The sequence below is a fragment of the Pseudomonas sp. M5 genome (assembly GCF_016907075.1).
In the GTDB taxonomy this organism is placed as follows: Bacteria; Pseudomonadota; Gammaproteobacteria; order Pseudomonadales; family Pseudomonadaceae; genus Aquipseudomonas; species Aquipseudomonas putida_E.
Window position 1 is genome coordinate 894987 of sequence record NZ_JAFBBH010000001.1, and the last position, 56048, is coordinate 951034.

53 protein-coding genes and 2 pseudogenes (1 of these 55 only partly in view) are annotated in these 56048 nt (G+C 63.5%); 20 read left to right on the forward strand and 35 right to left on the reverse strand.

Annotated elements, in window-relative coordinates; all coding sequences use genetic code 11:
- The 9 genes and pseudogenes from asnB to JOE27_RS04250 form a co-directional block, all read right to left on the reverse strand.
- On the reverse strand, window positions 1-1676 hold the 5' portion of the coding sequence (gene asnB, locus JOE27_RS04210; RefSeq protein ID WP_204917993.1) for an asparagine synthase (glutamine-hydrolyzing). It extends 160 nt beyond the left edge of the window; the window shows 1676 of its 1836 coding nt (coding positions 1-1676); the start codon lies at window positions 1674-1676; its stop codon lies off the left edge, out of view.
- A 10-nt stretch (window positions 1677-1686) separates the two neighbouring features.
- Window positions 1687-3072 (reverse strand): amidase, encoded by a 1386-nt coding sequence (locus JOE27_RS04215; protein WP_174141184.1) that lies wholly within the window; start codon window positions 3070-3072, stop codon window positions 1687-1689.
- A complete protein-coding gene (locus JOE27_RS04220; RefSeq protein WP_174141183.1) occupies window positions 3059-4054 on the reverse strand; it encodes an acyl-CoA synthetase in 996 nt (331 codons plus the stop codon). Before JOE27_RS04220 ends, JOE27_RS04215 begins: the two co-directional genes overlap by 14 nt.
- Window positions 4051-4335, reverse strand: a complete 285-nt coding sequence (locus tag JOE27_RS04225; protein WP_174141182.1) for an acyl carrier protein — start codon at window positions 4333-4335, stop codon at window positions 4051-4053. The genes JOE27_RS04220 and JOE27_RS04225 overlap by 4 nt, the downstream gene beginning before the upstream one ends.
- Window positions 4332-4739 (reverse strand): hypothetical protein, encoded by a 408-nt coding sequence (locus JOE27_RS04230; protein WP_046786173.1) that lies wholly within the window; start codon window positions 4737-4739, stop codon window positions 4332-4334. The genes JOE27_RS04225 and JOE27_RS04230 overlap by 4 nt, the downstream gene beginning before the upstream one ends.
- A 9-nt stretch (window positions 4740-4748) precedes the next feature.
- Window positions 4749-6464 carry a prenyltransferase/squalene oxidase repeat-containing protein gene (locus tag JOE27_RS04235; protein ID WP_204917995.1) on the reverse strand — a complete coding sequence of 572 codons (1716 nt, stop codon included), beginning with the start codon at window positions 6462-6464 and terminating at the stop codon, window positions 4749-4751.
- The gene (locus JOE27_RS04240) at window positions 6461-7777 is read right to left on the reverse strand and encodes a phenylacetate--CoA ligase family protein (RefSeq protein ID WP_204917997.1); all 1317 of its coding nucleotides are present in this window, start codon (window positions 7775-7777) and stop codon (window positions 6461-6463) included. Before JOE27_RS04240 ends, JOE27_RS04235 begins: the two co-directional genes overlap by 4 nt.
- Before the next feature lie 308 nt (window positions 7778-8085).
- Window positions 8086-9213, reverse strand: a pseudogene (locus JOE27_RS04245) (glycerate kinase); the annotation flags it as partial.
- A gap of 112 nt (window positions 9214-9325) precedes the next feature.
- Window positions 9326-10423 (reverse strand): sugar diacid recognition domain-containing protein, encoded by a 1098-nt coding sequence (locus tag JOE27_RS04250; RefSeq protein WP_115274760.1) that lies wholly within the window; start codon window positions 10421-10423, stop codon window positions 9326-9328.
- Between the two features lie 215 nt (window positions 10424-10638).
- Between JOE27_RS04250 and JOE27_RS04255 the strand changes: the two genes are divergently transcribed.
- Together JOE27_RS04255 and JOE27_RS04260 are read left to right on the forward strand one after the other, a co-directional pair.
- Complete coding sequence (locus JOE27_RS04255) at window positions 10639-12159, forward strand: apoptosis inducing factor family protein (RefSeq protein ID WP_119687053.1); 1521 nt, start codon at window positions 10639-10641, stop codon at window positions 12157-12159.
- 93 nt (window positions 12160-12252) lie between these two features.
- Window positions 12253-14166 (forward strand): sigma-54-dependent Fis family transcriptional regulator, encoded by a 1914-nt coding sequence (locus JOE27_RS04260; protein ID WP_174141176.1) that lies wholly within the window; start codon window positions 12253-12255, stop codon window positions 14164-14166.
- A gap of 85 nt (window positions 14167-14251) precedes the next feature.
- Here JOE27_RS04260 and aldA read toward each other — a convergent pair whose 3' ends face one another.
- Both aldA and JOE27_RS04270 read right to left on the reverse strand, forming a co-directional pair.
- Entirely contained in the window at window positions 14252-15685 is a 1434-nt protein-coding gene (aldA, locus tag JOE27_RS04265) for an aldehyde dehydrogenase (protein WP_204917999.1), read from the reverse strand.
- A gap of 7 nt (window positions 15686-15692) precedes the next feature.
- Window positions 15693-17873, reverse strand: coding sequence for a PQQ-dependent dehydrogenase, methanol/ethanol family (locus JOE27_RS04270; protein WP_204918001.1), 2181 nt, complete (start codon window positions 17871-17873; stop codon window positions 15693-15695).
- A 337-nt stretch (window positions 17874-18210) separates the two neighbouring features.
- Here JOE27_RS04270 and JOE27_RS04275 point away from each other — a divergent pair, with 337 nt between their 5' ends.
- Window positions 18211-19308 (forward strand): alkene reductase, encoded by a 1098-nt coding sequence (locus JOE27_RS04275; protein WP_204918003.1) that lies wholly within the window; start codon window positions 18211-18213, stop codon window positions 19306-19308.
- Between the two features lie 84 nt (window positions 19309-19392).
- Here JOE27_RS04275 and JOE27_RS04280 read toward each other — a convergent pair.
- From JOE27_RS04280 to benA, 13 genes and pseudogenes are all read right to left on the reverse strand, one after another.
- Window positions 19393-20303, reverse strand: a pseudogene (locus JOE27_RS04280) (LysR family transcriptional regulator).
- Between the two features lie 67 nt (window positions 20304-20370).
- Window positions 20371-21072, reverse strand: a complete 702-nt coding sequence (locus JOE27_RS04285) for a TraX family protein (protein WP_174141172.1) — start codon at window positions 21070-21072, stop codon at window positions 20371-20373.
- Between the two features lie 3 nt (window positions 21073-21075).
- Window positions 21076-22161, reverse strand: coding sequence for a metal-dependent hydrolase (locus JOE27_RS04290; RefSeq protein WP_115274754.1), 1086 nt, complete (start codon window positions 22159-22161; stop codon window positions 21076-21078).
- A 95-nt stretch (window positions 22162-22256) separates the two neighbouring features.
- The gene (locus JOE27_RS04295) at window positions 22257-23507 is read right to left on the reverse strand and encodes an OprD family porin (RefSeq protein WP_204918005.1); all 1251 of its coding nucleotides are present in this window, start codon (window positions 23505-23507) and stop codon (window positions 22257-22259) included.
- A gap of 53 nt (window positions 23508-23560) precedes the next feature.
- A complete protein-coding gene (locus tag JOE27_RS04300; protein ID WP_174141169.1) occupies window positions 23561-24760 on the reverse strand; it encodes a benzoate/H(+) symporter BenE family transporter in 1200 nt (399 codons plus the stop codon).
- A 128-nt stretch (window positions 24761-24888) separates the two neighbouring features.
- Entirely contained in the window at window positions 24889-25803 is a 915-nt protein-coding gene (gene catA, locus JOE27_RS04305) for a catechol 1,2-dioxygenase (protein ID WP_115274751.1), read from the reverse strand.
- A 39-nt stretch (window positions 25804-25842) separates the two neighbouring features.
- Window positions 25843-26133 (reverse strand): muconolactone Delta-isomerase, encoded by a 291-nt coding sequence (gene catC, locus JOE27_RS04310; protein ID WP_204918007.1) that lies wholly within the window; start codon window positions 26131-26133, stop codon window positions 25843-25845.
- Window positions 26134-26151: 18 nt separating this feature from the next.
- The gene (locus JOE27_RS04315; RefSeq protein WP_046786157.1) at window positions 26152-27273 is read right to left on the reverse strand and encodes a muconate cycloisomerase family protein; all 1122 of its coding nucleotides are present in this window, start codon (window positions 27271-27273) and stop codon (window positions 26152-26154) included.
- Window positions 27274-27302: 29 nt separating this feature from the next.
- On the reverse strand, window positions 27303-28625 hold the full coding sequence (locus tag JOE27_RS04320) for an aromatic acid/H+ symport family MFS transporter (RefSeq protein WP_204918009.1): 1323 nt from the start codon (window positions 28623-28625) through the stop codon (window positions 27303-27305).
- A 53-nt stretch (window positions 28626-28678) separates the two neighbouring features.
- Window positions 28679-29440 (reverse strand): 1,6-dihydroxycyclohexa-2,4-diene-1-carboxylate dehydrogenase, encoded by a 762-nt coding sequence (locus JOE27_RS04325; RefSeq protein ID WP_115274748.1) that lies wholly within the window; start codon window positions 29438-29440, stop codon window positions 28679-28681.
- A gap of 168 nt (window positions 29441-29608) precedes the next feature.
- Window positions 29609-30622, reverse strand: a complete 1014-nt coding sequence (gene benC, locus JOE27_RS04330; protein WP_204918011.1) for a benzoate 1,2-dioxygenase electron transfer component BenC — start codon at window positions 30620-30622, stop codon at window positions 29609-29611.
- A 70-nt stretch (window positions 30623-30692) separates the two neighbouring features.
- Complete coding sequence (gene benB, locus JOE27_RS04335) at window positions 30693-31178, reverse strand: benzoate 1,2-dioxygenase small subunit (protein ID WP_115274746.1); 486 nt, start codon at window positions 31176-31178, stop codon at window positions 30693-30695.
- On the reverse strand, window positions 31175-32533 hold the full coding sequence (benA, locus tag JOE27_RS04340; protein WP_204918013.1) for a benzoate 1,2-dioxygenase large subunit: 1359 nt from the start codon (window positions 32531-32533) through the stop codon (window positions 31175-31177). Before benA ends, benB begins: the two co-directional genes overlap by 4 nt.
- 651 nt (window positions 32534-33184) lie before the next feature.
- On the opposite strand from benA, the gene JOE27_RS04345 reads away from it, so the two are divergent.
- The 11 genes from JOE27_RS04345 to JOE27_RS04395 all read left to right on the forward strand — a co-directional run bounded on the left by JOE27_RS04345 (window position 33185) and on the right by JOE27_RS04395 (window position 45318).
- Window positions 33185-34246, forward strand: a complete 1062-nt coding sequence (locus JOE27_RS04345; RefSeq protein WP_046786152.1) for a 3-deoxy-7-phosphoheptulonate synthase — start codon at window positions 33185-33187, stop codon at window positions 34244-34246.
- A gap of 79 nt (window positions 34247-34325) precedes the next feature.
- A complete protein-coding gene (locus tag JOE27_RS04350; protein WP_039602126.1) occupies window positions 34326-34607 on the forward strand; it encodes a peptidylprolyl isomerase in 282 nt (93 codons plus the stop codon).
- 13 nt (window positions 34608-34620) lie between these two features.
- Window positions 34621-36546, forward strand: a complete 1926-nt coding sequence (locus JOE27_RS04355; protein WP_204918016.1) for an extracellular solute-binding protein — start codon at window positions 34621-34623, stop codon at window positions 36544-36546.
- Window positions 36543-37601, forward strand: a complete 1059-nt coding sequence (locus tag JOE27_RS04360) for a microcin C ABC transporter permease YejB (protein ID WP_039602125.1) — start codon at window positions 36543-36545, stop codon at window positions 37599-37601. The genes JOE27_RS04355 and JOE27_RS04360 overlap by 4 nt, the downstream gene beginning before the upstream one ends.
- Complete coding sequence (locus JOE27_RS04365) at window positions 37601-38617, forward strand: ABC transporter permease (RefSeq protein ID WP_204918018.1); 1017 nt, start codon at window positions 37601-37603, stop codon at window positions 38615-38617. The genes JOE27_RS04360 and JOE27_RS04365 overlap by 1 nt, the downstream gene beginning before the upstream one ends.
- Before the next feature lie 35 nt (window positions 38618-38652).
- Window positions 38653-40035: a sigma 54-interacting transcriptional regulator gene (locus JOE27_RS04370; protein WP_204918020.1), complete on the forward strand. Its 1383-nt coding sequence runs from the start codon at window positions 38653-38655 to the stop codon at window positions 40033-40035.
- A 221-nt stretch (window positions 40036-40256) separates the two neighbouring features.
- Entirely contained in the window at window positions 40257-41648 is a 1392-nt protein-coding gene (locus tag JOE27_RS04375; RefSeq protein ID WP_012314567.1) for a GntP family permease, read from the forward strand.
- 11 nt (window positions 41649-41659) lie between these two features.
- Window positions 41660-42430, forward strand: a complete 771-nt coding sequence (hbdH, locus tag JOE27_RS04380) for a 3-hydroxybutyrate dehydrogenase (RefSeq protein WP_204918022.1) — start codon at window positions 41660-41662, stop codon at window positions 42428-42430.
- A 55-nt stretch (window positions 42431-42485) separates the two neighbouring features.
- Window positions 42486-42965: a serine protease inhibitor ecotin gene (gene eco / locus JOE27_RS04385; RefSeq protein WP_115274741.1), complete on the forward strand. Its 480-nt coding sequence runs from the start codon at window positions 42486-42488 to the stop codon at window positions 42963-42965.
- A 79-nt stretch (window positions 42966-43044) separates the two neighbouring features.
- Entirely contained in the window at window positions 43045-45006 is a 1962-nt protein-coding gene (locus JOE27_RS04390; RefSeq protein ID WP_204918024.1) for an acetoacetate--CoA ligase, read from the forward strand.
- A gap of 36 nt (window positions 45007-45042) precedes the next feature.
- Complete coding sequence (locus tag JOE27_RS04395) at window positions 45043-45318, forward strand: peptidylprolyl isomerase (protein WP_046786145.1); 276 nt, start codon at window positions 45043-45045, stop codon at window positions 45316-45318.
- A 9-nt stretch (window positions 45319-45327) separates the two neighbouring features.
- On the opposite strand, the gene JOE27_RS04400 is transcribed toward JOE27_RS04395, so the two are convergent.
- Window positions 45328-45951 (reverse strand): LysE family translocator, encoded by a 624-nt coding sequence (locus JOE27_RS04400; protein ID WP_046786144.1) that lies wholly within the window; start codon window positions 45949-45951, stop codon window positions 45328-45330.
- 130 nt (window positions 45952-46081) lie between these two features.
- Here JOE27_RS04400 and JOE27_RS04405 point away from each other — a divergent pair, with 130 nt between their 5' ends.
- Window positions 46082-46912: an AraC family transcriptional regulator gene (locus tag JOE27_RS04405; RefSeq protein WP_161871028.1), complete on the forward strand. Its 831-nt coding sequence runs from the start codon at window positions 46082-46084 to the stop codon at window positions 46910-46912.
- Window positions 46913-46990: 78 nt separating this feature from the next.
- On the forward strand, window positions 46991-47605 hold the full coding sequence (locus JOE27_RS04410) for a LysE family translocator (protein WP_204918026.1): 615 nt from the start codon (window positions 46991-46993) through the stop codon (window positions 47603-47605).
- Here the strand turns inward: JOE27_RS04410 and JOE27_RS04415 are convergent.
- Complete coding sequence (locus JOE27_RS04415) at window positions 47586-48278, reverse strand: metallophosphoesterase (protein WP_204918028.1); 693 nt, start codon at window positions 48276-48278, stop codon at window positions 47586-47588. The genes JOE27_RS04410 and JOE27_RS04415 overlap by 20 nt on opposite strands.
- Before the next feature lie 241 nt (window positions 48279-48519).
- Between JOE27_RS04415 and JOE27_RS04420 the strand changes: the two genes are divergently transcribed.
- On the forward strand, window positions 48520-49263 hold the full coding sequence (locus JOE27_RS04420; RefSeq protein WP_204918030.1) for a carbon-nitrogen hydrolase family protein: 744 nt from the start codon (window positions 48520-48522) through the stop codon (window positions 49261-49263).
- Complete coding sequence (locus tag JOE27_RS04425) at window positions 49260-49502, forward strand: hypothetical protein (RefSeq protein ID WP_204918032.1); 243 nt, start codon at window positions 49260-49262, stop codon at window positions 49500-49502. The genes JOE27_RS04420 and JOE27_RS04425 overlap by 4 nt, the downstream gene beginning before the upstream one ends.
- Before the next feature lie 41 nt (window positions 49503-49543).
- Here JOE27_RS04425 and JOE27_RS04430 read toward each other — a convergent pair whose 3' ends face one another.
- Window positions 49544-50044: a methylated-DNA--[protein]-cysteine S-methyltransferase gene (locus JOE27_RS04430; RefSeq protein WP_204918034.1), complete on the reverse strand. Its 501-nt coding sequence runs from the start codon at window positions 50042-50044 to the stop codon at window positions 49544-49546.
- Between the two features lie 85 nt (window positions 50045-50129).
- Window positions 50130-50918 carry an LPS biosynthesis protein gene (locus tag JOE27_RS04435; RefSeq protein ID WP_046786137.1) on the reverse strand — a complete coding sequence of 263 codons (789 nt, stop codon included), beginning with the start codon at window positions 50916-50918 and terminating at the stop codon, window positions 50130-50132.
- Between the two features lie 198 nt (window positions 50919-51116).
- Here JOE27_RS04435 and JOE27_RS24780 point away from each other — a divergent pair, with 198 nt between their 5' ends.
- Window positions 51117-51314, forward strand: coding sequence for a hypothetical protein (locus tag JOE27_RS24780; protein WP_046786136.1), 198 nt, complete (start codon window positions 51117-51119; stop codon window positions 51312-51314).
- A gap of 33 nt (window positions 51315-51347) precedes the next feature.
- On the opposite strand, the gene JOE27_RS04440 is transcribed toward JOE27_RS24780, so the two are convergent.
- The 6 genes from JOE27_RS04440 to JOE27_RS24785 form a co-directional block, all read right to left on the reverse strand.
- Window positions 51348-51707 carry a hypothetical protein gene (locus tag JOE27_RS04440; protein WP_115275541.1) on the reverse strand — a complete coding sequence of 120 codons (360 nt, stop codon included), beginning with the start codon at window positions 51705-51707 and terminating at the stop codon, window positions 51348-51350.
- Window positions 51708-51786: 79 nt separating this feature from the next.
- Window positions 51787-52119, reverse strand: coding sequence for a hypothetical protein (locus JOE27_RS04445; RefSeq protein WP_080952109.1), 333 nt, complete (start codon window positions 52117-52119; stop codon window positions 51787-51789).
- 237 nt (window positions 52120-52356) lie between these two features.
- Window positions 52357-52653, reverse strand: coding sequence for a hypothetical protein (locus tag JOE27_RS04450; protein ID WP_204918036.1), 297 nt, complete (start codon window positions 52651-52653; stop codon window positions 52357-52359).
- A gap of 102 nt (window positions 52654-52755) precedes the next feature.
- Window positions 52756-52983 (reverse strand): hypothetical protein, encoded by a 228-nt coding sequence (locus JOE27_RS04455; RefSeq protein ID WP_204918038.1) that lies wholly within the window; start codon window positions 52981-52983, stop codon window positions 52756-52758.
- A gap of 60 nt (window positions 52984-53043) precedes the next feature.
- Window positions 53044-53289, reverse strand: coding sequence for a hypothetical protein (locus JOE27_RS04460; RefSeq protein ID WP_039601658.1), 246 nt, complete (start codon window positions 53287-53289; stop codon window positions 53044-53046).
- Window positions 53290-53438: 149 nt separating this feature from the next.
- Window positions 53439-53741 (reverse strand): hypothetical protein, encoded by a 303-nt coding sequence (locus JOE27_RS24785; RefSeq protein ID WP_239539292.1) that lies wholly within the window; start codon window positions 53739-53741, stop codon window positions 53439-53441.
- Between the two features lie 388 nt (window positions 53742-54129).
- Between JOE27_RS24785 and JOE27_RS04465 the strand changes: the two genes are divergently transcribed.
- On the forward strand, window positions 54130-54891 hold the full coding sequence (locus JOE27_RS04465) for an SDR family oxidoreductase (protein WP_012314585.1): 762 nt from the start codon (window positions 54130-54132) through the stop codon (window positions 54889-54891).
- A gap of 69 nt (window positions 54892-54960) precedes the next feature.
- On the opposite strand, the gene JOE27_RS04470 is transcribed toward JOE27_RS04465, so the two are convergent.
- Window positions 54961-55860: an AraC family transcriptional regulator gene (locus JOE27_RS04470; RefSeq protein ID WP_204918040.1), complete on the reverse strand. Its 900-nt coding sequence runs from the start codon at window positions 55858-55860 to the stop codon at window positions 54961-54963.
- Window positions 55861-56048 lie beyond the last annotated feature (188 nt).

Sequence of the window (56048 nt, forward strand, 5' to 3'; positions counted from 1 at the left end):
GCCAGCAGGTGCCGGGCCCGCTCACGCAGGAACCGTTCATAGGCAAGGTTCGCCGAAGTCGGATAAGGGCTCTTGCGTCGCTGCAGTACGGCCGCTGGCAGGATATCGGCGCAGGCCTGCTTGAGCAGCCACTTCTCCACACCATCCTTGCCCTTGATCGACCACGGCACGTTGTACACGTACTCGACCAGCTCATGGTCGGTGAACGGCACGCGCACTTCCAGGCTGGCGGCCATGCTCAGGCGGTCCTTGCGGTCGAGCAGAATCGGCAGCCAGCGCTGCAGGTGCATGTGGCAGATTTCACGCATGCGCCGCTCTTGCGGGCTGTCGCCCGGCAAGTGCTCGACGCTGTCCAGCGCCTGGTGATAGCAAACGTCCTGGTAACTGGCAAAGTCGCACAGCCTGTTAAAGTCCGGGTTGATCAGCTCGGGCTGCAGCAACTGCATGCGCGAAAGCCACGGGAAACGCTGCGCCGCCAGCGCCTGCGGATCGCGGAACCAGGCGTAGCCGCCAAACACTTCATCGGCTGCCTCGCCGGAAATGGCCACTGTTGAATGGCGGCCGATGGCCTTGAACAGCAAGTACAACGAGGTGTCCACATCGCCGAAGGTGGCCGCCGAATCGTTGGCCCGGTACACCGCGCTGCGCGCAGGGTCGGCCACCAGTTCGCCGTTGTCGATGAGGATGGTCTGGTGGTGGCTGCCAATGTGTTCGGCAGCTGCCAGCGCGTAGGGCTGATCGCGTTCCGGGCGGAAGGTGTCGCTCTGGAACTGCTCGGCCTGGCCGACGAAATCCACCGAGAACGAATTGACCCTGCCCCCCTGCTCCGCCGTCAGGCGCTGTTGCGCCATGGCCGTGAGGATGGTCGAGTCCAGCCCGCCGGAGAGCAGCGAACAGACCGGCACATCGGCATGCAACTGCTCGCCCAGCGCTTTGCCGAGTAGCGCCCGGGTGCGCGCCACGGTGTCGGGCAGGTCATCTTGGTGCTCGCGCCGCTGCAACTGCCAGTAGCGGCTGAGTTTGGGGCGCCCGTTGGGCCGCCAGGACAAACGATGCCCCGGCGGCAGTTCGCTGACCCCGCGCAAGGCCGTGCGCGCCGTGCCGCGAGAAAGGCTCAGCGCGTCCACCAGCCCGACCACATCCAGCGCACTGGCGAACTCCGGGTGCGCCAGGATTGCCTTGATTTCCGAACCAAACAGCAGCCCCTGCTGGTGGTGGGCGTAGTACAGCGGCTTGACCCCCAGCCGGTCACGCACCAGCAGGAAGTGGCCGTCGCGCCCGTCGAACACAGCGAAGGCGAACATGCCGCTGAGGTGCTCACAGCACTGTTCACCCCATTCCAGGTAAGCGTGCAGCACCACCTCGGTGTCGCTGCGGGTATGGAACTGGTGGCCCGCCTTGCGCAGGCGCTCACGTAGAGCGTCGTGGTTGTAGACCTCGCCGGTGTAGATCAGCGCGACTTCCTCGCCACTGGCGCAGCGGTAGGTCATCGGCTGTACGCCACCGCTGAGGTCGATGATCGCCAGCCGTCGATGGCCCAGCAAGGCATTGCGATGCTGCCAGCTGCCACTGGCATCCGGCCCGCGCAGTGCCAGCGTATCGGTCATGGTGCCGATAACCTCGCCAGCTTGGGTCAGGTTGCGGGTGTAGTCCACCCAGCCTGTGATTGCGCACATGCTGTGCTCCTTACACCTGAAGACGACGGGTTGGAAGCAGGCCGGTCAGGGCCTGCAGGCGCTTGGCGATATCCAGCAACTGCCGCTCGCTGTCACGCCGGCCCATGATCTGCACGGCCAGCGGCGCCTTGCCGTCGGCACTCAGGCAAATCGGCACGGTAATGGCCGGCAGGCCGCTGAAACTGGCCAGCGGGGTGAAGCTGATCTTCTGCTCATAGCCGTCGTCTGCGGGCGAAGGGATGGTCGAGTCCCCTGGCTGCGGGTTGCGCCGGTCGAATGGCCGGTTAGGGTCCATGGGGAATACCACGAAATCCACTTGGGCGTTGTCGAACCAGGCCTCGATACCGGAACGGATCTTGTCCATGCGCTGGTGGATGCGCCGGTAGTCAGCGTCGCTAACGCCCTCACCCACTTTCAGGGCGCTGAGTGTCGACCAGTGCAGCTCGCAGTCGAAGCGCCGGGCCCAGGCAGCCGAGGCCAGCCACGCATCCCGTGCGCACAGCTGCCAGGCGTCGCCACGGCAGGCCCACAGGTCCGGCATGGCAACCTCAGCGGGCGCCATGCCCAGGTCTGCCAGTGCGCTGCGTGCCTGGCCCAGCATGTCGAGCATGGCCGCACTGGTCAGCGCCGGGTCCAGCGCGTGCTCCAGCATGGCGACCCGATAGCGCTCTTTGAGTGGCTGTTGCTGGCCGAGCAGTGGCTCCAGGCCCAGCAACGGGAACAGCAGGTCGAGGTCATCGGCGCTGCGGGCGACCCAGCCCAGTGCGTCCATGCGCGGTGATAACGGAAACACCCCGGCCAGGCTCTCGGCCTTCTGGGTCATGCGCAGGCCGACCATGCCGCAGTGCGAGGCAGGCCAGCGCACCGAGCCGAGCACATCGGTGCCCAACGAGATATCGCACAGCCCCGCTGCCACCGACACCGCCGAACCTGTGCTGGAGCCAGACGGATCGATGCTCGGGAAGTGTGGGTTACGACAGCCGGCGCCAAAGGCAATGTTCAGCTCGGTAGTGGCGACCTTGCAGGTCAGCGCGATGCGCGGGTCAAGGAAGGCCAGCGCCTCGGCGCTGCGCTGCGGGTAGTGGCGGTAGCTGCGCAGGCCCAGGCGGGTCGGCAAACCTTGCACGTCAACAGTGTCCTTCACGCCCAGGCGGTACCACGGTGCCTCGACCTCACGGGTGCTGGTCAGGCAACGGTAGTGGCTGTCGGCTTGCACGGACCATTGTGCGTACTGCGCTGCCCAGTCCGCTGCCAGGGCGGGGCTGCGCTGCAGCAGTTCATGGCGCTTGCGCAGGCTCAGGCCGAGGTATTCGGGCTGCTCGCGGCCGTGGGTGGCGTTGGCGCCGCAGTTGCTGAGGTAGTGGGCGATGGCATCTTGAGTGTCAACGTGGTTCATGGGTGTATTCCTTGACAGAAGTGGAAGCCGCCCACGGCAGAGGCTTGCCGGTGGCGGATAAAGGCAGGTCGGTGACACGGCGTACCGCAACCGGCCATGGATGGCCCGGCGATAGTTGGCGCAATGCCTCCAGCACCGCGTGTTCGGTGAGGGTGTCGCAGCTGTACAACACCTCGAACGCTTCGCCGCGCAGCGCATCGGCCACAGCAACGCAGGCCAGCGCCGGGCAATCCAGGCGCTGAGCAAGGTCACTGGCCAGACGGGCCAGGTCGACGCGCAGCCCATTGACCTTGATCAGGCTGCTGGCCCTGCCCAGCCACTGGAAGCGCTGTGCGTCCAGCGCCAGTACCTGGTCATCGCAGCAATACGTGGCTGCGGCGTGCGCCTGGCACGGCTGGCGGGCGATGCGCGGGCTGGCCACGTTCAGCGCACAGGGCTGGCCCGGGGGGCTGAGCAGTGTCACATCGCTCAGCAGCGTCCAGGGCTGCTCTGCATCACTGTGCGCATCCAGCTCGCGGTAAGCCATGGCGCCGGTTTCGGTGGAACCGAGCAGTTCGACGAAACGCACCTGTGGCCCGGCATGGCGCTGCACCGTGGCCAGAGCCCCCGGCGGCAGCAACGAGGCGCTGTGCACCACCAGTACCGCACGCCGGGCACTCAGCCGGGCCAGCAGCGCCGGCAGCACGCGCCAGGTACTGGCAATGGCGAGAATCACGCACGGACCGTCCCCGTCGAGCGTTGGCATGCGTTGCTGCTCCAGCGAGCAGGCGTGCAACCGGGCGTTCAAAACCCTCGCACCGACCTCGCCAAGGATCATGCCGTAGCTGTGGCTGACTGGCGCAAACGAGAATATCTCCCGTGCATCGGGCGCCCAACGGCCGAGAATCAGCGTTGCCTCGCGCTCCATCTGCACCTGGCTGCGCAGCCATTGCCGGGGCGCACCGGTAGAGCCGGAGGTGGTAAACAGATGCTCGGCGCTCACTCGGTGGCCTGCAGGGTCAGTTGGTCTTCCAGTTTTTGCCCGACGAATTGCTCCATCTTTTCCAGGGTTTCGAACCAGAAGCGCACATCATCGCTGAGGTAGTCCACTTCGATGTCGAAGCAGCCCTCGATGGCGGTGATCACTTCCACAGCCATGAGGCTGTCGAAGCGTTCGCCGAGAAAGTCACGAAAACTGTCGCGTTTATCGATGGCGTCGACGTGCTCGCCAAGCAGCTGGGCGAGGGTGTGGCGGATACGCTGTTCAATGCTGAGGTCGTTCACGAGCCGGTCTTTCCTTGTTGATGGGCAGCGTTGGTCAATTCCGCTCCGGCACTGAAGAACACGTGCTCGGGCAGGATCGGGTCGAAGTGCAGGTAGATGAAGGCATTGGGGTAATGCGTGCGCAGGCAGCCGTGCAGGCCTTCAGCCAGCGCCTGGTGAGCCTGCCGGTCGCGGGCCTGTGACAGGGTGATGCGCACATGGAACTGCGCCGGTGCACCGTCGCGGTCGGCAACGGGCATCGGCATGCCGGCGCTGAACACACTGGCCTCAGGTAACGGGTTGAAGAACACCATGCAATGGGCGGTGTCGGCGCCCAGTTGCTTGAGCTGGCGGGTAAAGGCCAGCGCCAGGCGCTTGCGCTCCAGCGCTTGCAGCGGTGCACAGCAAACAGTGAGGGTGGGCATGGCGGCTCCTTACGACAGCTGCAAGCTGGGCAGTTGCTGGCGCTGGCCTTGGGCAAAGGCGTCGAGCAGGCGGCCCAGGCAGGTGGACAGCGCATCGACCCCTTGCAGGAACAAAGGCGACCAGGCATGGCCGGCAGCGCCGCGCACCTTGTCGAGGAAAAAGCGCAGGTGGGCAAGGTCCACCGGCAGGCCCAGGTCGGCAGCCAGTGCCACGGCCTGGTAGGTGCTGAGCAGGTCGGGAATGCGCTGCCCCTGGTTGGCGAAGCCGCCCTGGCGCACTTTGTGCGCAGCCAGTAACCGGGCGGCAGCCTCAGTGACGTCGTTGCCGATATGGGCCAGGCAGGCCAGTGCCTGCAAACCGGCGCGCAATGACACTTCGCCACGGGGGAACGATGCGTAGCCATGGGCCTGCCGGCAGCTGACGACGTAGCGTTCGATGGCCGCGAGGTCTACGCCGCTGTCATCGCCCAATTGCCGCAAGATCGACACGGCCGATGCGGTGGACACCATGTCCGAGCCGCGCCCCTCCCAGAAACCGAAGCCGCCGTCAGGGTTCTGCAGCGAGGCCAGCCAGCGGCCGATCGCCTGGCGGGGCCCTGGCTGGCCAGCGAAGGCACCTGCTGCAAGGCCCCAATTGGTACAACGCACCTCGGCACCACGGCCTGGCATGTACATGATCCCAGGCTCGTTGGGCATCTGGCAGCCTTCGATCCAGCGCAGGGCCGCATCGCGCGGCTGCTGCGCCAGGCTATCGCCCAGCACGGCAGCCGCGGTGGTCAGCACGTCGGCGGCGGTATCGGCCCGGCGATACGAATAGCCGCCCTGGGGCATCGACAACGTAGCGATGAACGCTGCCACGCCATCGGCCAGGTGCGCCACCGGCTCTCCCAGTGCTTTTAGCGAACCCAGTGCGCAGAACGCCGCCCAGACATCCTCACCGTCATAACCCGCCCAGCGCACGAAGGCACCGGTCGGGCCGCGCAAGGCATCGATCCATTCAGCGCAGCGCTTACGGTCCAGCGGTTGCGCCTGCAATGCCGCAAGGCTTGCGGTGGCGCGATAGGTCGCCCACAGGCACGGCACAGCCGCCGCTTCGCTGAAGCGGAAGCCACCGCAATCCATCTGCTGTGCCTGCAGCCAGCCGATCAGGCGTGGCAGGTTCCATTGCGGCGCCGGCAAGCCCTGGCGAGCCAGCGCTCGCGCAGCCATCACGCCGTAGAAGCAGGCACGGGTGTCGGCCAGGTTGCGTCGGGCGAAATCCGCCGACCAGCTCAGGCCACCATTGGCACACTGCAACCCCTCGAGCCAGGCATACAGGGGCTCGGTGTCCCGCACCTGGCCATGGCACACTTCGATCAAGGTGCGCAGCGCATAGTGGCTGGCCCACACGTCCGCCGTCTGGCCCGGGCACATGGCATAGGCGTCGCCATCGAACAGCGTAGCGATCCAGGCCGCTGTTTCGTCGCACTGTTCAACGCCAACGCCCAGGTCGTGCAGGGTTTCGGTGCAATAAAACGTGGCCCAGGCATCGGAGGGCATCCCCTTGCTCCAGGCAAAGCCGCCATCGCGGTTGCGCCGAGACAGGATGTAGGCCTGTAATACCGGTACATCAACCTGCTCAAGGCGCCCAACCCAGGCCAGGCTGCGTATGGCCGCATAGGTGCACCACAAGTCCGGTTGGCCGTTGCCCAGGCCCTGCCCCAGAGGGAATCGTGGCGGCGTCATTGCTGGCCACCGACAAAGCGCAGGTTGGTCTTCTTCCAGCTCTTTTGCGACCCGCCACTCTTGTTCAGCGCCGACAGGTTGTTGACGAACAGTACGCGGCTCCAGCGCAGCCCCATGTGCTGCTCGCAGCGCTCCAGCAAATGCGCTTGCAGGCGCGCTTCCTGGCTGCTGTCCCAGACGACGTCACGCTCGAGGATAAGCGCGGCGCTGTCGGCCTGGCGGTCCACTTCGATGACATAACCTGTGGCATCGCAACTGCCGTACACCACCTCCTCGACCGCGCGGATCTCAAGGCCTACGCCAGCCACGCGGACGCTATCGCTGTCACGCCCGTTGATCAGCAAGGCCGGGCTGACCTGGCCTGGCTGCCAAGGCGAGGTGATGGTCACGCTGTCACCGGTGTCCAGACGCAACAGCGGGCGTGCATACAGGTTGAGCGGCGTAACGACGAGGCGGCCCGTGAGCCCCTCGGCCGGGGTGACCAGCTTGCCGTCGGGCAACAGCAGTTCGAAATAGTTGGTGGCAGTGGCCAGGCGCATCTGCACGTCCTGGCCCACTGCGGCCAACGTGCCGGTTTCGGTACTGCCGTAGCTGGCATCGAAAACATCGCATTGCCACCAGCGCGCCAGGCGTTCGCGCAACGGCTGGGTGTTGACCTCGCCAAGCAGCATGATCGAGCGCACCGACTCGGCGAAGCTGTGCAGCAATCCGCGCTGTTTCAGGTAGCGGGTCAGTTGCACCAGCACACCCGGGGCAATGAACAGGACCGTAGGCCGATACGTGTCGAAGGTGTTGCACACCCGCTCCCAGTCGGTAATACCGGTGGTAAAGGGATAGAGGCGCACGTGGGAAACGTCCAGGTACTCGCAGACGTTGGCGATCAGGTCACCTACCGGCACGATGTCCGATGGCATCAGGTTGGCCACCCGCGAACCCGGGCGCAGCACTGCCCGCCAATAGCTGGCGACACTGACGGCATTCCAGATGATGTCTTCTTTCAAACGCGGGGTCGGGGTCGGCTCGCCAGTCGTGCCGGTGGTGGCGTAATACTTGGCCGCCTCGCCCAGTTCCACCGTGCAGAACTCGAGCGGCTGGCCTTTGAGCAATGCCTTGGCGGTTACAGGCAACTGCTGGAAGGCCGGGAAACTGTAAGGACCTATGTTTGCGTAATGGGCGCTGTGTTGTGCTCGCGTCCAAATTGCTTGCAACTTGCGTTCATAAAATGCGGCGTCGGGGACATGCCCCGCCTGCAGCTGAAGCTCGCGTTCCGCGGCCTTCAGCACGCCGTAATCCTGGTCGCTGTGAACTAACATCGACTCGCCCTCTCGAATAAACAGCGCAGAGAATTGGCGAGCGTCCGGCTCAAGTAAAATACTTATTTGAAACCGCCGGTGATAGTCACGAGGTATTATTCAGCAACTTCAGCGGGTAAAACCTGATCAGCAAGTGCGATTTTTCCGAGCGCTATTCATTCCTCGCGCCGTGGATCCGGTGGGATATCAGACAAAGATGTTTTGGGTATTTCCGGGGCATGCCACGGGCTTTTTTCAGCAACCTTGAGACCGAGCGCCGCACACGCGGCGCATCGCCATGGGTTTGCCGCAGACGCTTCAGCGCCCGTGGCGCAACGCCATACCCGCGCAACATCACTGGCCCGGGCCCGCAACAAGTGCGCGGCATCGGCGCAGGCCTGCTCCAGGGTCATCGGCCCGCTGGCCAGGGCGAATGCCGCATCGATACCGTGCGCATACAGCTGCTGATAGCCTTCACCCAAGGTGCCCGCCAGCACCACCACCGGCACCCCATGGCGCTTGGCGACACGCGCCACCCCCATCGGCGTCTTGCCCCGCAGGGTCTGGGCATCGAAGCGGCCCTCACCGGTAATCACAAGGTCGGCACCTTTCACCAACGCATCGAGGCCGGCCAACTCCGCCACCACTTCCACGCCCGGGCGGAACTGCGCCCCCATGAAGGCTTTGGCCGCGAACCCCATGCCGCCGGCCGCACCACACCCTGGCTGTTCCCGAACATCTTGGCCCAGTACCTGCGCACAATGGTCGGCAAAGTGGCCCAGCGCTTTGTCCAGGGCCTGGACCTGCTCGGGGCTGGCACCCTTTTGTGGCCCGAAGATCGCCGAAGCACCATTGGGCCCACACAGGGGATTGTCGACGTCGGCCGCCACTTCGACCTGAACCTGCGCCAGGCGCGGGTCAAGGCCGCTGGCATCGATACGTGCCAGCCCGGCCAGGGCCAGGCCGCCCTCTTCCAGTGGCTGGCCATCGGTGTCCAGCAAACGCAGGCCAAGGGCACGCAGCATGCCGCTGCCGCCATCGTTGGTAGCACTGCCGCCGATTGCCAGGACGATGCGCTGTGCCCCTGCGCTGAGCGCGGCGTCGATCAGTTCGCCGGTGCCCCAGGTGCTGCTGCGGCAGGCATCACGCTGCGCACTTGGCACCAGTTGGATACCACTGGCCTGGGCCATCTCGATGATCGCTGTGCGGCTTTCGGCCAGCCAGCCCCAACCGGCCTGCACCCACTGGCCGAGCGGCCCGCGAACGGTCTGCCGGCGCAGTTCGCCGTGGCTGGCAGCGACAATCGCCTGCATGGTGCCTTCGCCACCATCGGCCATGGGGCACTCGAGCAGCTCAGCGGTCGGCAGCGCCTCTGCCAGGCCGGCGGCGATGGCACGGGCGACACCGGCAGCATCAAGGCTGTCCTTGAACGAATCGGGGGCGATGACGATTTTCATGGGGATTCTCCTGTCCAGATGGCCGCATGCTGACAGTTGTCCGGCGTCGGGGCCTCGGTCGGATGCACAAACCGGCCGACAGGTTGTTTGGGCAAATGCCTTTTTGCCCAGGTCAATCCGCTGGCAACAGCTGCAACCCCAGATACAGGCTCAACATGCCCTCCAGGCGCAACGGGTCGACCTCGCCCAGCTCGGCAATGCGCTCCAGGCGGTAGCGCAGGCTGTTGCGGTGAATCCCCAGGGCATCGGCGCAGGCCTGGCTCTGGCCATCATGCGCGCACCAGGCACGCAGGGTGGCGAGCAACTGCCCGCTGGCATCCTTGGCACGCACGCGGTGCAGCGGCTCAAGCAGCTCATCCAGCGCATCTTCATTGCGGTGGCGCCACAACAACGCCGGCAGACGGTAACGCGCAAGGCTCAATAACTGCTCGCCTGGCAACACTTCGCGGCCATAGGCGAGCAGGTCACGAACCCGCCGGTAACCGCGGCGCAACTGCTCAAGGCTCTGCGCCGGGCTACCCAGCGCCATGCGCTGGATCTGCCAGCCGCTGCGCTGCACGCGCTCGAGCAGGCGCACCTCATCCAGCGCCACCCCGGCCGGGCGGCACCACAGCAAGGAATCGCGTGCCGGGCTCACGCACCAACTGTCCGGGTAACGGCTCATCAACCAGGCAGCCAAGGCCTCGGCCGCCGGGCCGGCACGCAATTCGAACAAACACGGCACCCGTGGCAACTGCGGCTTCAGGCCCAGTTGCTGCGCTTCGTCCAGCAGCCGCGGCGAGTCGCCCGTACCACCGAGCAGCAACGCCAGCAGGTCATCACAACGCTGGCGCCGCCATTGCTGTTCAACCTGCAAATGGCGCTGGGCCAGCAGCATTTCAGCGGTCATGCGCACCAGTTCGCCGTAGGTGCGCAGTTGCTGTGGGTCACCCGTCAGCCCCAGCACGCCGATCAGCCGCCCATCGAGCATCAGCGGCAGGTTGACCCCCGGCTGCACGCCTTTGAGGCACTTGGCGGCGTCTGCATCCAGCTCGACGATCCGGCCATTGGCCAATACCAGCTGCGCACCTTCGTGGCGGGTGTTGATGCGCCCTGGCTCACCACTGCCCAGGATCAGCCCCTGGCTGTCCATGACATTGACATTGCACGGCAGAATGGCCATTGCCCGATCGACAATATCCTGCGCCAAGTCATGGTCCAGTTCGAACATTCGGTGGTCCTTGAGGGTATTGGGTTTTGGTCGCGAGCAGGCGCGGCACAGGCGACCTTGGCGCAAGAAGCCCGATCATGGCACACGGCTCTATCGCTGACCAACGCCGAACACGCCCCTCATGAAGCATGGCGCTCCTTCCGGCCGTCAGATCACTGCATCACCCTCTCATCCGAGGCGTCAAATGGTTCCAAGGCCCCCTTTGGAGAATATTCATGACTCAGCACGCCGTGGCTCGCCTCGAGCAACTCGACCCCAAGCGCCCCCTTCGCGTACAAGCCGGCAGCGAAGAAGTGATCCTGATTCGCAGCGCCGGGCAGGTCCGCGCCTATCAGGCCAATTGCCCGCACGCCGGAGCGCCGCTGGAAGAGGGCGTGGTATGCAACGGCCTGCTGGTCTGCCCCTGGCACAAGGCCGCTTTCGCCGTTGACGAAGGCGTGGTCTGCGAGCCGCCGGCCCTGGCAGACCTGCGCCGTTACCGCGCATGGGTCAAGGATGGCGAAATCTGGGTCGATGACCAGCCTCTGCCGCATCCCGAGCCACCGCGTCACAGCGATGCGCGCTGCTTCGTCGTCATCGGCGCCGGTGCCGCAGGCTCGGCGGCGGTTGCCACGCTGCTGGCCCATGGGTTCGGCGGTCGCCTGGTGTGGCTCGACCAGGAGCGGCAACCGGCGTATGACCGTACTGCGCTGAGCAAATTCGTGATTGCCGGCGAAATGCCGCCTGATGAAGTGCCAGCGCTGCTTGACGCTGACCAGTTGCGCACAGGCCAACTGGAACGGCGCTCGGGCAAGGTGCGCCTGCTGGATGCCAAAAAGCGCCAGATCACCCTCGCCGACGGCCAGCGTATCGATTATGACGCAGCCTTATTGGCCACTGGCGGCAAGCCGCAACGCCCTGACCTGCCCGGTGCAAGCCTGGCAGGCATCGTGACGCTGCGCTCGCGCGAAGATGCGGCGCGCCTGCTCGATGCCGCCGAACCCGGCCAGCCCGTGGTGATCGTCGGTGACGGGTTCATCGGCCTGGAGGCCGCATCGGCATTGCACACGTACGGCGCACAGGTCCACGTGGTGACCCGCCACGAGGTTCCGCTACGCATGCAGTTGGGTGAACGCATTGGCCGCTCGATTCGTGCGCTGCATGAGCGTGAGGGCGTGATGTTCCATGGCCCGACCGACGTCGAGCGGTTCATCGGTGCGCAACACGTCGAAGCCGTGCTGCTGAGCAATGGCGATAAGATCGAAACATCACTGGTCTTGCTCGGCACCGGCGTCACGCCTGCCACTGCCTTCGTGCAGGGCGTGCAATTGGCCGAGGACCACTCCATAGCGGTCGACGCCGAGCTGCAGGCCGCCGACCGGCTGTGGGCGGCCGGTGATATCGCGACCTTCCCCCTCACCGGCCGCCCGGTGCGCATCGAGCACTGGCGCCTGGCCCAGCAACACGGTGTCATAGCTGCCGCCAACATGCTGGGCGAGCAACGCCGGTATGAAGACGTGCCGTTCTTCTGGACTTATCAGCATGGGCGTACCTATGAAGTACTGGGGCATGCGCGCGACTGGGACCGCATCGAGTTTGTCGGGGCGCCGGAGCAAGGCGATTTCATTGCCTTGCAATGTGCAGGTGAGCGGGTGGAGGCTGTGATCGCCAAAGGCTATTCGGATGCCATGGCGCAGTTGTCGCAGCGTATGAAGCGGTCACTGAGCCTGGCTCAGGCGCTTGAGTTGATCGGCTGAACGCATTCACCCCGCACCAGGCCGGCTGCCGATCATGCAAAAATCAGCTATGGTTTTCTCCACCTCAAATAACAAGAATTTCGTGGAGCGCCCATGGCCGCGCACACCGCCTCACCCCATGCCAGTGAGCTGGCCGCATTCGTCGATTGCCATTTCGCCGAACGTGGCCTGATGCCCGAGCCTGTGATCGCCGAATCCTGGTACCGCAGCATCAACCAGCATCACCTGGACCCTGAACTGCGCCACGTCGACAATATCCTCAGCGCCGCCGAAATCCGCCAGCACCAGGCCCAGCATGAGGCCTACCTGGCCATCGCCAGCCAGGGTGTCAGCGGCCTGGCGCGGCGCGTTGTGGATGCAGGCTTCGCCGTGCTGCTCAGTGACGCCGAGGGTATTACCCTCGATGCCCGCTTGCCGGCCGACCCGCAACGCTATACCCGTTCCGGGCTGATCGTTGGCGCGCGCTGGGACGAGTCGGTGGCCGGCACCAACGGCATCGGCACCGCTCTGGCTAGCCGGCAGGCCCTGACCATCCACCGTCAGGAGCACTTCCTGGCAGCCAACGCCCGCCTGAGCTGCTCGGTGTCGCCGATCTTCGATGCCCACAATCAACTGCTCGGTTGCCTGAATGCCACCTGCCTGTACAACGACGGTCCCAAGCAAGCACAGCACCTGACCTTGCAGTTGGTGACCCTGTACGCACGGCTGATCGAGAACAGCCATTTCCGCGAGCGCTTTCGCGACCGCCTGACCCTGGCGCTGAAACCGCGTGACGAGTTCTCGGACCTGGCGGCCGAGCAGTTGCTTGCGCTGGATGAAGGTGGCCGGGTGATCGGTGCCAATCGGGCGGCCTTCCTTGCGCACAGCGGCAAGTTGCTGGGGGCGCCTGTCGAGCAACTGCTGCACGCCGATATCGACCAACTGCTCGACCTCACCCGTGGCGGCGCCCGCGGTACCCAGTTGCGCGCCCATGCTCAAGCGCTTTTGCTGGACGTCGGCCTGCGCGTCCCCGCCGGCTATCGCCCGCTGCCGGCTGTACCGCCGATGCCCGCACGGGCTCGCCACCCCGGCCTCGAACAATTGGCAGGCCAGGACGCGCAACTGCAACAAAGCGTGCGTCGGCTGCGCAAGGTGCTGGACAAGGACATCGCCATCCTCCTCGACGGCGAAACCGGTACCGGCAAGGAAGCTTTCGCCCGCGCCCTGCACCAGGCCAGCCAGCGCCATGCCAAGCCGTTCGTGGCGCTCAATTGCGCAGCGATACCCGAGTCATTGATCGAAAGCGAACTGTTCGGCTACCGCGCCGGCAGTTTCACGGGTGCCAGCCGCAAAGGCATGAAGGGCAAGCTGGAGCACGCCAATGGCGGCACACTGTTTCTCGATGAAATCGGTGATATGCCTGCACACCTGCAAACGCGCCTGCTACGGGTGCTGGCCGAACGTGAACTGGTGCCACTGGGTGCAGAAACGCCAGTGGCGCTTGATATCCAGGTGATATCGGCGACGCACCAGGACCTGCAGGCCATGATTGGCGAAAAGCGTTTTCGCGAAGACCTTTACTATCGCCTGTGCGGGATGCGCATGAGGTTACCGGCCCTGCGTGAGCGCAGCGACCGCCGCGAGCTGATCGATGCGCTGCTCTCTGGCTTGTCGGCCGGGTCGGGGTTGCGTTTGAGCGCCGAGGCGCATCGTTGCCTGCTGGGCCATGCGTGGCCGGGGAATGTGCGCCAACTGCTCAACGCCCTGCGCCAGGCGGTAGCGCTGGCCGAGGGCGGTGTGATCGAACTGGCCGACTTGCCCCAGGAGTTGCTGGACGGTGCAGCGCCTGCCCAGCCTGCAGCGCTCGAGCAACAGGTGGAAGACCTTCAGGCGCGGCATTTGCTGGAGGTCTTGAAGCGTGAGCACTGGAACATGAGCGCAGCGGCGCAGGCGTTGGGCATTTCGCGCTCGACGCTGTACCGCAAGATGAAGCGGTACGCGATCGTGCAGCCAAACCTGTTGGGGTGACCGGTGCGCCCCTATCGCCGGCAGGCCGGTGCCATGCACCCCAGCGTCTGCATCGCCGGCAAGACAGGGACGCTGGGGTGAAGACTTACCCCTGGATGTACACCACCTGGGTGCGCGTGTACTCATACAGCCCATGCTTGCCATCCGCCCCGCCGATGCCGGACTTGCGCGCACCGGCGTGGAAGCCCTGCATGGCTTCGAAGTTCTCGCGGTTGATGTAGGTCTCGCCAAAGTCGATCTCGCGGCAAGCCTTCAGCGCTGCATTCAGGTCGCGGGTATAGAGCGATGAGGTCAGCCCATACTCACTGTCATTGGCCAAGGCAATCGCTTCGTCCAGATCGTCGACCACCTGGATCGGCAATACCGGTCCGAAGATCTCCTTGCGCATGATCTCCATGTCCGCAGCACAGCCGGCGAGCACAGTCGGCTGATAATGGAACCCGGCGCCGAGGTCGGCGACCTGCCCCCCGGTCACCAACTGGGCGCCCTGCCCTACGGCCGTGCGCACCATCTGCGCCACCTTGTCGAGGCCGGCCTGGTTGATCAGCGGCCCCATGTCCAGATCGGCCTGGCGCGAGGGGTCGCCATAGCGGATGGCCGCCATGGCCTGGCCTACCTTGTCGACGAGGGCGTCGGCCACCTTGCGCTCCACATACACCCGTTCGGCACAGTTGCAGACCTGGCCGGTGTTGATCACGCGCGAGGCGACGATGGCTTTCACCGCAAGGTCCAGGTCGGCGTCAGCCAGCACGATCGCCGGGGCCTTGCCGCCCAGTTCGAGGTTGAGCTTGGTAATGTTCGGTGCGGCCGCGGCCATGATCCGCGCGCCGGTAGCCACGCTGCCGGTGAAGCTCACCAGGTCGACACCAGCATGGCTCGACAGCCCGTGACCGACGCTCGCCCCTTTGCCGCCCACCACGTTGAACACGCCTGCGGGCAAGTCTGTCTCGGCCACCAACTGGGCGAACGCGTAGCAATTGATGGGGGTTTCCTCACTGGGCTTGATCACGATGGTATTGCCGGTGAGCAGCGCCGGCGCCATCTTGCGTGCGATGAGGAAGAACGGGAAGTTCCACGGCAGAATCCCCGCCACCACGCCCAGTGGCTTGCGCATCAGGAAGATGTGTTCGTGGGCGCGGTCGCTGCTGAGTACCTCGCCCTCCAGGCGGCGCGCCCATTCGGCCATATAGTCAAGGTAGTCAGCGGTAAAGTTGACCTCGACCTGGGCCAGCGCCGGCACCTTGCCGCCCTCCTGGGTAATGATCCGCGCCAGGCGGTCGGCATTGGCCCGCACCTTGGCGGCGATCTGGCGCAGGTAGCCTGCCCGTTCAATGGCCGTCTTCGCCGCCCAGCCCTTTTGCGCCTTGCGTGCTGCTGCGATGGCGCGCTCCACCTGTTCGGCCGGTGTTTCTGGCACCCGCCCCAGCAACTGGGCGTTGGCCGGGTTGTAGACCTCGATTAGCGCCTCGCTGGGTACAAACGCGTTGTCGATGAAGTTCTGGTAGGTCGTGTCTGTCATGCTCGTGTCACTCCTGTGGTGTGTTGTCGGCCAGGGGCGGCTGGGCGACGGGCTTGGCGCTGAACCGCTGCCACGCATCGCCTTCGGCCTTCAAGTCATGGGCGCGCTTGATCAGGTACTGGTGCACCTGCTCGACCTGCTCGGGTTTGAGGTTGTCGGCGAACGAAGGCATGCCATCGGGTACCCTGCCGCCATAGAGGATGCCGAGGAACATCTGGTGCTTTTCGGCAGTGAGCTTGCGCAGGTCGGGCAGCACACCACCACTGACGGCGTGGATACCGTGGCATTGCGAGCAGTTGCCGTCATACAGGGCGGCCCCGGCAGCGACCGTTTGCGCATCGGCGGTCAACGCGGGCGGCTCCGGTGCGTCGGCCGGTGGCGCCGGCTCACGCAACTTGGCGGTACCGCCGATCTTGTAGGTCAGCACCTGGGCGAACGGCTGCACCCCGGCGCGCAGCGACAACGCGCCGGCGAAGGTGGAAAACGCCCCGCCCCAGCCGGCCATGAACGTCACGTACTGCTCGCCGTCCACCGAATAGGTGATCGGGGCAGCCATCACGCCGCTGGCGGCGGGCGACTCCCAGAGCTTTTTGCCCGAATCGGCGGCATAGGCGATCACCCGGCCATCGGCGCTGCCTTCGAACACCAGGTTGCCGCCAGTGCTCAGGGTGCCGCCGTTGAAGATGGTGATGTACGGCACCTCCCACGCCGGCGCCTGCTTGACCGGGTCCCAGGCGATCAGCTTGCCCGACCAGCTCTTGGCCATGTCCAGCAGGCCTTCGGCGCCTTCAGGCATCATGCCGGTGCGCAGCCCCAACTGGTAAACGCTCTTGAACGGGTTGCGCTTGGGCGCCTCGGGGATGTGCTCGTAGTAGGCCGACATGATATGCGCCGGGATGTACACCAGGCCCGTGTCGGGGTTGTAGGACATTGGGTGCCAATCATGGGCGCCCCAGAAAGCCGGGGTCACCAGCTTGCGCTTGCCGTCCTTCCAGTAGGCCGCCGCCTCATCGTCGATGATCGGCCGCCCGGTCTTCATGTCGATGCCTTTGGCCCAGTTGACCGGCACGATGTTCTTCGCCGACAGCAGCTCACCGGTGGCACGGTCCAGCACATAGAAGAAGCCGTTTTTCGGCGCCTGCATCAGCACTTTGCGCGGTTTGCCGTCAATGGGCAGCTCGGCCAGGATCATGTGCTGGGTGGCGGTGAAGTCCCAGGCATCGCCTGGCGTGGTCTGGTAGTGCCAGGCGTATTCGCCGGTGTCGGCATTGACCGCGACGATCGAGGAAAGGAACAGGTTGTCGCCCTTGGCCTGGCTGCGCCATTTCGGGTCCCACATCGAGCCATTGCCCACGCCGATATACAACAGGTTGAGTTCCGGGTCGTAGGCGAACGAATCCCAGGCCGTACCGCCGCCACCCCACTCGACATACGCGTCGCCGTGCCAGGTCTTGCTGGCGATCTCCATGGCTTTGTTCTCGGGCGGCAGCTTGGGGTCGCCCGGCACGGTGAAGAAGCGCCAGGCCTGTTTGCCGGTTTCGGCGTCATATGCGGTCACGTAGCCGCGCACACCGAATTCGGCACCGCCATTGCCGATGATCACCTTGCCGTTGACCACCCGCGGCGCCCCGGTGATGGTATAGCTGCGTTTGTCGTCATCGCGGGTGTCCACCGACCACACGCGCTTGCCGGTCTTGGCATCGATCGCCTCCAGGCGGCCATCGAGCACACCCACGTAGACCTTGCCCTGCCACACCGCCACCCCTCGGTTGACCGCGTCACAACAGGCCTCACCGGCGCGGTGGCGGTCAGACTGCGGGTCGTACTTCCACAGCAGCGTGCCATTGCGCGCGTCCAGGGCGTACACCACCGAAAACGGCCCGGTGGTGTACATCACCCCGTCAACCACGATCGGTGTAGCCTCCACGCCACGGTCAAGGTCGAGCTTGTAGCTCCAGGCAAGGCCGAGCTGGTTGACGTTGCCCTGGTTGATCGCCTTGAGCGGGCTGTAGCGCTGCTCGTCATAGGTACGGCCGTGGCTCATCCAGTTGCCGGGTTCCTTGTCGGCGTCGATGATGCGCTGGCCGTCGACTTCGGCGGCGAAGGCAGATGCGCTGCACGCCAGGCTCAAGGCCAGGCAGCTCAGCAAGTGCGGCAGAGGCCGACGGTGCGGGCCTGTTCGATTCATGCTCGGTTCTCCGTTCTTGTTATGGACACCGCATCAGGCGTCGGTAACACACAGAGCAACGGCTGTGCCATTGGCACAAAGAGCTTGCCAAACCGCCATGCCAGAGCGGTTCGACGCTGCACTGCCGGCAATCGCCAGGCAGCACGGACTGGCGCAACGATGAAACAGCTGCTGCAGACATGACACAGGTGTGCCAGCCGCTCCCTCGGCCCAGAAAAGTGTGTTGACCTGCGTGATCAAAGCCATTGGGGAGCCTGCCGCCGGGGTGCCGGTCCCCCCATTCCCCAATCATCCCGGTATCGTGCGCGCCATTGGTTCTTTCACCTTCGGAGCGGCAATGAAACTCTTCCAACCCTTGCAGATCGGCCCACTGACGTTGCCCAACCGCGTGTTCATGGCGCCCCTCACCCGCCTGCGCAGCCTGGAGCCTGGGGATGTACCCACCCCGATGATGGCCGAGTACTACGCCCAGCGTGCCAGTGCAGGCCTGATCATTACCGAGGCTACGCAAATCTCCTTCCAGGCCAAGGGCTACTCGGGTTCACCAGGCATTCACACCGCCGAGCAGATTGCCGCGTGGCGCCTGGTAAACGAAGGCATTCATGCTGCAGGCGGCCACAGCGCCGTGCAGGTCTGGCACACCGGCCGTGTTTCGCACACGACCTTGCAGCCTGGTGGCAAGGCGCCAGTGGCGCCCTGCGCCCTACCTGCCAATGCCCGTACCACGTTGCGTGACGAGCAAGGCAACCTGCTGCGCACTGAGACCTCCGTACCGCGTGCCCTGAGCGAGGAAGAGATTGCCGGCATCGTCGCCGATTTCGGCCAGGCAGCGGTCAATGCTCGCGAGGCCGACTTCGACTTCATCGAATTGCATGCCGCTCACGGCTATCTGTTGCACCAGTTCCTCACCCCCAGCGCCAACCAGCGCGAGGACCGTTATGGCGGCAGTGTCGAGAACCGCGCCCGTATTGTGCTCGAAGCGGTGGATGCCGCCATTGCCGGTTGGAGCGCCGAGCGCGTGGGTATCCGCATTTTCCCGTTGGGCGGTTTCAATGGCGTGGACAATGGCGAAGATCAAGAGGCAGCAGGGCTGTACCTGATCAAGGAACTGGCCAAGCGCAACCTGGCCTACCTGCACCTGTCCGAGCCGGACTGGGCTGGTGGCAAGCCGCTGCGCGATACGTTCCGTGAGGCTATTCGGGCAGCTTACCCAGGGGTAATCATTGCCGCAGGTGCCTATACCGCAGAGAAAGGCGAAGACCTGATCGGGCGTGGGTTGATCGATGCCGTGGCGTTCGGGCGCAGCTTCATCGCCAACCCGGACCTGGTGGAACGCCTGCGGGTTCAGGCGCCACTGAATGAGCATCGGCCACAGTTCGACTATGCAAACGGGCCTGAGGGGTATACGGATTACCCGTTCCTGAAACAGGCTTGATGGCATGAGGGGCCCCGCGCCTACAGGCTCGAAGCTGTAGGCGCGCCAGGGCTGAACCCGGCTTCAGGGGCCTGACATTCACAATCACTGCTCCCAGGGCACTCCGTGCTCCCAACTCGCCACCAGCAGGTCGATGAACCCCCGTACTCGCGGAGACAGGTGGCGTTTGCTCGGGTACACCACGCGAATAGGGTCGGCCGGTGGCCTGTAGGCGTGCAACACCTCCACCAGCGTGCCCGCGCGCAGGTCCTCCCCGGTGATGTAGGTGGGCAGGTGAATCAGCCCGAACCCTGCCCGTGCGCCATCGAGCATGGCTTCGGAGCTGTCGATATTGAGCCGCCCGGGCTCCTCGCACAGGTGCAGGCCCTCTGGCGTGTGAAAGCGCCAGGGCATGGATTTTTCCCCTGTCAGGAAGGCAATCTTGTCATGCCCGTACAGGTCTGCAGGCACCTGCGGCACCCCGTGCTGGCGCAAATATTCCGGCGAAGCGCAGGTAACGAACTGCTGCCAGGCCACAGTGCGAGTGAGCAACTGTGAGTCTTCCTTGGGTGCGCCGATCCGTACGGCTACGTCCACGCCCTCCTCGACCAGATCGACGAAACGGTCGGTAAAACGAATGTCGGCGCGCAGTTCCGGCCATTGCTTGAGGTAAGCATCGAGGACCGGCAACACATGCCGCTGGCCCAACGACAGCGGGCCGGTCAGGCGCAGCGTGCCGGTGGGCTTGCCACGCCGCTGGGCCATGGTGCTTTCCACCTCGTCCAGGTCATCGAGAATCTGCCGCCAGCGCTCATACGCCACCAAACCCTCATCGGTCAGGCTCAATTTGCGCGTGGTACGGTTGAGCAGGCGTACCGCCATACGCGCCTCCAGGCGCGCGATGCTCTTGCCCACGGCTGAACGGGTCAGCCCCAGGCTCGCCGCTGCAGCGGTAAAACTGCCGCCTTCGCCGCACTGACGAAAGCGGTGATGTCGCCGAAGCGGTTGGGTTCCATGTCAGGTTCCTGCGGATACTGAAGACCCGCTTAAATGGGTGCGTATTGCAGTATTGCAAGGGCCTCGTTACAGCATCCACTGCAGTGCCTTGATGACCAGCAAGTGCAACGGGTAGAACAGATACCCCCAGCGCCCCACCGCAGGCACAGGCCAGTGGTTGTGGCGCAGCAGCATGCACCCGACAGGTATGGCCAGGGCTGCAGCGGCCATGGTCAGCAAGGTAACCGGTGCCAGCAGGTGTTCGAGCAACCAGCTGTTGGTCAGGTTGCCCGCCACAGCCAACAGGCACGGCAGCAGCCAGGCCACTCCCCCTCGGCTGCGAGCCATCAGCCAGGCCGCAGGCAGCAGTACGCCGGGCAACCCGTACATCAGTTGCGCGCTGCACCCGGTTGCAATCAGCACGGCGCCAAGGCCGATTAGCCGCGCTGACGCCGGGGGGTGGTGCACAGCCCAGGCCACCAGCAGCCCCAAGGTCAGAGTGGGGATCACGCTGAAGGTCTGGGTAGCAGGGTCCAGCCAACGATAGGGCCCTTCAGACAGCACCATGAAAGCCAGCATCCAGCCCAGGTAGCGCAGGTTGGCACGGGTAAACAGCCGGCCCGGTGTGCTGCGCCCGACATTCACTGCGATCGCCAGGCAGAACAATGGGAAGGCCAGGCGACCGACAATGAACAGCCCCTCGGCAGCCGGCCAGAGGAAACGTACGTGGTCGGCAACCATGGTTACGATGGCCGTCCACTTGACCAGGTCCAACCCCGCTGAGCGCACGCCTCAGCGCCCGGGGCCGTCGGCCTGATGCAGGTATTGGGTGGTCCAGGCGGCCAATGGCAACGGTGGTTGCTGGTCGAGGATGCGGCGCCAGATCAGCGTCAGATCGTGGCGGTTGAACATCCCACCGACCCCGCTGCCCCGCCACACGCTTGGCGTGTGGGCAATCCAGTGACCCTGCCCATCGCGATGGGCCATGTTGAAGCGGAAGGTGTAGTTGCCGGGAATACCCATGCGCAGGTCGGTCACGACAAGCGCGCCGTCCACCTCGTCATAGCGTAACCAGTCATCGGTAAACCAGCGCAGGCGCTGCAGCAGGGGGGCATCGACCAATGCGGTGGCAAGCTGCAGGTTACGCGGCAGGCGCTGCATTTCCGGTGGCGCACGGTCGAAAACACTACTGACGCCTTCGTAATAATCGCCATCCGGGGTCTTGGCCAGCACGCGCCAGACCAGGCTGTTGAACGCGATCGGTACCGCGCGCACCTCGTTTGCGACAATCCCCTGCTGCTCGAGGGCAGCCTGGAAACGCTGCTCGGCGGCCATGCGGCCGGCCAGGCCGAACCCCAGGTAAGCCGTGCTGAACACCAGGGCCAGGCTCATCAGGCGCAACGCCTTGCCGCTCACGCCCCTGATAGCGGCGTAGAGCACGGCCGCCAGCAGCGGCACGGTGTAGACCGGGTCAATGATGAACACGCTGGCCCAGCTTTGCGGGGTGAACTGCAACGGCCAGAACAGCTGCGTGCCGTATACCGTGAATGAATCAAGGATCGGGTGGGTCACCAGTACCAGCCAGAACGCCAGGAACAGCCTGGGCAAGGTGTAGCCTTTGTCAGGCCAGCGCGTGCGGCCCAGCCGGTTGACCAGCCAGGCGAGCAACAGGGCCAGGCCGGTCAGCACGAAGATCGAGTGGGAGAAGCCGCGGTGGTAGGTCATTTGCGACACCGGGTCGGCGTAGCGGATGACCACGTCCAGGTCCGGCACGGTGCCCAGTGCGGCGCCGTAGATCAACGAGCGGCGGCCCTGGATACGGCCAAGCACTGTGCCTTGCAGCGCGGCGCCGAGTACGGCTTGGGTAATGGAGTCCAAGGGAAGGTTTCCTGAGTGGGCAATACAGGAAACCTAACCCTGCGAACCCCGGTGATGCAATTGCTGCTGTGTGACAACGCGTGGCCGGTACGGGCTTAGAACAGCTGCCAGGTGTACACCAGGATCAACCGGTTTTCATCGATATCGCTACGGTAATTGGACCGCGCCATGGCATTCCTCACCCGTATTCCCAGCCCTTTGAGCACACCGCTCTGCACCGCATAACCCAGATCGATATCACGTTCGCGATCCTTGCCCTCGTACCCTTGGCCGGTATCGACGTTGTTACCGGTGAGGTAGCGCACCGTCGCCGTCAGCCCCGGGATGCCCATGGCTGCGAAGTTGTAGTCATAGCGCAGCTGATAGGAGCGCTCATCGGTGTAGGCAAACTCATACGTCGGCACCTCATTGCCCAGCGGCGAAATGTTGGCGAACACCCGAGGGAACGGACTGTCGCCGTACATCGCCTGGTACCCCGCGTGGAAGCTGTGCCCCCCTCGCCTAGCAGTGAGCAGCGAAAAGAATGCCTGGTTGTCGATGGTGCCCAGCAACGCATCACCTTGCTCGCGGGCGGTGAAATAGCCCAGGTTGGCACTGAGCACCCAGTCCCCTAGCGGCTTGCTGTGCTTGAACCCGACAAAGCCCTGGGCGTAAACGTCTTGCAGTTGCCCGTACCAGAGGCTGGCGCTGCTCTGGTTGCCGTTGAACGCGTAGTCGCCCCCGACATAGTTGAATGCGTCGCTCTCGACCTGGCGCTGGGGCACATGGCCGAGCATGGCGTTCATCTTGCCGTCGCCGCCTTCGTTACGCAGGTGCGAGCCGGTGAGGTGCCCGGCCTGCACCGTCAGGCCGTCCAGTTCGGACGTGCTGAGGCTCACGCCCTGGTAAGTGGGCGGCAACAGCCGGATATCGCTGAAAGTCAGCACCGGCAGGTTGGGCTGCAGTTCACCGACGCGCAATTCGGTTTTGGATACCCGTGCCTTGAACGTAGGTGCCAGGCGGCTGTATTCGTCGGCGGCCCTGCCATCACCGTGCACTGGCAGCAGCCCTGTATTGGCCCGGTCAGGGCTGCTGTCGAGCTTGATGCCCAGCACGCCCAGCGCGTCGACCCCAACGCCTACGGTACCTGGCGTGTAGCCAGACTTGAAGTCAAGGATGAAGCCCTGCGCCCACTCCTGGGCCTTGGACTGCTGATTGGCGCCGACGATGTCGGAAAAGTCACGGCTGAAGTAGTAGTTGCGGGCGCTGAGGCTGGCTTTGGCATCCTCGAAGAAACCGCCTTCGGCGGCGGATAACGGTTGGCTGAGCAGGGTCAGCCCGATGGCGACGCAAGGGGTTTGGTTCATTCCGAAGCTCTCTTGATCTTGTTGTTATGGGTAAAGCGTTGGTAATACGAGTTTCAAGGTGAACGGCGCAGGGCCTCCCGGGCATGCGGGCGACGCAGCCTGAGCAGCGCGTGTGCCAGCAGGCCGAACAGCAGCCCCCAGAACGCTGCCGAAAGGCCAAGGAAAGACACCCCCGAAGCGGTGACCAGGAAGGTGAACAAGCCGGCGTCGCGCTCTTGCGGCTCAGCCAGGCTGCGGGCCAAGGCGTCGCTGATCGCGCCATACAGCGCAAGCCCGGCCAGCGCGGCTATCAAAGCAGCAGGAAAGGCGGCGAACAGCGACATCAGTGTCGCCCCGGCGATGCCCAGCAACAGGTACAGCGCACTGCCGGCGACCGCCGCGACATAGCGCCGGCGCGGGTTGTCATGGGCCTCGTGGCCCGTGCACAGGCTGGCGGTGACGGCAGCGAGGTTCAGGCCATGGCAACCGAACGGCGCCAACAAGGCTCCGCCGATGGCACTGGCGCTGATCAACGGGCTGGCGGGCGTTGCATAGCCTGCGTTGCGCAGCACCGCCATGCCCGGCATGAATTGCCCGGTCAGCGCCACCAGCACCATCGGCAGTGCCAGGCTGAACAGCGCCGCAAGGCTGAACTGCGGGGTGATCCACTGCGCCGAGGCCAGTTCCAGCACCAGTGCCTCGCTGCGCAGTGCGCCACTGGCAAAGGTGACAACGGCACCCACACACAACACCGCGGCCACGGCGTAGCGCGGTTGCAGCCTGCGCATCAACACATAGGCAACGAACATCGCCAGCACCAGCCCCGGCTGCACCGGCAATGCCCGGAACACCTCGGTGCCGAAGCTGAACAGAATGCCGGCCTGCATGCCGGCGGCGATCGAGCCCGGCAGGTGCGCGATGATGCGGTCGAAGGCCCCGCTGATGCCGATCAGCAGCAGGACCAGGTTGGCCACCAGATATGCCCCTACTGCCTGCTCCAGTCCCAGTTGGGGTAAGGCCGTGACCAACAGTGCCGAGCCCGGGATGGACCAGGCGATCACTATGGGTACCCGGTAGTACAGGCTCAACAAGCCGCCGAGTAGAGCGCTGCCCATGGAGATGGACCAAACCCAGGAAGACAGCAGGCCCGGGGCCAAGCCGGCGGCTTCGGCGGCGTGAAAGATGATCACCAGCGGGCCGGCGTAGGAAATCATCGTCGCAAGGCACCCTGCGACGATGGCGGAAAGGGAGCAGTCCTTGATCAGGTTTTTCATGGGCCTCTCGCTGCAGTAGTGGGTTGCAAGGGCTTTGCGCTTGATCGCCGGCTAGCCGGCCCCCCAGACATCGCTGAGTTCAGTGCCTGCGCTGTTCCTGCAGGCGCCGGCGTGCCCGCGATCCAGACTTAGCCTTCCTGCAAGGCCCGAGGCCGCCCGCTGCGCTGCTCATCCGCGCCTTGCAGCGCCTTCTGCAACTGGAAGTCGAACTTGAGTTCGGCATAGCGCCCGTCGGCCCCCTCACGGAACACCACCTCACCGACCAGCCCATCGCGCGTGGCATAGGCAAAGTCATCCCACAGGTACTTGTCGCCAGACAGGTTGATCTGTGTGGTCAGGTGCCGGTGCCCCGGCGCCGAGATGAAGAAGTGCACATGCGCCGGGCGCTGGCCGTGGCGGCCCAGCAGGTCCAGGCATTCCTGGGTCGGCCCCTGCGGGTCGCAGCCATAGCCCGAGGGCACGATGGAGCGCGCGCGGTAGCGGCCTTCTGCGTCGGTGACGATGCGTCGGCGCAGGTTGTACTCGGACTGGCTCGAGTCGAAGAACGAGTAGGTACCACGGGTGTTGGCATGCCACAGGTCGACAACGGCGCCGGCAAGCGGCTGGCCCTGGGGGTCGAGCACCTGGCCTTCGAGGAACATGACCGTGGCCACGCCCTCCTCGCTGCCGTCATCCATGCGCACCTCGCCTTGGGCGATGGGCGCGCCGGCAACGTACAGCGGGCCTTCGATGGTGCGCGGGGTGCCACCGCTCAGGCCTGCCTCGGCATCCTTGGCATCCTGCAGCAGGTCGAGGAAGTGCTCGATGCCCAGCCCCGCTACCAGCAGCCCGGCCTCGCCACGGCCGCCGAGGCGGTTGAGGTAGTCCACAGCCAGCCAGAACTCGTCTTCGCTGATTTCCAGGTCTTCGATGAGGCGGGCGGTGTCCTGCAGCACACGCTGAACGATGCGTTTAAGGCGTGGGCTGCCGTTGTCGTTACCAAAGCCTGCTGCTTCCTCGAAAAACTTCTGGGCGTCGGCAGTGTGGGAAATTTTCACGGTCATGATGGTTATCTCGTCTTGTTCTTGTGCGAAAGGCGTGTTTCAGCGGTCGTCGGCGTGGATCGATGACGGGTGACGGCACAGGCCGTCGACCTCGATATCCATGTACGGAAACAGCGGCAGCAACATCAGCGTGTCGTGCAGCGCCTCGACGCTGGGCACGTCGAACACGCTGTAGTTGGCGTAGTGCCCGGCGATGCGCCACAGGTGACGCCAGGTGCCCTCGCGCTGCAGGCGCTGGGCAAATTCCTTCTCGTCGGCCTTCAGTTGCCTGGCCTTGGCCGGGTCCATGTCGACCGGCAGCTTCACGGTCATCTTCACGTGGAACAGCATGGGGTTTCTCCTTTGATGTCAGCGGCGGGCGAACCGCGCCAGGCGGTGTTCGTCGAGGGTCAGGCCCAGGCCTGGGGTACGGGGCACGTGCAGCTGGAAGTCGTGGTACTGCGGCGGCTCGTTGACGATCTCTTCGGTCAGCAGCAGCGGCCCGAACAGCTCGGTACCCCAGGTCAACTGGCGTACCGTGAGGAAGGCGTGTGCCGAAGCCAGGGTGCCGATAGAGCCTTCGAGCATGGTGCCGCCGTACAGGGCGATGCCGGCCGCTTCGGCAATCTGTGCGGTGCGCAGCACGGCACGCGGGCCGCCGTTCTTGGCGATTTTCAGGGCGAAGATGCTGGCGGCACCGTCCGCAGCCAGGCTGAACGCGTCCTCCACGCTTTCGATGGACTCGTCGGCCATGATCGGCGCAGGGCTGCGCTGGTTCAGGCGCACCTGGCCGCTGCGGTTGATGCGTGAGATCGGCTGTTCGATGAGGTCGATACCGTTGTCACCCAGCACCTGGCAGGCGCGAATGGCCTGGGATTCGTCCCAGTACTGGTTGACGTCGACCCGCACACTGGCGCGCTCGCCCAGCTCACGCTTGATCGCCACCACATGTTTCAGGTCCTGTGCCAGGGGGTTGGCGCCGATCTTCAGCTTGAACACCCGGTGGCGGCGAACCTCCAGCATGTGCTCGGCCTCGGCGATGTCACATGCCGTGTCCCCGCTGGCCAGGGTCCAGGCCACCTCAAGGCTGTCGCGCACGCGCCCGCCCAGCAGCTCACTGACCGGCAGCCCCAGGCGTTTGCCCTGGGCATCGAGCAAGGCGCTCTCGATACCGGATTTGGCGAAGGTGTTGCCCTTGGCCAGCTTGTCGAGCTTGAGCATGGCGGCATTGATGTTGTCGGCAGCCATGCCCACCAGCGCCGGCGCCAGATGCGCGTCGATATTGGCCTTGATGCCCTCGGGGCTTTCGTAGCCGTAAGCCAGGCCGCCGATGGTGGTGGCCTCGCCGATACCTTCCACACCGTCGCTGCAACGCAGGCGCAGGACTACCAGGGTTTGCTGCTGCATGGTGTGCATGGCCAGCTTGTGCGGGCGGATGGTGGGCAGGTCGACGATGATCGCCTCCAGCCGTTCAATGGTTGGGCTTGTCATGAAAAGCTCCCGTTCAGTCAGTAGTAAGGTCAGGCCGTCGCGGCCAGGGCGTGACGCCGGCTGCTGGCCAGGTGCACGGCCATGGCCAGCGCGGCGATTGCACCGGGAATGGCGAAGGCGATGAAATTGAGTTGCAGCGGCAGGTTGATCCCCATCAGCGCACCGCCTAGCAGCGGCCCGACGATGGCGCCATTGCGGCCGATGCCCGAGGCCCAGCCCAGGCCGGTGGAGCGCACCGCAAGGCCGTAAAGCTGCGCAGCACCGGCGTACAGCAGGATCTGCGTGCCGATGGTGGTGGCGCCGGCGATGAAGATCAGCAGGTACAGCACCGGCATCGGGCTGTTGACCCCGAGCAGGCTGATCGACACGGCAGCTGCCAGGAAGAACGCGACTTTCACTTTCACCAGGTTGTAGCGGTCGCCCAGCCAGCCACCCAGAATTGCCCCGGCCATGCCGCCGAAGTTCAGTGCCAGCAGGAAGGACAGGCTCGAGCCCAGGCTGTAGCCGGCGTTGGCCATCAGTTTCGGCAGCCACGAGCTGAGCGCGTAGACCATCAACAGGCAGCAGAAGAACGCCAGCCACAGGGCCAGGGTGCGGGTGGCCAGGCCATTGCGGAACAGGTCCAGCACTGAACCGCCGTTACCTTTGCGGTCAGTCGCCTGCAATTGGTCGTCAGCCTGCACATCGCAGTGCGGGTCCAGGCGCTTGAGCAACGTGCGCGCCTCGTCGGTACGGCCCTGGCGCACCAGAAAGCCGATCGACTCGGGCAGGTAATACAGGATCACCGGCAACAGCAGCAGCGGCACTGCGGCGGCGAAGAACATCGACTCCCAACCGAAGCGTGGCAGCATGAAGATACCCACGCCCGCCGAAAGCATGCCGCCCAGCGAATAACCGCTGAACATGATTGCCACCAGCGTGCTGCGCAGGCGCTTGGGCGCGTATTCGTTCATCAGCGCCACGGCATTGGGCATCAGACCGCCGCAGCCAAGGCCGGCGATGAAGCGATAGATGCCGAACTCGCTGGGGCTGCTGGCAAAGCCGTTGAGGATGGTCGCCCCCGAGAACAGGGCGAAACAGATGGCAATCCCTTTCTTGCGCCCGATCCGGTCGGCCAGGCTGCCGAAAGCCAGGGCACCGAACATCATGCCGAACAGCGCATAGCTGCCCAGGGCACCGGCCTGCAAAGGGGTCAGGCCCCATTCTTTCATGATCACCGGCAGTACCACGCCGTAGATGAACAGGTCGTAGCCGTCAAAGACCAGCAGCAGGCCGCACCAGGCCATGACCATCCAGTGGAAGGCGGTGAAACGGGCGTTGTCGATGATCGGGTGAACGTCAAGGGTTCGCATGGCATCTGTCTCTGTTGTTTTTTTTGTGGAGTAAAACTGCCTTTGGGTGCTGCTCAGCCGAGGTCGCCGCCCCCCACCGGCAGGGTCACGCCGGTGATGTAGGACGCCTCGTCGCTGGCCAGGAAAAGGATCGCGCCAACCTGTTCGTCAATGCTGCCGTAGCGGTGCATCAGGCTGCTGTCCAGGGTCTGGTCGACGATCTGCTGATACCAGCGTTTGTCTTGTTCGCTCTGCTCGGCCTCATTGCGTGGCACCCGCCGGGGTGGTGCCTCGGTGCCGCCGGGCGCGGTAGCGTTGACCCGGATGCCGCGGCCGGCGGTTTCGAAGGCAAGGCACGCGGTCAGTGCATTGACCCCGCCTTTGGCCGCGCCATAGGGCACGCGGTTGACGCCGCGGGTGGCAATCGAGGAGACGTTGACGATGGCGCCGCTGCCGCGTTCGAGCATGTACGGGAGCGCCGCGTGGCAGCACCACAGGGTGGGGAACAGCGAGCGGCGAACTTCGGCCTCGATCTGCGCCACTTCATAGTGTTCGAAGGGCTTGGCCCAGATGGTGCCGCCAACGTTGTTGACCAGAATGTCGATGCGCCCGAACGCTTCTACCGCCGAGGCCATGACGCGGGCACAGTCGGTGTACTGCTCAAGGTCGGCGATCAGCGTCAGCACGCCCTCCCCGGCCAGTTCGTGGACCAGTTCGGAGCGGTCCACGGCCACCACCTGCGCGCCTTCGGCCTTGAGCCGCCAGCACACACCACGGCCGATGCCTTGAGCGGCGCCGGTGACCAGGGCTACTTTGTTATGGAATCGGTTGTTCATCTGCTACTTCCTTATCCTGTTATCAGGCACAACCTTGCCTGGCCTGCACTGGCCCCATCGCCGGCAAGCCGGCTCCCACAGGTACAGCGGTGCTCTCAGGCCCAACTGCCGGCTTTGGAAGAAAAGGAGGCCACCTTCACCCGCACGATGGGGCGGCCCCAAGGAAACTCAGGCCGCCGCTGCCGCGAACTTCTCGTAGTAGAAGTTGGCCGGGGTGATGCCCTGCTCGCGGATGTACTGGCTGACCGCCTCGACCATCGGTGGCGGGCCGCACAGGTACACGTCGACATCGCCATCATTGAGGTGGCACGGCTCGATGTGCTGGGTGACGTAACCCTTTCGCGGGTAATGGCTTTCGGGGTTGGCCACACAGGCGCTGAAGGTGAAGTTGGGGATGCGCGCAGCCAGGGCGTGCAAACGGTCCAGCTCGACCAGGTCGAAGTCGTTGGTCACCCCATAGATCAGGTGCAGGGGGTGCTCGCTACCCTGTTCGGCGACCTTCTCCAGCATCGCCGTGAACGGGGCCAGGCCCGTGCCGCCGGCCAGCAGCAGCAAGGGGCGCTGGATCGGGCGCAGGTAGAAACTGCCCAAGGGCCCGGCCAGGCTCATGTTGTCGCCGGCCTTGGCCAGGCTGGTGAGGAAGCTGCTCATCAGCCCGCCCGGCACGTTGCGAATCAGGAAGCTGACTTCACCGTCCTTCTGCAACGAACTGAAGGAGTAGGCGCGGCTCTGGTCGCTGCCGGGCACCGTGAGGTTGACGTACTGCCCCGGCAAGAAAGCCAGCCTGTTCAGCGATTCACCCTTGATCGAGAGGGCGATGGTACTGGCCGACAGCTGGCGCACATCACTGATGGCGGCCTGGAAGCTGGCTTGTTCGGTCTTGCACAGTTGCGAAGACGCCGGGATGCGTACCACGCAGTCGCTTTCGGCGCGCATCTGGCAGGTCAGTACATAGCCTTCGGCGATTTCGTCTGCATTGAGGGCGTCTTCGATGAAGTTGTCGCCCAGGTCATAACGGCCGGATTCGGCCTTGCACTTGCAGGTACCGCAGGCGCCATCGCGGCAGTCCAGCGGGATATTGATGCCCTGGCGGTAGGCGGCGTCGGCGACGGTTTCATGGCCGCTGGCCTCGATGAAGCGGGTTACCCCGTCTTCGAAATTAAGCGCGATCTGGAAGCTCATGTTGCACCTCGCGGGCGAACCTGGCCACGGCGCGCCATGGGGCACACCGGGCCGTTCGCGTAACCTCGGTTCAGATGTGGTAGATGTCGATGACCTGGCGCACGTAGTCGTTCTTCAGCACCACCTTCTTGGCCTTGATAAGCGGCTGTTCGCCGCGCAGGTCCAGGGTGTAGAAGCTCGTACCGAAGTAGCTGTCGGTGGTCTTGTAGCGAAAACTCAGCGTGTGCCAGTTGAAGCGCACCTGGCAGTAGCCCTCACCCTGCTCGACGATCTCGATGTTGCTGATGTTGTGCGAGGTGCGGGTGTCGGGCACGGTCGCACTGGAACGCTCGGTCTTTATGCGGAACACCCGGTCCTCGAGGCCGCCACGGTTGCCGTACCAGATCAGCGAGATCTCGCTTTGCGGGTCGGTGGTGAGGCAGTCGTCGTCATCCCACGCGGGCATCCAGAAGCTTGCATCGCTGGCATACAGTTCCAGCCACTGGTCCCACTGTGCATCGTCCAGGTAGCGCGCTTCGCGGTACAGGAAGTCGCGCACGGTCTCATGAAGGCTCATTGCACGGCCTCCACAGGGATCAGTTGCTGCTCGTCCTCAAGGGCCTTGAGCATGGTGTCCTGCCAGTACTTGTGCTGCAGCACGAACAGGCCCTCGTCCTCAGTGCGCACGCCAGACAGCAGCGGGCTGAGCTCGATTTCGCGGGCGGCCTCGTCGGCCCCCTCGACCCAGTGCGCCGCGCCGCGTGACATGTCGTTCCAGCCGGTACCACCGCCGTAACCTGTCTGGCAGGAGCGGAATTCCTCAAGGTCGTCGGGGGTGGCCATGCCACTGACGTTGAAGAAGTCTTCGTACTGACGAATGCGCCTGGCACGGGCCTCGGCGCTCTCGCCTCTGGGCGCGATGCAGTAGATGGTGATCTCGGTTTTGTTCACCGATATCGGCCGAGCGATGCGGATCTGCGAGCTGAACTGGTCCATCAGGTAGACGTTGGGGTACAGGCACAGGTTGCGCGAGTTCTCGATCATCCAGTCGGCACGAGCCTGGCCGAAGTCTGCGGCGAGTTGTTCGCGGCGTTCGAAGGCCGGGCGGTCTTCGGGGTTGGCCCAGCGGGTCCAGAGCAGCAGGTGGCCGTGGTCGAAGGAGTAGAAACCACCCCCCTGCTTGGCCCATGCACCAGCGCTCATGGTCTTGATCTCTTCGCCCGCTTCACGCTGCTTGCGCTGGTTCTGGGTGGCCGCGTAGTTCCAGTGCACGGAGCTGACATGGTAGCCGTCGGCGCCGTTCTCGGCGGTCAGCTTCCAGTTGCCTTCGTAGATGTACGAACTGGCCCCGCGCAGTACCTCCAGGCCCTCGGGGGACTGGTCAACGATCATGTCGATGATCTTGGCCGATTCGCCCAGGTGTTCGGCCAGCGGCTTGACATCGGCTTTGAGGCTGCCGAACAGGAAGCCGCGGTAGGATTCGAACCGGGCAACCTTGGTCAGGTCATGGGAGCCGTCGCAGTTGAAACTGTCGGGGTAGCCGGCGTTGCCCGGATCCTTGACCTTGAGCAGCTTGCCACTGTTGTTGAAGGTCCAGCCATGGAACGGGCAGGTATAGCTTGCACGGTTTCCGCGCTTGTGCCGGCAGAGCATGGCGCCGCGGTGGCTGCAGGCATTGAGGAAGGCATTGAGCTCACCGTCCTTGTTGCGCGCGATGAAGATCGGCTGGCGCCCCATGGTCAGGGTGAGGAAGTCGTTTTTCTCGGGGATCTGGCTTTCGTGGGCCAGGTAGATCCAGTTGCCCTCGAAGATGTGTTTCATCTCCAGGTCGAACAGGCGTGGGTCGGTGAACATCTCGCGCTTGCAGCGGTAGATGCCCTTTTCACGGTCGTCCTCGAGCATGGCATTGAGGTAGTCGAATCCCAGGGACATGGCCAGGGTCTCCATTGTTATTGTTCAGACCAGCTCAGGTTAGGGCGTGCCGGCGGGCGGCAATATCCGCTGGGTGCAAAGCGCTATCCGTTTTCTGCAAGGCAAAAGAAATTGATCAGGTGCATGGCAAATTATTCATTGAACGGTGCCTGCCACCTAAAGTAAGCTCGGGCTCATCAACTGGAGAGCAACATGCCGAAACACACCCGCAACCACGCCAACCACACCGGTCGCAACCTGCGCCCTGTGCTGGCCGTTGCCGGCTGCAAGGCTGCTGCCTGCTTTTATTTTGGGTATTGGTTTAGCCACTAGGCGCCGCTGATACCTACACGGCGCCCACCTTCGAGGGGCCGCCGAACATGAGAATACTCAAACCCCCGGTCGGCTCCCCGACCGGGGGTTTTGCTTTTCAGGCCTTTGAACATTCCCGATTCACACTGAGGACACTTTCATGAACTACGCCACCTATTACTACGCAAGCACCTACGCCTGGCGATTTAGCCAATCCCGCTCGGGCCAGCCTGCCGCCTCCGACCGGTCCGTCCACGGTGGCAATGCTGCAGCCAATCTGAATTCAACGATCAGTCGAACACCTCGATAGGGGCCGACTGCGCGGGTCAGAACCCGCCGTCCGCCCAGGGAACCTACGCCATGCAAGCCTCGAACCTCGCTCTGCCCCTGACCCAGCCAAACGCTGCCAACACCACTGTCAGCCGTCGCCTGCCCAGCCCGCACCTGCTCAAGCAGCAGATGCCGCTTTCAATCGAACACGCCCAGCAAGTCCAGGCCCAGCGCCAGGCCATTCGCGCCATCCTCGAAGGCCGCGATCCGCGCCTGCTGGTGGTCGTCGGCCCCTGCTCGATCCACGACCCACGCTCGGCCCTTGAATATGCCGACCGCCTGGCGGCCCTGAGCCGCGAAGTCGACGACAAGTTGCTGTTGGTGATGCGCGCTTACGTGGAGAAACCGCGTACCACGGTGGGCTGGAAAGGCCTGGCATACGATCCGCACCTCGATGGCAGCGACGACATGCATGGCGGCATCGCCCTGTCCCGTGGCTTGATGCTGAACATGATCGAACGCGGCCTGCCGATCGCCACAGAGCTGCTGCAGCCGATGGTCGCCGGTTACTTCGATGACCTGCTGGGCTGGGCGGCGATTGGCGCGCGTACCACCGAATCGCAGGTTCACCGTGAGATGGTCAGCGGCCTGGAGTTACCGGTCGGGTTCAAGAACGGTACCGATGGCGGTGTCGCCATCGCGTGCGACGCGATGCGCAGCGCTGCCGCCGCGCACCGCCATTTCGGTATGGATGCGCAAGGCTACCCGGCGATCATCGAGACCTTGGGCAACCCGGATACCCACCTGGTGCTGCGCGGCGGCCACAAGGGCCCGAACCACGACAGCACCAGCATTGCCCAAGCCCGCCAAGGGCTGGCCAAGGCGGGCCTGCAGGCGCGGATCATGGTCGATTGCAGCCATGCCAACAGCGGCAAGGACCCGGCACGGCAGCCCGCAGTGTTCGAGGACGTGCTGGCTCAGCGCCTGGCCGGCGACACATCGATTGTCGGGGTGATGCTTGAAGGCCACCTGTTCGACGGTTGCCAGGCCTTGGGCAAGGGCCCGCTGAAGTACGGCGTGTCGATCACCGATGGCTGCCTGGGCTGGGAAGCGACACAAACCCTGCTGCGTGAGGCCGCAGCGCGTATGTAGGAAGCGTACAGCAAGCCTTGCGAGACATTTCCCAAGCAAGTGCGCTAGGCTTGCCCTTTTCACCCAAGGAGTAGTACCCATGGCACGCGCCACTGCCCGCCACATCCTCGTCAGCAGCGAAGACAAGTGCAACGAACTCAAAGCCCAGATCGAAGCCGGTGCCGACTTCGCTGAAATCGCCAAAGCCAACTCCACCTGCCCGTCCAGCCGCCAGGGCGGTGACCTGGGCTCGTTCGGCCCAGGCCAGATGGTCAAGGAATTCGATACCGTTGTGTTCAGCGCCCCGATCAACACCGTGCAGGGCCCGGTCAAGACCCAGTTCGGCTACCACCTGCTGGAAGTGACCAGCCGCCAGGACTAAGTCCACGCTGACCATGACCACCTCTGTGGGAGCGGCTTTGCCCGCGAATGCGCCCGTGCAGGCAACGCCGTTGCCTGGCCGGGCCTCTTCGCGGGCAAGCCCGCTCCCACAGATGTTTCTGGGGATCGTGCTGGCCTGCATGGGTTTTACCGCCCTCGCCGAACCGACCCACGCCCTCACCGTTTACGGTGAAGCCCCGCGCTACGCCCAAACGTTCCGCCACTTCGACTACGTCAACCCCGATGCCCCCAAGGGCGGTATCCTGCGCCGCTCGGCCACCGAAATCGGTCAGTTCGACCACATCCTGCCGTACATCGACAAAGGTATCGGCGTCAGCCAGGTCGATGGCTGGCTGTACGCCCCTCTGGCCGTGCGTTCATTCGATGAGCCCTACACCGTCTATGGCCTGATCGCCCGGCGCATGGAACGCGGCCCGCAAGACGCCTGGCTACGTTTTTACATCGACCCCAGGGCCACCTTTGCCGATGGCAAACCCGTGCGTGCCGAGGATGTGCGCTTCAGTTACGACAAGCTGATGAGCGAGGGCAGCCTCAAATACCGGACCCAGTTCGCCGATGTGGCGGGTGTCACTGTCGAAGGCCCGCACCGCGTGCGTTTCGATTTCAAGCAACCCCACGGCCGCACCCTGCCCCTGGACCTTGCCAGTTTGCCGGTCCTGCCCGAACACGACTGGAACAGCCGCGACTTCGCCAACGGCGCCGGCTTCGACACACCGGTCGGCAGCGGCCCCTACCGCATCGGGCGGATCGACAATGGCCGCAGCGTCACCTTCGAGCGTGACCGGCACTGGTGGGCCAAGGACTTGCCCGTCAGCCGCGGCCGTTTCAACTTCGAACGCATTCGCGTCGAGTACTTTGGTGATACCGAGGTGGCGCGCCAGGTGCTCAAGGGCGGTGGCTACGACTACAACCGTGAGTTCTCGGCCACAGCCTTCACCCTCGGCTACAACGGTGCACAACTGGATGACGGCCGCCTGCAACGCGCCCACCTGGGCCCGGCCAAGCCACAGACCGCCCAGGGGTTCGTGTTCAACCTCGACCGGCCGCAGTTCAAGGACCGCCGCGTGCGCCAGGCGCTGGCCATGCTATGGGACTTCGAGTGGAGCAACCGCCAGATGATGCGCAACCTGTACATCCGCCAGCAGAGTATTTTTTCCAACACCCCGCTGGCGGCGCGCGAATTGCCGGATGCCGATGAACTGAAACTGCTTGAGCCGCTGCGCGGCAAGGTACCGGGCGAAGTCTTCAGCCAGGTGTTCACAGCCCCCATAACCGACGGTTCGGGGATTATCCGCACGCAGCAACTGCAGGCCCTGGCCCTGCTGCAGCAGGCGGGTTGGCACCCTAAGGGTGATCACCTGGTCAACGCCGAGGGCCAGCCGCTGACATTTACCTTCCTCAACGGCCAGGCCGGCCTTGAGCGTTTGCTGCTGCCGTGGAAACGTAACCTGGCACAGATCGGCGTTACCCTGAACATCCGCAATGTCGACTCGGCCCAGTACGTCAATCGTCTGATGGCCCGCGACTACGACATGCTCGTCACCGGCTACCCGGCCACCCTCTCACCGGGTGCCGAACTCTACAATTACTTCGGGTCTGCAGCAGCCAACGACCCAGGCTCGAACAACCTGATGGTGCTCAAGGACCCTGCGGTGGACAGCCTGATCGACGGGCTGGTGCGCGCCGACACCCAGGCTGACATGCTGCGCCACGCCCATGCGCTGGACCGTGTGCTGCAGTGGAACTACTACTGGATCCCCAACTACTACCCGCCAGGCAGTTCGACCGTGTGGTGGAACCGCTTCGGCCTGCCCAAGGTCCAGCCTGCTTATGACGAAGGGCTGGACAGCTGGTGGGAAATCAGCCCGAACGCCCTGACCAGCGCGCAGATGGCCGAGCGCCAGAAGGCTGCGCCATGACGTCCTATATCCTGCGCCGCCTGCTGCTGATCATCCCCACGCTGCTGGCGATCCTGCTGGTCAACTTCGCCATCGTCCAGGCGGCCCCCGGTGGCCCGGTGGAGCAGGCGGTGGCCAGGCTGCAGGGCATCGGCGGCGGGGCACCGGGCGCCCGGGCCGACGTGGTTCATGGCGAATCCCGCGCCACCCGGGGCCTGGACCCGAAACTGATCGAGGAGATCAAGCGCCAGTACGGCTTCGACAAGTCGGCCCCTGAGCGCCTGTGGCTGATGCTCGGCCAGTATGCACGGCTGGATTTCGGCCAGAGCTTCTTCCGCGGCGCCAAGGTCACCGACCTGATTCTGGACAAGCTGCCGGTGACCCTTTCACTGGGGTTCTGGGCCACGTTGATCACCTACCTGGTGTCGATCCCGCTGGGCATCCGCAAGGCGGTGCGCCACGGCAGCCGTTTCGATGCCTGGAGCAGTGCGCTGATCGTGATCGGTTACGCCCTGCCCTCCTTCCTGTTCGCCTTGCTGCTGATCGTGCTGTTCGCCGGTGGCACCTCGCTGAACTGGTTCCCGGTACGCGGCCTGGTCTCGGAGAACTTCGACCAGCTCAGCCTGCTGGGCAAGGTCGCCGACTACTTCTGGCACCTGGTGCTGCCGGTGGGGGCACTGGTGGTCGGCGGCTTCGCCACACTGACATTGCTGACCAAGAACGCCTTCCTCGATGAAATCTCCCGTCAGTACGTGGTCACGGCCCGCGCCAAGGGCCTGAGCGAGCGTCGCGTCCTGTATGGCCACGTGCTGCGCAATGCCATGCTGGTGGTGCTGGCAGGCTTGCCGCAGGCGCTGATCACGGTGTTCTTCGCAGGATCCCTGCTGATCGAGGTGATTTTTTCACTCGATGGCCTCGGGCGCATGAGCTACGAGGCAGCGGTGTCGCGTGACTACCCGGTAGTGTTTGGCACACTGTTCATCTTCACCCTGGCCGGCCTGCTGATACGCCTGATCGGCGACTTGTCGTATACCTTGCTCGATCCGCGCATCGACTTTGACGCGAGGGCGCACTGATGCTCTCGCCGGTTTCGCGTCGCCGCCTGCAACGCTTTCGCCGCAACCGCCGTGGCTGGGTGTCGTTGTGGCTGTTCGCAGGCCTGCTGCTGCTCAGCCTTGGTGCAGAGCTCGTCGCCAACGACAAACCCTTGCTGCTTGGCTACAAGGGCGAGCTGTACATGCCTGCGCTCAAACGCTACAGCGAGCAGCAGTTCGGCGGCCAACTGCCGTTTCAGCCGGACTACCGTAGCGCGTATGTCCGCCAGCTGATCGAGGGCCAGGGCGGCTGGATGCTGTTCGCACCGATTCCGTTCAGTGCCGACACACCCAACTACGACCTGCAAGTACCCACCCCAAGCCCACCGAGCAGCAGCAACTGGCTGGGTACCGACGACCAGGGCCGCGACGTGCTCGCGCGGGTGTTGTACGGCACCCGGGTATCGCTGCTGTTCGCCTTTGCCCTGACGGTGGTCAGCGTGCTGATCGGCGTGATCGCCGGGGCCTTGCAGGGCTACCACGGTGGTTGGGTGGACCTGCTCGGGCAACGCGTGCTGGAGGTGTGGTCGGGGTTGCCGGTGCTGTACCTGCTGATCATCCTCAGCGGTTTCGTCGAGCCGGACTTCTGGTGGCTGCTGGGGATCATGGCGCTGTTCTCGTGGTTGACCCTGGTGGATGTGGTGCGGGCCGAGTTCCTGCGTGGGCGCAACCTGGAGTACGTGAAGGCCGCCCGCGCTCTGGGCCTGCCTGACAGCCAGGTGATGCTGCAGCACATCCTGCCCAATGCGATGAACGCCACGCTGACCTACGTGCCGTTCATGCTCACCGGGGCCATCACTACACTGACCGCGCTGGACTTTCTGGGCTTTGGCATGCCGGCCGGGAGTGCTTCGCTGGGTGAGCTGGTAACCCAGGGCAAGCAGCACCTGGAGGCCCCTTGGCTGGGCTTCACGGCGTTCTTTGCGCTGGCGGTGGTGCTGTCATTGCTGGTGTTTATCGGGGATGCCTTGCGCGAGGCCTTCGACCCGAGAGTTTAGGCTGGTACTGCCATCACAGGTTTCAGGGAACTGCCATGCAAGAAAGCAATACCCTCAAGGACTATCCTCAGGTACGGCAACTGGCGATCCGCTCGCTGTTCGAAATCATCGAGCAGTCCAGCGAGGGCACGGTGATCGTCGACCGCGAGGCGCGAATCGTGTGGATGAACGAACGCTATGCCCGCCGTTTTGGCCTGGCCGATGCCGCCAGTGCCATCGGCCAGCCATGCGAAACGGTGATCCCGGGCAGCCTGATGCGCGAGGTGGTGAGTAACGGCCGGCCGATCCTGCTGGACATGCTCGACACCGCCAAGGAGCCACTGGTGGTCATGCGCCTGCCGATCCACGATGCCCAGGGGGCGCTTATCGGTGCCATCGGCTTTGCCCTGTTCGACGAATTGCGCAGCCTGTCGCCACTGCTCAAGCGCTATTCGAGCATGCAGCAGGAACTGGCCACGACACGCTCGCAACTGCGCGCGCGCCAAGCCAAATACAGTTTTGCCCAGTTCGTCGGCAGCAGCGCGGCGAGCCTTGAGGCCAAACGCCGTGCCAGGCGTGGCGCGGCCAGCGAGTCGCCGGTGTTGTTGCTCGGCGAAACCGGTACCGGCAAGGAGCTGCTGGCCCATGCCATTCACGCAGCCTCGGCACGTGCGCACAAAGCCTTTGTCAGCATCAACAGTGCAGCGATCCCCGAGGCGCTGCTGGAAGCCGAGTTCTTTGGCACGGCCCCGGGCGCCTTTACCGGCGCTGACCGTAAGGGGCGCAGCGGTAAGTTGCAGTTGGCCGAGGGTGGCACCTTGTTCCTCGACGAAATCGGCGACATGCCCCTGGCCCTGCAAAGCAAACTGCTGCGCGTACTGCAGGAGAAGGAATACGAACCGGTGGGCTCGAACCAGATGCTGCGCAGCGACGTGCGCATCATCGCTGCCACGTCAATCGATTTGCAGGCGGCCATGGCCCGCGGGGCGTTTCGCGCCGATCTGTATTACCGCCTGAATGTACTGCCAATCCAGGCACCGCCGCTGCGCGAGCGCCTCGAAGACCTGCCCGCGTTATGCGAGGCGATCCTGGCCGAACTGGGCAGCCAGTTCGAGCTGGAGCCCGATGCGCTGCAATTGCTGGCACGCCATGCCTGGCCAGGGAACATCCGTGAGCTGCGCAACGTGCTGGAACGGGCAACCCTGCTGGCAGACCAGCCGCGCCTTACCGCCTTGGACTTGCGCGAGGCACTAGGGCCGGTGGCGCCGCTTGCCACAACTACCGTTAGGCAAAGCTACCGCGATGCCTGTGCGCAATTCGAGCGCAAACTGATTGCCGACACGTTGGCCGAACACGCCGGCAATGTGGTGGAAGCAGCCAAAGCATTGGGTTTGGGCCGTTCGACGTTCTACAAGAAGCGGGTGGCTTTGGGCGTCTGAGTCTCTCATCAGAGACTGATGTTTCGCGATGGAGACTACTGCGGGCGCTCTGCCCTGAAACGCGGTTGGGAGCAATAGCTGCCGCAGCTAATCTCAAATGAGAGACACAGCAATCTTCCACTTGTAAAAATACTATATAAATCAACAGGTTAAATATTGGCACGATTCCCGCTATCTCCCGGTCACCGATAACAAAAAGACCTACCCAGGAGATCTACCCGATGACCGTGCTCATCGCCCTCGCCGCTTTGGCCCTGCTGATGCTGGCCGCCTACCGCGGTTACAGCGTGATCCTCTTCGCTCCCATCGCCGCCCTCGGCGCGGTGCTGCTGACCGACCCCGCCGCCGTGGCACCCGCCTTTACCGGGGTGTTCATGGAAAAGATGGTCGGTTTCATCAAGCTGTACTTCCCGGTGTTCCTGCTTGGCGCGGTGTTCGGCAAGCTCATCGAACTGTCCGGTTTCTCGCGCTCGATCGTCGCCGCAGCCATCCGCCTGCTCGGCACCCGCCAGGCCATGCTGGTGATTGTGCTCGTTTGCGCTTTGCTCACTTATGGTGGGGTATCGCTGTTTGTGGTGGTGTTCGCGGTGTACCCGTTCGCCGCCGAAATGTTCCGCCAAAGTGATATTCCCAAGCGCCTGATCCCGGCAACCATCGCCTTGGGCGCCTTCTCGTTCACCATGGACGCCCTGCCCGGCACACCGCAGATTCAGAACATCATCCCCAGTACCTTCTTCAACACCACCGCCTGGGCCGCGCCCTGGCTGGGGCTGATCGGCACGGTGTTCGTGTTCTGCAGCGGCATGCTTTACCTGCAACGCCAGCGTAACAAGGCCCAGCGCGCCGGCGAGGGCTATGGCAGCAACCTGCGCAACGAACCGGAAACCGCCGCCGACCTGACCTTGCCCAACCCATGGCTGGCGCTTTCGCCGCTGGTACTGGTGGGTGTAATGAACCTGCTGTTCACCCACTGGATCCCGCAGTGGTATGGGGCCAGCCATACCCTGCAGCTGCCGGGCATGAGTGCGCCGGTGAACAGCGACGTGGCCAAGCTGACGGCGATCTGGGCAGTGCAGGCCGCGCTGCTGGTGGGCATCCTGATGGTGCTGGTGTGCGCCTTCGGCGCCATCCGTGAGCGCCTGGCCGAAGGCACCAAAAGTGCCGTCGGTGGTGCCTTGCTGGCCGCCATGAACACGGCCTCCGAGTACGGTTTTGGTGCTGTGATCGCTTCGCTGCCCGGCTTTCTGGTACTGGCCGACGCCCTGCGCGGCATCCCCAACCCGCTGGTCAATGAAGCGATCACCGTGACCTTGCTGGCCGGCATCACCGGCTCCGCCTCTGGCGGCATGAGCATTGCCCTGGCGGCCATGGGCGACAGCTTCATCGCCGCGGCAAACGCCGCCAACATACCGCTCGAGGTGCTGCACCGGGTGGCCGCGATGGCCAGTGGCGGCATGGACACCCTGCCGCACAACGGTGCGGTGATCACCTTACTGGCCGTCACCGGCTTGACCCACCGCGAGGCCTACAAGGACATTTTCGGTATTACCCTGATCAAGACCCTGGCGGTCTTCGTGGTCATCGCCACGTTCTACGCCACCGGCATCGTCTAAGGAGCTTTTGCATGACCCTCAAAGGCAAGACTGCACTCGTCACCGGTTCCACCAGCGGCATCGGCCTGGGCATCGCCCAGGTGCTGGCCCGCGCTGGCGCCAACATCCTGCTCAACGGTTTCGGCGACCCGGCACCGGCTCTGGCCGAGGTTACGCAGCATGGGGTCAAGGCTGCGCACCATCCGGCCGACCTTGGCGAGGTGGCCCAGATAGAAGCATTGTTCGCGTTTGCCGAGCAGACCTTCGGCGGCGTCGACATCCTGGTCAATAATGCGGGCATCCAGCATGTGGCGCCGGTCGAGCAGTTTCCGCTGGAAAGCTGGGACAAGATCATCGCCCTGAACCTGTCGGCGGTGTTCCATGGCACGCGCCTGGCCCTGCCCGGCATGCGTGAGCGCAACTGGGGGCGCATCGTCAATATCGCCTCGGTGCACGGGTTGGTCGGTTCCACCGGCAAGGCCGCCTATGTGGCGGCCAAGCACGGCGTGGTCGGCCTGACCAAGGTGGTGGGGCTGGAAACGGCGACTGGCAATGTCACCTGCAACGCCATCTGCCCGGGCTGGGTGCTGACGCCGCTGGTGCAAAAGCAGATCGACGAACGCGCCGCCAAGGGTGTCGCCCCGCAGCAGGCGCAAGCGGACTTGCTGGCCGAGAAGCAACCTTCATTGGCCTTCGTCACCCCTGAACACCTGGGCGAGCTGGTACTATTCCTGTGCAGCGAGGCCGCAAGCCAGGTCCGCGGCGCCGCCTGGAATGTCGATGGTGGCTGGCTGGCCCAGTGATGGGCAGCCTGGGCCTGGTGCGGGTCTTGCCATTGTTCAACTGCAAGGAGGCCCTATGCGCCCAACCCCCCTGTCCGCGATCCTGGCCCTGACCCTGGCGGCCACTGCCCCAGCGATGGCCGCCAGCCTGAAGGACATCGCGCCTTACCCCGAGGCTGAAAAAGGCTTTACCCGGCAGGTCATCCACCTGCCCGCACAACCCGACGAGCAAGCCTACAAGCTGGAAATTCTGGCTGGCAAGACGCTGCAGGTGGACTGTAACCGCCAGCGCCTGGCCGGCAGCCTGGAGGAACACACCCTCCAAGGCTGGGGTTACAGCTATTACCGCCTGGACAAGGTCGGCGGGCCGGCCAGTACCCTGATGGCCTGCCCGGATGGCAAAAAGACCGAGGCGTTCGTGCCGGTGGTCGGTGAAGGCTTCCTGCTGCGCTACAACAGCAAGTTGCCTGTCGTGGTGTATGTGCCTGATGGCGTGCAAGTGCGTTACCGCGTGTGGTCGGCATCGCAGGACGTGCAACAGGCCAAGGTGGAGTAAATTGAAGCGTAGCGGTGCTTGATCGCCGGCAAGCTGGCAAGCTGGCGATCAAGCGCGTCTTGGCAATGGGAGGTATGGCATGAATGATGTGCTTTGGTGTCCTGCTGCGGCGCAAATCGAGGCCAGCCGAATGGATGCCTTTCGCCGCTGGATCAACCTGCGCTACAACCTGCAGCTCAATGATTACGCAGCACTGCACAACTGGAGCATCGAGCAGCGCGCCGCTTTTTGGGAATCCATTGCCGACTATTTCCAGGTGTTGTGGCATAGCCCACCCAGCCAGGTACTGAGCGAAGGTGCACAGATGCCCGATGCTCGGTGGTTCGCCAAGGCCACCCTCAACTTCGCCGAACACCTGCTACGCCGGCGTGACGATCACACTGCGGTGACGGCCGTGCGCGAAGACGGCGAGCGCCGCTCACTGAGCCACGCGCAACTGGCCGCTGAGGTAGCCGGGCTGCAGAAGGCCTTCAAAAATGCCGGTATCGAGCCAGGTGACCGCATTGGCGCAGTGATGCCCAACACCTGGGAAACCCTCGTGGCCATGCTCGCCTGCACCAGCCTAGGCGCCGTCTGGTCGACGTCATCGCCGGAGTTTGGCCTGCACGGCATCATCGACCGTTTCGGCCAGATCGAGCCCAAGCTGCTGATCGTCTGTGCCGGTTACCAGTACGCCGGCAAGCAGATCGACCAGGTCGACAAGATCAACCAGGTCTGCGCGCAGTTGCCCGGGCTGCAGCAACTGATCGTGGTGCCCTACACGCGGCCGGACACCCAGGCCGACGAATTCAGTACCCCTGCCAAGGTCAGCCTGTGGGGCGACTTCTACCACGCAGGAGGTGAGCCAGGCTTCACCCCCTTACCGTTCGATCACCCGCTGTACATCCTCTATTCCAGCGGCACCACGGGCGTGCCCAAGTGCATCGTCCACAGCGCCGGCGGTGTCCTGCTGCAACACCTCAAGGAACACGGCCTGCACAATGACCTCAAGGCCGATGACGTGCTGTTCTACTACACCACCTGCGGCTGGATGATGTGGAACTGGCTGGCCAGTGGCCTGGCAGTAGGGGCCACTCTGGTGCTGTATGACGGCTCCCCCTTCCACCCGGGGCCTGAGCGCCTGCTCGACCTGATCGACGCCGAAGGCATCCAGGCCTTCGGTACCAGCGCCAAGTACCTGGCCGCACTTGAACAGGAAGGCCTGGAGCCGGCACGCAGTCATCGACTGGCCAGCCTGCGCCTGATCCTCTCCACCGGCTCACCGCTGTCGCCGCACAGTTACGACTACGTTTACCGCAAGATAAAGGCCGATCTGTGCCTGGCGTCCATGTCCGGTGGTACCGATATCGTGTCCTGCTTCGTGCTGGGCAACCCGACGCTGCCGGTACGCCGTGGCGAGATAGCCTGCAAGGGCCTGGGCATGGCGGTAGAAGTGTGGAATGAGCACGGCCAGCCGGTGACCGGTGAAAAAGGCGAGTTGGTGTGCACCCGCCACTTCCCGTCGATGCCCCGGGGGTTCTGGAACGACAACGATGGCAGCCGCTACCGCGAGGCCTACTTCAGCCAGTTTCCCGGTGTCTGGGCGCAGGGCGACTACGCCGAGCAGCTCACCACAGGCGGCATGGTGATCCATGGGCGTTCCGATGCCGTGCTCAACCCCGGTGGCGTGCGTATCGGCACGGCGGAAATCTATCGGCAGGTAGAAAAGGTCGAGCAGGTGCTGGAAAGTGTCGCCATCGGCCAGCAATGGAAAGGCGATGTGCGCGTCGTGCTGTTCGTGCGTCTGCGTGATGGCCTGGCGCTCGATGAGCCGTTGCAACAGCGCATTCGCCAGGTGATCCGCCAGTACACCACGCCGCGCCATGTACCGGCGGTGATCCTGCAGGTCAGCGATATTCCACGTACCATCAGCGGCAAGCTGGTGGAGCTGGCGGTGCGTAATGTGGTGCACGGGTTACCCGTGAAAAATACCGACGCGCTGGCCAACCCGGAAGCACTTGAGTTTTTTCGTGACCGCACGGAGCTGCACGTTCAGGCATAATGGCGCCCTTTTTTCACCCAGAAGCACAGGTGTCCCATGAAAGCTCAAGCCCGCCACATCCTGGTCAAGACCGCTGAGGAGGCCGAAAAGCTCAAACAGCGCATCGCCAATGGCGAGGCCTTCGACGTGCTGGCCAAGAAGTTTTCTACCTGCCCTTCAGGCAAGCGTGGCGGCGATCTGGGCGAAGTGCGCCCGGGGCAGCTGGTGGGGGCGATCGACCAGGTGATTTTCAAGAAACCCCTGCGTGTGGTGCACGGGCCGATAAAGAGCAAGTTCGGCTACCACCTGGTGCAGACCTTCTACCGCGACTGAACGGCGCCATTAACGGCGTGCGGCCAGCAAACCGAGGCCAGCGCAACCGAGCAGGCAGGCGCTGACCCGGTTGAACAGCCGGCGCGGCCCCGGCTGGCTGAACCAGCGCTGCAGGTAGGCGCCAAGGCCGGCATAGATGGCAATCGCCGCCCACTCCAGGAGCAGGAACAGTACCCCCAGCCAGAGGAACTGCTCACTGACCGGGGTGGGGCTGCCCACCGAGACGAACTGCGGCAGGAAGGCGGTAAAAATCAGGATTGCTTTCGGGTTGCCTGCGGCCACCCAGAACTCCTGCCGCGCCAGGCGCCAAACGCCACGCGGTTGCTCGCTCGCCACCAGGGCCTCGCCCACCGGAGCGCGCCACAGCTGCCAGGCGATGTAGAACAGGTAGGCCGCACCCACCACCTTGATCACAAGGAACAGGTACTCACTGGTGTGCAGCACCACCGCCAGGCCCATCGCCGCCAGGGCAATCATGCCGCTGAAGGCGAGAATGCGCCCGCCACCTGCCACGCATGCGGTACGCAGGCCATAGCGGCTGGCATTGTGCAACGACAACAGGTTGTTCGGCCCCGGTGCCATGTTCAGGGCGAAGCAGGCGGGGATGAATAACAGCAGGCTCGACAGGTCCATTTCGTTCTCCTGGAAATCTGCCGCCAATGTCGATGCTTGAGCGGTACCGGTCAAGGTACAGCCACAGGGAAAAACTGTACGGCAGCGCGTTCGGCGCTGTTAAGCTGCCAGCCTCAACGAGGGCTCCAGCATGCACCCTACCCGCTCCTCACTCTGGCGCGATCCGGCCCTGCCCTGGGTGGAAAGCCGCCGGGCCTGCCACAGCCGCGCCTGTTACAAGGCTCATAGCCACCCGACATTCTCCATCGGCGCGGTGGATGCGGGGTGCAGCGTCTTCACTGGCGCAGGTGATGGGCAGCAGCGGCTGACCCCAGGCACGCTGGTGTTGGTGCCGGCGCAGCGGGTGCATGCCTGCAACCCCGAGCCCGGCCAGGCATGGAGCTACCAGATGCTGCATGTCGAGGCCCAGTGGCTTGCGCAGCTGCGCCTGGAGTCGGGGCTCGACGCGGCCGGGCCGGGGGCGCCGGCGCGTATCAGCCGGCTGCCTGCGTTGTACCGCGAGTTCTGCGGGTTGAATGAATTGCTGTTCTCGGGTGCGAGCAGCGGCGAAAAGGAAGCCGCACTGATCGCCTTCATGGGTGATCATGATTTTGCCCAGCATCCTCACCTGGCGGCTGCGCCAGCGCCAGCATTGGGCATGCCGGCCCTGCGTGGCCTGATCGAGTGCATCGAAGCTCAAGACCCGGCCCGCTTGAGTCTTGAAGTGCTTGCCCGGCAAGCAGGGCTTGGCCGTTATCAGTTGATCCGTGCGTTCCGCGCGGCCACCGGGCTGACGCCGCATGCCTACCTGATCAATGCCCGCATCAACCGGGGCCGGCGGCTGCTGCGCGACGGGCTGGCGCTGGCCGAGGTGGCCTATCGACTGGGGTTTGCCGATCAGAGCCATTTTCAGCGGGTATTCAAGGCGCATGTGGGCGTGACGCCGGGGCAATATCGGCTGCGTCTGGATCAGAGGCCCTAAGCAACCCGCAATAATCTTCAATACCTGGTCCTGCCCCGCCTCCACACTGCGGCTTTATCACTCGAGATAGCCCGCACCATGGAGCAGTTTCTGATCGTCGCCCTCGCCCACTTCCTGGCCCTGCTTTCCCCTGGCCCGGACTTCTTCCTGGTCGCTCGTACCTCGATCAGCGCCGGTTGGCGCGTCGCCAGTGGCACCTGCCTGGGCATCGCTCTGGCCAATGGCCTGTTCATCAGCCTGGCCTTCGCGGGCCTGGCGGTACTGCAAGAAGGCAGCCCGGTGTTCATCGCCTTGCAGTTGGCCGGCGCGGTTTACCTGCTTTATATAGGCGCGCTGTTCCTGCGCCATGCCGGGCAGTCCGGCCTGGCTGCGGTGGATACCCTAGGGGCAGTGAGCGGCTGGTGGCGAGGGCTGGGCATGGGCCTGGTATCTGGCGGTCTCAACCCCAAGAACGCACTGTTCTACGCCAGCCTCGCCAGCATGGTCGCCAACAGCGGTGCTGCCTGGAAGTGGGCCTATGGCGCCTGGATGTTCACCATCGTTCTGCTGTGGGATTTGCTGGTGGCAGCGGCCATCGGCAACAAGCGCCTGCTACGGCGCTTTTCTCATGCCCTGCCCTGGCTGGAGCGGGCCTCGGGGATGATGCTGATTGCACTGGCAGGTGCATTGCTTTTCAGCCTGCTGCAGGGTTGAGCAGCGCCAGGCTGGCCAAGTCCATCAGGCTGAAATGGCCACTTGCCCAACCACCGGTGTCCAGATGCCAGACGTTACCCAACCGTTTGGCCTGGAGCACCGGCGTATGGCCCACCAGCAGGGCACGCACGCCTTCGACGGCGCCGGTATCCCCTTCTTTGAGCCGCCGGCGCGACCACTGGCAGACTTCACGCACCCCCGGGTCATCATCCTCCAGCAGACTGGCGCGCAGCTCGGCCCAGTCTGCAAACGGGGTGTCGGCATGCAGCACGCCAATCAACCCGGCCTCTGTCTGTACTTCCATGGCTATCGGCAACTGCAGGAAGTGTTCGACGAAAACCGCCTGCTCATCCTTTGGCAGATCGAGAAACCAGCCGCCGCCCGCTGCCCGATACATGTCCAGATCCAGCCGCCCACCGTACAGGCAGGTGATGGCCAGCGACTCATGGTTGCCCTGCACGGCATGGAACCAAGGTTTGGTCAGCCACGTCAGCGCCTCGATACTGTGCGGGCCGCGGTCGACCAGGTCACCAACACTGAATAGCCGATCCACCGCAGGGTCGAACCCCACCGCCTCCAGGCACTGCTCCAGGCGCCGAAAATGCCCGTGAATATCGCCAACAGCCAGGTCACGCCCGTGGCTGTTGGCGGCTACCCGCCGAAACCGGCTCATTGCATTGTTCCTCTGTTGCCGCACGTTGGGGAGCGGATGATGGGTACCGCTCTCGTGCATGACGTGCTCATGGCCCTATCAACCAACAGCATGGCACAAGGCACAGCACCTGCGCAGTTCGAACTGGTTTCGCCAATGTTTCGCCACGCCCGCGGCCTCCTGAAATACCCTTCACTGGAACAGGTGATCCTGCCGATAGTATGCTCGGCCTTTCGATCTGTACCAGGGAAGGGAATTACCCATGAAACTCTGTGCCGTACAGCTGGCATCAGTCAAAGGCGAACTACAAGTCAATCTCGACCGCCACCTGCACTGCATAGAGCAGGCCGCAGACCTGGGCGCCGAACTGGTGGTGTTCCCCGAGCTGTCGCTGACTGGTTACGAGCCTACCCTGGCAAGGCAGGTGGCCTTGCCGCTCACCTCTGCCCGGCTCGATCCGCTGCAGCGAATCTGCGACCGCCTGGCAATCTGCGTAGCCGTGGGCCTGCCACTGCCCACCGCAGATGGCATTCAGATCGCAATGCCGATCCTGCGCCCCGGCCAGCCGCGGCTGGCCTACGCCAAACAACGGCTGCACGAGGACGAGCTGGCGTTTTTCTCGGCCGGTGACCAGCCCTTGGTTTTCGCCGCAGGGCAACTGCAGATAGCACCCGCCATCTGTTACGAATCGATGTTCTTCGCGCATGCAGCACAAGCCCGCGACAGGGGCGCAGAGCTGTACCTGGTGAGCGTGGCGAAGACGGCGAAGGGCATCCGTGAAGGCAATGAGCACTACCCGCAAGTCGCTCGCACTTTGGGTATCCCGGTATTGATGGCCAACTGTGTGGGCCCGGCCGACAACTTCGTGGGTGCCGGCGGCTCGGCGGCCTGGGACAGCCAGGGCAACCTGCTGGCGGCGCTGGATGGCCGCCATGAAGGCATCATCTTGCTGGATACCGCGAACTCCAGCGCCATCGGCGTACCGCTGAGCGTGCCTTCTGCATGAAGTATCTGCTTTTGATAGTGGCCAGCTTTGCCAGCACCTATCATCTGGTGGGGCTGTTGATCAACAGCCAGCTGAATGAGCTGGCCGAGGGGTTGCGCCATCGCCCGGATGCGCCACCGCCCGGGCAGTACCTGCGCGAAGTAAGGCCACAGGCCCGCCGGGCGCATCAGCAGTACACGCTGATGGCGGGCTCGACGTTGGCAGTGGTGGTGTGCCTGGCCGTGTATTGGGTCAGTTGAGTTTTCAGGTTCAGTCGCGACCTTTCGCGGACAAAGCCTGGCTAAAGGTCCAAAGCTAGGCTTTGTTGCCCCTCAAGCGCCAAGAGGTACTGCTTGGCCGGCATCCCCCCGGCAAAGCCGGTCAGGCTCCCGGATGCGCCAATCACCCGGTGGCACGGGGCAATGATCGAGATCGGATTACGGCCGTTGGCCGCACCGACCGCGCGTACGGCGCTCGGGTTACCGATCTGCCGGGCGATATCGCTGTAGCTTCGGGTCTGGCCGAACGGAATGGTGAGCAACGCCGCCCACACCTGGCGCTGAAACGCGGTGCCGGCAAAATCCAGTGCCAACTCGAACCGTTGGCGCTTGCCGGCAAAGTACTCTTCCAACTGGCGAGCGGCTTCGCGCAGTATTGGCTGCTCATCATCCCGATGCACCTCACCCAGGCGAACGCGGTTTTCCCGCTCCTCTTCCCACAGCACGGCGGCCAGGCGCTCGCCGCGGGCCACCAGGGTCAAGGTGCCGACCGGGGACTGCATCAGGGTGAAGGCGCTGGACATGCTTGTTTCTCACTGCAGGGCTAGGTCCGGGCACTGTAGCGCCGGCCCACACCTCGCGCATCCGCTTTCTTGCTCAGGCAATCACTCAGCTCGCGATGCGGCGGGCTTGGGCCAGGTCGATTTTGGGGATCAACGCCGCAGGTATGCGAGAAACCTCGGACAGGTTGTAAACCCGGAATCGCTCGCTGACAACCTGCTCGGCCATCAGCGTCAGCGACGGCAGTATGCGGCTCTCCCAGTGCTGGTCGAGCCCACAGGGGGAATGCTGCCCCTCACCGTTCTCGTAAAAGCGCCCTAATGACTGGTCCAGGTCAACACCCACCAGCAACACCTGCTCGAACCCCAGGTGATACGCCAGTTGCAGGGCGACATAAACCACTGTCCGGGCATCGAAGTAGCCGCTTGAGAGGTCTTTGCTGAAGGCGATCGACCGCGCCCGCTTGCTCCACAACGCCCTGCTGCAGACATGGGTTGCGCCGTGCCCCCGCAACCCGTCGAGCATGCCGGGGTTGTCGGCTTTATGCAGCGGATAACACTCGGTGTCGGGCGGGATGTCAGCGCCGACGAACTGCTCTGGCCACAGTGCCAAGCGCTGGCTATCGCGCAACGCCAAGGCAAACAGCTCTGGCTGCTGTGTGCGAAAGCTTTTGTCGGTGCAGATGTAAAAGAACGGCTTCACGGCACACGCAGCGGTGAGGGAAACCGAACCATTCATGGCAATCACAGGGAGGTGTGAAAATTCAAGCAAGGGGAACTGTTTGGCAGAAGCGCCCGACGCAAGAATCACCACCGGCCCTTTCTGGGTGTTTCGGCACGCCTCGAAACCTGAGAACGCGCCGCGCTCGGCATCGAGCTGTGACGGAGATATATTCATCGCGCCATCATCGGTTTGGAGTACCTAAAACACAATACCCCTCGGACACCGAACGATCCCTTTTACAAAGCCCTTACACAATCTGACCAACGTCTTGCCGTTCGTTTCACGCGACGACTCTCTTTTATGCATGAGTCGCCTTGCCGGTTACCCCTGGCGGTACTAATACTTAACTCTCTGCCTGGGGAGGCACGAACAATGCAACCAAGATTCGTTATCGTTCCCGCAGTGCCTATCGAAAGGGAATCCTTCCGCGTCGCTGGTCGCTACTACGCAGCTACCGTCTGCGGCGGCTACGACATCTACGACAATCAAGCAAAGGAGCGTCTCAAGCCCAGTTACTCCTGCAAAGAAGATGCGCAGGTGCAATGCCGTCAGATGAATCTGAAAGCCTAGAAGCCATGGGACTGCCAGGGGGCAGGCATCACCTCAATCCAGGCATTCCCGGGCCGCCAGCCGCAGCTTGTTGCCCGAGAGGAAACTGCCTTTGTAGAAAGTCGCCCGGCTGCCCTCACCGGACTCCAACACTTCCAGGACTTCATCAGAGGTCACTGCGCTGGGTGCGGTCAGGCGGTAGCCATGTGAAATGGATTTTTGCGTCGTGAGTGGCGCCAACGCTTGCCACTTGGGCAATACACAGGCGGCATAGACTTCTGGCGATTTGCGGGTCAGCTTGCTGGCTGTTGGCTTTCCTGGGTTTGCACAACCGGCCAGGGTGACGACCAGTGCGTAGCAAAAAGAGATGCGAAAGTTAGGCATTTGCATTTGACTCAAGTGGACAGGATGCATTTTAACCATGGTTTTGCATGACAAAAAGCCCGCGCATCTGGGGCGCGGGCTTTTGTACTCAGGTTTTGCCGCGGGCTGGCTAGGCCTTCGAACACATGAGGGCTGCATCGAGCAGCCGCCCGTGGTCATACCAGGCATCGCGCTGATAGGCCATGAACTGCTGACGCGTGCCGTAGCTGCGCAACTCTACAAGGCCATTGGCTGTGTTGGGGTCAGTACTGTCGACGAACAGACGCACCGAATCACCACTACCCACCTCATAGGTGGTTGCACTCCCATGCATCTCTTCCTTGACGCACCCTAGATAATCCGGCGGGCTCTTCTCGGTGATACCGGAGGTATGATCATGCCCATCCCGAACATCGGGGTTCTGTGCACACCCCGTCATAAAAGTTGCAGCCAACGCTGACATCAGTATTGCGCTTGCGAGCGATCTAGAGTTCTTCACGCGACACACTCCGGCGCCCCCTTCAACAACCCTTTGAAAATAGCTAACGAGCAACGCCCTTTTTCGTTTTTTTGGCCAATCCCATATTAACCCTCAGTCATAAACGAGCAATATTCTTCTTCGCTATAGGGGATGTGGCAGCGCCCTACCCTATTTGCAAGCTGACGGGAACACGCCATGCCGCTTTGCCATTAGCACCGCTCAATCTTGCTCGGCCACCTCACAAACGCCATTTGCACGCCCCTTGCCGGTGTACGAGACCCCCACAGACTCATCCGGGTTGACCATGATAGAGACGGTAACCCCATCGCCCTTGGCTTCGTAGTACGCGTCACTGAATTTCTTCAGTTTTGCCTCCTTGGCATTAATGTAGACAGGGCCGCCTTCATCCGCGTGCACTTCGATTCCGCCCGGGCATGTGGCGTTCACCAGTGGGATGCCTGCGTTGGCCATACTTGCAACAGAAATCAGAGCAACGCCCAGCGCTAGCCGCTTCATTCAAACCTCCTGATCCGGTTACAACCTCACTTATAGACATAGACGAATGTGAGCGCCTGCGCCTGCAACTTGATAGGACCGTCGACGCTGCCCGCCAGGGCCTCAGCCTGGCGCACGGTCATAAGCGTCCACGTTCTGCTTCGGGATCAGCACCGTCTTGGAAGCAGGAAGCTTGCTGGCGACATCAGGATCACGCTCCAGCTCATGTGCGAAACAGACAAGCCAGGCCCCGTCTGACTGGATAACTACCTTGGCCAGATAAGTACCGACCTGGCCGATGGTGAGGCCGGATGCTTGGGCAATCAGTTGGTATTGATCAGCAATATCCATTCGACCTTCCTGGAGCCGGACCATTGCCGGCCAGAAATACTTCCGATCGAGCGGCGAGCATCATGCTCTGCCCGCCTGGCTCTGCACATACTGCTCAGCCATCACCTTGCCTTCGAGGATGGCCTCCGTCGAGGACGAGAAGGCTCGACTCACTCGCAGCGTTCTCGAGACGCTGCCGGGCCGCCCGACTTCCACCAGCATTCCGGTCGGTGAGTCAGTGCACGACTCCCACAGAACGTAAATGGATGCCTGGTAACCAAGGTACGAATGCACATAAAGGTCATGATTGGTGGACTGAAGGTTCATCTGTTTCTCCAACGGGCGCCCTGATTGCACCTCTGCTGCAAATACGACTGGTGCGTTCACGCGTGCGTTCCGTTGTCCTCGTCAGGTTACCTGCCCCAGTGAAGCCGGACCAGCACATAGAGTACATCTGTACTCCCGCGCTATCCTTACTATTTCAAGCAGGTTGCGGGCCTACCCGTTGCAGCCAGACCCTCGGTGGCAATTCGGCGTGCACGCCCCACGCCCCAAGCCAGCGCTCTGGTCATCGACTCACCTGGTCTTGAGTCGAAAGCCTCCTCATGAAGCGTGGTACCAGCGGCCGCATAGACGCCGATGAACATCTGCGTAGCGCCTGTTCGCGACAGCCTCACCTGAACATCGATAACCGTGCCGTTATAAAGAGCCTCATCGTGCTCCCGGTGATGCAGGGTCGGGTCCGCCCACTGCCAATAAGTTTCTCCGCGAATTCGCATGCCGCCTCCTACGACTGATGTCTATTTGGAATCGCCAAATACCACCATAGCGAAGCGGTACCACCGTACAACCGGTATACGCGGAACTGTGCACTGAATCGGACCGCCGGCTAAATAACCGTTACAAAATCAAGGATTTGTACAACTTTCGGCTGGACGCGCCAGCTCAATGATCGCATTGTGCTGACCCCGGCCGGTGCTCGCGGATTCAGCCCCCAAAAGGCCCAATAGACGAGAGGCCTCAATACACATCTGCCCCCGGTGGAAGGAGAAACGAAAGAAGCAAAACTCCGATAGGCAGAGCAAGGTCGCCAAGGAGTTGTACGTTGAAAAGAGAGAAATTGGCACCGTCGAAAACGACAACCAATTCCTGACTTGGAGACATGAAATGACTGACTTCACCCCAACCCCAAACGAAGTGGCAGGCAAAGTGGTGCTGGTGACCGGCGCGGCCAGCGGCATCGGTAAGGCGATCGCCGAGCTCCTTCACGCTCGCGGTGCGAAAGTCATCGCCGAGGACATCGACCCTGCGGTCAACGTGCTTGAGCGTCCTGGCCTGGTTCCCTTCGTCGCTGACATCACTGTGGACGGCTCTGCCGAGCAGGCAGTGGCCCTGGCGGTCGAGAAGTTCGGCAAGCTGGACGTCCTGGTCAATAACGCCGGTCGCATCCTGTACAAGCCCCTGGTCGAGATGACCCGCGAAGATTGGGAATGGCAGATGCAAACCAACGTGACGGGTGCGTTCCTCCACTCCCGAGAAGCAATGAAGGAGATGATGAAGAACAAGAGCGGCGCGATCGTGAACATTGCTTCCTACGCGTCCTACTTCGCCTTCCCCGGTATCGCGGCCTATACCGCGTCCAAGGGCGCGTTGGCGCAGTTGACGCGCACCCAGGCGCTGGAAGCGATCGAACATGGTATTCGGGTGAACGCTATTGGCGTGGGGGACGTGGTCACCAACCTTTTGAATCACTTCATGGAAGACGGTCGCGGCTTTTTGCAGGAGCACGGCAAATCCGCGCCTATCGGTCGGGCGGCAGCACCGCAAGAGATCGCCGAGATCGTGTCTTTCCTGGCCTCCGAGCGCGCCAGTTTCATTGTCGGTTCGGTCGTCATGGCCGATGGCGGTATGAGCGTCCCGGTAGGTTGATGCTCCGCCGTCAAACGCGTTGTGCTGCATTGCCAGCACAACGCGCGCTCCTGCTATCAACCCATTCAACTATTTACGGTATTGAGTGGGCGTAACACCAACCTCACGTTTGAACACCTGAGAAAAATGGCTTGGGCTGCTATACCCTACCTCCAACCCTACATCAATCACACTCCGCTCCGTTTCGACAAGGAGCTGCCGAGCTCTTGCCATCCTCAGCCTGATAAAGAACTGTGATGGCGAGTAACCAGCGGCCTTTTTGAACAGCCGGCTGAAGTGATACTCACTCATCCCAGCTATTTCGGCCAATTGCCCGAGGTGGAATTCCTCAGCCAGATTGGCCTCCATTGCCGACAGTACGCGGCGTAATTTGTAAGCGGGCAACGCGTTGCGGCGCACGATATCGTCCGCCGTGCTGTCCAGGTAGCGGCGGGCAAGGTGAATGGCGATGCACTGGGCCAGCCCTTGAAGATAAAGAGGGCTAGCCCTTTGCCCCGTCAGCTCCAGCCGAACTTGTTCAAGTAGAACAGACAATCCATCGTCACGTCCGCCCGAAACTTCCCGTAGGCGAACCGCTTCTACAGAGCTGCCCAATACCTCCTGGATGGCTTTCTCCAAAAGCGGAATGCCGAGGTAGATATGCATCACTTCGAAGGGCTCTGCGCCGTCCACTTTCCAGCACATCTCGTATGGCTGTGCCGAGGTAGTTAAAAAGAAGTCACCGTTAGCCACCCGACTGCATTGCCATTCACCGCCAAGCTCACGCTCCTGCACGAATGCATTCCCAGAGATGATCCACACCAGTAAGGGCTCGGCCACCGCGGGGACGATGAAGCTATCTTCCTCACGCTCCCGGTTAAAGATCTGCACCAACATATCCCGATCGGCCAGAACGTCCGAGGCGGCCAGCCGCTCCCCACGGATGTAAGCCTCCAAACCATGGGCTGAAGTCCGCTCTGTAACATCCATGGCTATCGTCGCCTCACTGTGTAAGCCGGCTCGAATGAGCCATTTCAGGGGATTGGTGTGACAGGGTGGGCTTCGAATTTCAAGCCTAAAGGCTTGGGCCCGTGAAGGTCCTCAACGTACCCGTACGTGGCACGTGAGGGAACCCGCTCTGGCGTCGGTCATGAGGGTAATGGTCGAAAAAAGCCGGA

Coding starts and splice junctions, on each gene's coding strand:
- JOE27_RS04440 (WP_115275541.1), bottom strand. CDS start 51,707: ATGCATCCTGTCCACTTGAGTCAAATGCAAATGCCTAACTTTCGCATC.
- JOE27_RS04465 (WP_012314585.1), top strand. CDS start 54,130: ATGACTGACTTCACCCCAACCCCAAACGAAGTGGCAGGCAAAGTGGTG.
- JOE27_RS04240 (WP_204917997.1), bottom strand. CDS start 7,777: ATGTTAGTTCACAGCGACCAGGATTACGGCGTGCTGAAGGCCGCGGAA.
- JOE27_RS04405 (WP_161871028.1), top strand. CDS start 46,082: ATGCACCCTACCCGCTCCTCACTCTGGCGCGATCCGGCCCTGCCCTGG.
- JOE27_RS04215 (WP_174141184.1), bottom strand. CDS start 3,072: ATGAACCACGTTGACACTCAAGATGCCATCGCCCACTACCTCAGCAAC.
- JOE27_RS04355 (WP_204918016.1), top strand. CDS start 34,621: ATGACCACCTCTGTGGGAGCGGCTTTGCCCGCGAATGCGCCCGTGCAG.
- JOE27_RS04415 (WP_204918028.1), bottom strand. CDS start 48,278: ATGAGCCGGTTTCGGCGGGTAGCCGCCAACAGCCACGGGCGTGACCTG.
- JOE27_RS04395 (WP_046786145.1), top strand. CDS start 45,043: ATGAAAGCTCAAGCCCGCCACATCCTGGTCAAGACCGCTGAGGAGGCC.
- JOE27_RS04375 (WP_012314567.1), top strand. CDS start 40,257: ATGACCGTGCTCATCGCCCTCGCCGCTTTGGCCCTGCTGATGCTGGCC.
- benC (WP_204918011.1), bottom strand. CDS start 30,622: ATGAGCTTCCAGATCGCGCTTAATTTCGAAGACGGGGTAACCCGCTTC.
- JOE27_RS04300 (WP_174141169.1), bottom strand. CDS start 24,760: ATGAAAAACCTGATCAAGGACTGCTCCCTTTCCGCCATCGTCGCAGGG.
- JOE27_RS04460 (WP_039601658.1), bottom strand. CDS start 53,289: ATGAACCTTCAGTCCACCAATCATGACCTTTATGTGCATTCGTACCTT.
- catC (WP_204918007.1), bottom strand. CDS start 26,133: ATGCTGTTCCACGTGAAGATGACCGTGAAGCTGCCGGTCGACATGGAC.
- JOE27_RS04430 (WP_204918034.1), bottom strand. CDS start 50,044: ATGTCCAGCGCCTTCACCCTGATGCAGTCCCCGGTCGGCACCTTGACC.
- JOE27_RS04360 (WP_039602125.1), top strand. CDS start 36,543: ATGACGTCCTATATCCTGCGCCGCCTGCTGCTGATCATCCCCACGCTG.
- eco (WP_115274741.1), top strand. CDS start 42,486: ATGCGCCCAACCCCCCTGTCCGCGATCCTGGCCCTGACCCTGGCGGCC.
- aldA (WP_204917999.1), bottom strand. CDS start 15,685: ATGACAGACACGACCTACCAGAACTTCATCGACAACGCGTTTGTACCC.
- JOE27_RS04450 (WP_204918036.1), bottom strand. CDS start 52,653: ATGAAGCGGCTAGCGCTGGGCGTTGCTCTGATTTCTGTTGCAAGTATG.
- JOE27_RS04295 (WP_204918005.1), bottom strand. CDS start 23,507: ATGAACCAAACCCCTTGCGTCGCCATCGGGCTGACCCTGCTCAGCCAA.
- JOE27_RS04325 (WP_115274748.1), bottom strand. CDS start 29,440: ATGAACAACCGATTCCATAACAAAGTAGCCCTGGTCACCGGCGCCGCT.
- benB (WP_115274746.1), bottom strand. CDS start 31,178: ATGAGCCTTCATGAGACCGTGCGCGACTTCCTGTACCGCGAAGCGCGC.
- JOE27_RS04435 (WP_046786137.1), bottom strand. CDS start 50,918: ATGAATATATCTCCGTCACAGCTCGATGCCGAGCGCGGCGCGTTCTCA.
- JOE27_RS04410 (WP_204918026.1), top strand. CDS start 46,991: ATGGAGCAGTTTCTGATCGTCGCCCTCGCCCACTTCCTGGCCCTGCTT.
- JOE27_RS04400 (WP_046786144.1), bottom strand. CDS start 45,951: ATGGACCTGTCGAGCCTGCTGTTATTCATCCCCGCCTGCTTCGCCCTG.
- JOE27_RS04365 (WP_204918018.1), top strand. CDS start 37,601: ATGCTCTCGCCGGTTTCGCGTCGCCGCCTGCAACGCTTTCGCCGCAAC.
- JOE27_RS04260 (WP_174141176.1), top strand. CDS start 12,253: ATGGCCGCGCACACCGCCTCACCCCATGCCAGTGAGCTGGCCGCATTC.
- JOE27_RS04445 (WP_080952109.1), bottom strand. CDS start 52,119: ATGTCAGCGTTGGCTGCAACTTTTATGACGGGGTGTGCACAGAACCCC.
- JOE27_RS04470 (WP_204918040.1), bottom strand. CDS start 55,860: ATGGATGTTACAGAGCGGACTTCAGCCCATGGTTTGGAGGCTTACATC.
- JOE27_RS24780 (WP_046786136.1), top strand. CDS start 51,117: ATGCAACCAAGATTCGTTATCGTTCCCGCAGTGCCTATCGAAAGGGAA.
- JOE27_RS04455 (WP_204918038.1), bottom strand. CDS start 52,983: ATGGATATTGCTGATCAATACCAACTGATTGCCCAAGCATCCGGCCTC.
- JOE27_RS04320 (WP_204918009.1), bottom strand. CDS start 28,625: ATGCGAACCCTTGACGTTCACCCGATCATCGACAACGCCCGTTTCACC.
- JOE27_RS04250 (WP_115274760.1), bottom strand. CDS start 10,423: ATGTTCGAACTGGACCATGACTTGGCGCAGGATATTGTCGATCGGGCA.
- JOE27_RS24785 (WP_239539292.1), bottom strand. CDS start 53,741: ATGCGAATTCGCGGAGAAACTTATTGGCAGTGGGCGGACCCGACCCTG.
- hbdH (WP_204918022.1), top strand. CDS start 41,660: ATGACCCTCAAAGGCAAGACTGCACTCGTCACCGGTTCCACCAGCGGC.
- JOE27_RS04345 (WP_046786152.1), top strand. CDS start 33,185: ATGCAAGCCTCGAACCTCGCTCTGCCCCTGACCCAGCCAAACGCTGCC.
- JOE27_RS04255 (WP_119687053.1), top strand. CDS start 10,639: ATGACTCAGCACGCCGTGGCTCGCCTCGAGCAACTCGACCCCAAGCGC.
- benA (WP_204918013.1), bottom strand. CDS start 32,533: ATGTCCCTGGGATTCGACTACCTCAATGCCATGCTCGAGGACGACCGT.
- JOE27_RS04315 (WP_046786157.1), bottom strand. CDS start 27,273: ATGACAAGCCCAACCATTGAACGGCTGGAGGCGATCATCGTCGACCTG.
- JOE27_RS04390 (WP_204918024.1), top strand. CDS start 43,045: ATGAATGATGTGCTTTGGTGTCCTGCTGCGGCGCAAATCGAGGCCAGC.
- JOE27_RS04230 (WP_046786173.1), bottom strand. CDS start 4,739: ATGCCCACCCTCACTGTTTGCTGTGCACCGCTGCAAGCGCTGGAGCGC.
- JOE27_RS04270 (WP_204918001.1), bottom strand. CDS start 17,873: ATGAATCGAACAGGCCCGCACCGTCGGCCTCTGCCGCACTTGCTGAGC.
- JOE27_RS04275 (WP_204918003.1), top strand. CDS start 18,211: ATGAAACTCTTCCAACCCTTGCAGATCGGCCCACTGACGTTGCCCAAC.
- JOE27_RS04235 (WP_204917995.1), bottom strand. CDS start 6,464: ATGACGCCGCCACGATTCCCTCTGGGGCAGGGCCTGGGCAACGGCCAA.
- JOE27_RS04420 (WP_204918030.1), top strand. CDS start 48,520: ATGAAACTCTGTGCCGTACAGCTGGCATCAGTCAAAGGCGAACTACAA.
- JOE27_RS04350 (WP_039602126.1), top strand. CDS start 34,326: ATGGCACGCGCCACTGCCCGCCACATCCTCGTCAGCAGCGAAGACAAG.
- JOE27_RS04370 (WP_204918020.1), top strand. CDS start 38,653: ATGCAAGAAAGCAATACCCTCAAGGACTATCCTCAGGTACGGCAACTG.
- catA (WP_115274751.1), bottom strand. CDS start 25,803: ATGACCGTGAAAATTTCCCACACTGCCGACGCCCAGAAGTTTTTCGAG.
- JOE27_RS04425 (WP_204918032.1), top strand. CDS start 49,260: ATGAAGTATCTGCTTTTGATAGTGGCCAGCTTTGCCAGCACCTATCAT.